Annotated in this window: 46 protein-coding genes and 1 other annotated feature (1 of these 47 running past the window's edge); of the genes, 35 read left to right on the top strand and 11 right to left on the bottom strand. The window is 35.3% G+C overall.

The window, feature by feature from the left end; genetic code table 11:
- The 8 genes from metK to AC6CHR_RS20470 all read left to right on the top strand — a co-directional run.
- Positions 1-1,007 carry the 3' portion of a methionine adenosyltransferase gene (gene metK / locus AC6CHR_RS20505; protein ID WP_498250948.1) on the top strand. Its footprint begins 196 nt before the window's first position, so 1,007 of the gene's 1,203 nt are visible here — the last part of the coding sequence; its start codon lies beyond the left edge, outside the window; the stop codon is at positions 1,005-1,007.
- Between the two features lie 500 nt (positions 1,008-1,507).
- Positions 1,508-2,278, top strand: a complete 771-nt coding sequence (locus tag AC6CHR_RS20500) for a FixH family protein (protein WP_498250903.1) — start codon at positions 1,508-1,510, stop codon at positions 2,276-2,278.
- Positions 2,279-2,553: 275 nt separating this feature from the next.
- The gene (gene asnB / locus AC6CHR_RS20495; protein WP_498250902.1) at positions 2,554-4,467 is read left to right on the top strand and encodes an asparagine synthase (glutamine-hydrolyzing); all 1,914 of its coding nucleotides are present in this window, start codon (positions 2,554-2,556) and stop codon (positions 4,465-4,467) included.
- 223 nt (positions 4,468-4,690) lie between these two features.
- Positions 4,691-5,602, top strand: a complete 912-nt coding sequence (locus AC6CHR_RS20490; protein WP_498250901.1) for a hypothetical protein — start codon at positions 4,691-4,693, stop codon at positions 5,600-5,602.
- A 56-nt stretch (positions 5,603-5,658) separates the two neighbouring features.
- Positions 5,659-6,309: a DUF4129 domain-containing protein gene (locus AC6CHR_RS20485; RefSeq protein WP_498250900.1), complete on the top strand. Its 651-nt coding sequence runs from the start codon at positions 5,659-5,661 to the stop codon at positions 6,307-6,309.
- Positions 6,310-6,399: 90 nt separating this feature from the next.
- Entirely contained in the window at positions 6,400-7,470 is a 1,071-nt protein-coding gene (locus AC6CHR_RS20480; RefSeq protein ID WP_498250899.1) for a DUF4350 domain-containing protein, read from the top strand.
- Positions 7,467-8,396 (top strand): AAA family ATPase, encoded by a 930-nt coding sequence (locus AC6CHR_RS20475; protein WP_498250898.1) that lies wholly within the window; start codon positions 7,467-7,469, stop codon positions 8,394-8,396. The genes AC6CHR_RS20480 and AC6CHR_RS20475 overlap by 4 nt, the downstream gene beginning before the upstream one ends.
- Complete coding sequence (locus AC6CHR_RS20470; protein ID WP_498250897.1) at positions 8,347-9,705, top strand: DUF58 domain-containing protein; 1,359 nt, start codon at positions 8,347-8,349, stop codon at positions 9,703-9,705. The genes AC6CHR_RS20475 and AC6CHR_RS20470 overlap by 50 nt, the downstream gene beginning before the upstream one ends.
- Here AC6CHR_RS20470 and AC6CHR_RS20465 read toward each other — a convergent pair.
- The gene (locus tag AC6CHR_RS20465; protein WP_498250896.1) at positions 9,683-10,657 is read right to left on the bottom strand and encodes a stage II sporulation protein M; all 975 of its coding nucleotides are present in this window, start codon (positions 10,655-10,657) and stop codon (positions 9,683-9,685) included. The two genes, AC6CHR_RS20470 and AC6CHR_RS20465, sit on opposite strands and share 23 nt — an antisense overlap.
- A gap of 126 nt (positions 10,658-10,783) precedes the next feature.
- Between AC6CHR_RS20465 and AC6CHR_RS20460 the strand changes: the two genes are divergently transcribed.
- Together AC6CHR_RS20460 and AC6CHR_RS20455 are read left to right on the top strand one after the other, a co-directional pair.
- Positions 10,784-11,587, top strand: coding sequence for an RDD family protein (locus AC6CHR_RS20460; RefSeq protein ID WP_498250895.1), 804 nt, complete (start codon positions 10,784-10,786; stop codon positions 11,585-11,587).
- 184 nt (positions 11,588-11,771) lie between these two features.
- A complete protein-coding gene (locus tag AC6CHR_RS20455; protein ID WP_498250893.1) occupies positions 11,772-13,064 on the top strand; it encodes a methyl-accepting chemotaxis protein in 1,293 nt (430 codons plus the stop codon).
- 348 nt (positions 13,065-13,412) lie between these two features.
- On the opposite strand, the gene AC6CHR_RS20450 is transcribed toward AC6CHR_RS20455, so the two are convergent.
- The 3 genes from AC6CHR_RS20450 to AC6CHR_RS20440 form a co-directional block, all read right to left on the bottom strand.
- Positions 13,413-14,552: a glycosyltransferase family 4 protein gene (locus tag AC6CHR_RS20450; protein WP_498250891.1), complete on the bottom strand. Its 1,140-nt coding sequence runs from the start codon at positions 14,550-14,552 to the stop codon at positions 13,413-13,415.
- A 60-nt stretch (positions 14,553-14,612) separates the two neighbouring features.
- Positions 14,613-15,167: a phosphatase PAP2 family protein gene (locus AC6CHR_RS20445; protein WP_498250890.1), complete on the bottom strand. Its 555-nt coding sequence runs from the start codon at positions 15,165-15,167 to the stop codon at positions 14,613-14,615.
- Between the two features lie 421 nt (positions 15,168-15,588).
- Positions 15,589-16,113, bottom strand: a complete 525-nt coding sequence (locus AC6CHR_RS20440; protein ID WP_498250889.1) for a gamma carbonic anhydrase — start codon at positions 16,111-16,113, stop codon at positions 15,589-15,591.
- A 471-nt stretch (positions 16,114-16,584) separates the two neighbouring features.
- Here AC6CHR_RS20440 and AC6CHR_RS20435 point away from each other — a divergent pair, with 471 nt between their 5' ends.
- Together AC6CHR_RS20435 and tbcS are read left to right on the top strand one after the other, a co-directional pair.
- On the top strand, positions 16,585-17,379 hold the full coding sequence (locus AC6CHR_RS20435) for an alpha/beta hydrolase (protein WP_498250888.1): 795 nt from the start codon (positions 16,585-16,587) through the stop codon (positions 17,377-17,379).
- A 117-nt stretch (positions 17,380-17,496) separates the two neighbouring features.
- The gene (gene tbcS, locus AC6CHR_RS20430) at positions 17,497-18,576 is read left to right on the top strand and encodes a tetraprenyl-beta-curcumene synthase (protein ID WP_498250887.1); all 1,080 of its coding nucleotides are present in this window, start codon (positions 17,497-17,499) and stop codon (positions 18,574-18,576) included.
- Positions 18,577-18,670: 94 nt separating this feature from the next.
- On the opposite strand, the gene mnmM is transcribed toward tbcS, so the two are convergent.
- Both mnmM and mnmL read right to left on the bottom strand, forming a co-directional pair.
- A complete protein-coding gene (gene mnmM / locus AC6CHR_RS20425; protein WP_498250886.1) occupies positions 18,671-19,246 on the bottom strand; it encodes a tRNA 5-(aminomethyl)-2-thiouridylate-methyltransferase MnmM in 576 nt (191 codons plus the stop codon).
- Positions 19,243-20,208 (bottom strand): tRNA modification radical SAM protein MnmL/YtqA, encoded by a 966-nt coding sequence (gene mnmL / locus AC6CHR_RS20420; protein WP_498250885.1) that lies wholly within the window; start codon positions 20,206-20,208, stop codon positions 19,243-19,245. Before mnmL ends, mnmM begins: the two co-directional genes overlap by 4 nt.
- Positions 20,209-20,409: 201 nt before the next feature.
- On the opposite strand from mnmL, the gene AC6CHR_RS20415 reads away from it, so the two are divergent.
- The 12 genes from AC6CHR_RS20415 to AC6CHR_RS20360 all read left to right on the top strand — a co-directional run bounded on the left by AC6CHR_RS20415 (position 20,410) and on the right by AC6CHR_RS20360 (position 31,401).
- Positions 20,410-20,673, top strand: a complete 264-nt coding sequence (locus AC6CHR_RS20415; protein WP_498250884.1) for a YtzC family protein — start codon at positions 20,410-20,412, stop codon at positions 20,671-20,673.
- A gap of 10 nt (positions 20,674-20,683) precedes the next feature.
- On the top strand, positions 20,684-20,857 hold the full coding sequence (locus tag AC6CHR_RS20410; protein WP_498250882.1) for a glycogen biosynthesis protein GlgD: 174 nt from the start codon (positions 20,684-20,686) through the stop codon (positions 20,855-20,857).
- A gap of 468 nt (positions 20,858-21,325) precedes the next feature.
- The gene (locus AC6CHR_RS20405; protein WP_498250881.1) at positions 21,326-21,742 is read left to right on the top strand and encodes a GntR family transcriptional regulator; all 417 of its coding nucleotides are present in this window, start codon (positions 21,326-21,328) and stop codon (positions 21,740-21,742) included.
- Positions 21,708-22,586, top strand: a complete 879-nt coding sequence (locus AC6CHR_RS20400; protein ID WP_498250879.1) for an ABC transporter ATP-binding protein — start codon at positions 21,708-21,710, stop codon at positions 22,584-22,586. Before AC6CHR_RS20405 ends, AC6CHR_RS20400 begins: the two co-directional genes overlap by 35 nt.
- Positions 22,580-23,542: an ABC transporter permease gene (locus tag AC6CHR_RS20395; RefSeq protein WP_498250878.1), complete on the top strand. Its 963-nt coding sequence runs from the start codon at positions 22,580-22,582 to the stop codon at positions 23,540-23,542. The genes AC6CHR_RS20400 and AC6CHR_RS20395 overlap by 7 nt, the downstream gene beginning before the upstream one ends.
- A gap of 19 nt (positions 23,543-23,561) precedes the next feature.
- Positions 23,562-24,260: an ABC transporter ATP-binding protein gene (locus tag AC6CHR_RS20390; protein ID WP_498250877.1), complete on the top strand. Its 699-nt coding sequence runs from the start codon at positions 23,562-23,564 to the stop codon at positions 24,258-24,260.
- Positions 24,250-25,572, top strand: coding sequence for an ABC transporter permease (locus AC6CHR_RS20385; RefSeq protein WP_498250876.1), 1,323 nt, complete (start codon positions 24,250-24,252; stop codon positions 25,570-25,572). The genes AC6CHR_RS20390 and AC6CHR_RS20385 overlap by 11 nt, the downstream gene beginning before the upstream one ends.
- Before the next feature lie 67 nt (positions 25,573-25,639).
- Complete coding sequence (locus tag AC6CHR_RS20380; RefSeq protein WP_498250875.1) at positions 25,640-26,122, top strand: GNAT family N-acetyltransferase; 483 nt, start codon at positions 25,640-25,642, stop codon at positions 26,120-26,122.
- A gap of 207 nt (positions 26,123-26,329) precedes the next feature.
- The gene (locus AC6CHR_RS20375; RefSeq protein WP_498250874.1) at positions 26,330-27,523 is read left to right on the top strand and encodes an MDR family MFS transporter; all 1,194 of its coding nucleotides are present in this window, start codon (positions 26,330-26,332) and stop codon (positions 27,521-27,523) included.
- 155 nt (positions 27,524-27,678) lie between these two features.
- Positions 27,679-27,905, top strand: a binding site (T-box leader).
- Positions 27,906-28,077: 172 nt separating this feature from the next.
- Positions 28,078-30,492: a leucine--tRNA ligase gene (gene leuS, locus AC6CHR_RS20370; RefSeq protein ID WP_498250872.1), complete on the top strand. Its 2,415-nt coding sequence runs from the start codon at positions 28,078-28,080 to the stop codon at positions 30,490-30,492.
- A 228-nt stretch (positions 30,493-30,720) separates the two neighbouring features.
- Complete coding sequence (locus tag AC6CHR_RS20365; protein WP_498250871.1) at positions 30,721-31,041, top strand: rhodanese-like domain-containing protein; 321 nt, start codon at positions 30,721-30,723, stop codon at positions 31,039-31,041.
- Between the two features lie 177 nt (positions 31,042-31,218).
- Entirely contained in the window at positions 31,219-31,401 is a 183-nt protein-coding gene (locus AC6CHR_RS20360; protein ID WP_498250870.1) for a sporulation protein Cse60, read from the top strand.
- 177 nt (positions 31,402-31,578) lie between these two features.
- Here the strand turns inward: AC6CHR_RS20360 and AC6CHR_RS20355 are convergent, their stop codons facing one another.
- From AC6CHR_RS20355 to AC6CHR_RS20345, 3 genes are all read right to left on the bottom strand, one after another.
- Complete coding sequence (locus AC6CHR_RS20355) at positions 31,579-32,592, bottom strand: substrate-binding domain-containing protein (protein WP_498250869.1); 1,014 nt, start codon at positions 32,590-32,592, stop codon at positions 31,579-31,581.
- A gap of 118 nt (positions 32,593-32,710) precedes the next feature.
- Entirely contained in the window at positions 32,711-34,261 is a 1,551-nt protein-coding gene (locus tag AC6CHR_RS20350) for a response regulator (RefSeq protein WP_498250868.1), read from the bottom strand.
- 4 nt (positions 34,262-34,265) lie between these two features.
- The gene (locus AC6CHR_RS20345; protein ID WP_498250867.1) at positions 34,266-36,002 is read right to left on the bottom strand and encodes a sensor histidine kinase; all 1,737 of its coding nucleotides are present in this window, start codon (positions 36,000-36,002) and stop codon (positions 34,266-34,268) included.
- Between the two features lie 304 nt (positions 36,003-36,306).
- Here AC6CHR_RS20345 and AC6CHR_RS20340 point away from each other — a divergent pair, with 304 nt between their 5' ends.
- From AC6CHR_RS20340 to AC6CHR_RS20300, 9 genes are all read left to right on the top strand, one after another.
- Positions 36,307-37,329 carry an ABC transporter substrate-binding protein gene (locus AC6CHR_RS20340; protein ID WP_498250866.1) on the top strand — a complete coding sequence of 341 codons (1,023 nt, stop codon included), beginning with the start codon at positions 36,307-36,309 and terminating at the stop codon, positions 37,327-37,329.
- A 128-nt stretch (positions 37,330-37,457) separates the two neighbouring features.
- A complete protein-coding gene (locus AC6CHR_RS20335; RefSeq protein WP_498250865.1) occupies positions 37,458-38,981 on the top strand; it encodes a sugar ABC transporter ATP-binding protein in 1,524 nt (507 codons plus the stop codon).
- Between the two features lies 1 nt (position 38,982).
- On the top strand, positions 38,983-40,035 hold the full coding sequence (locus AC6CHR_RS20330) for an ABC transporter permease (protein WP_498250864.1): 1,053 nt from the start codon (positions 38,983-38,985) through the stop codon (positions 40,033-40,035).
- Positions 40,032-41,021: a galactofuranose ABC transporter, permease protein YjfF gene (yjfF, locus tag AC6CHR_RS20325; RefSeq protein ID WP_498250863.1), complete on the top strand. Its 990-nt coding sequence runs from the start codon at positions 40,032-40,034 to the stop codon at positions 41,019-41,021. Before AC6CHR_RS20330 ends, yjfF begins: the two co-directional genes overlap by 4 nt.
- A 45-nt stretch (positions 41,022-41,066) precedes the next feature.
- Complete coding sequence (locus AC6CHR_RS20320; protein WP_498250862.1) at positions 41,067-46,985, top strand: immunoglobulin-like domain-containing protein; 5,919 nt, start codon at positions 41,067-41,069, stop codon at positions 46,983-46,985.
- Positions 46,986-47,689: 704 nt separating this feature from the next.
- On the top strand, positions 47,690-49,297 hold the full coding sequence (locus AC6CHR_RS20315; RefSeq protein ID WP_498250861.1) for an extracellular solute-binding protein: 1,608 nt from the start codon (positions 47,690-47,692) through the stop codon (positions 49,295-49,297).
- A 93-nt stretch (positions 49,298-49,390) separates the two neighbouring features.
- Positions 49,391-50,359, top strand: coding sequence for an ABC transporter permease (locus AC6CHR_RS20310; protein WP_498250859.1), 969 nt, complete (start codon positions 49,391-49,393; stop codon positions 50,357-50,359).
- 86 nt (positions 50,360-50,445) lie between these two features.
- Positions 50,446-51,309: a carbohydrate ABC transporter permease gene (locus AC6CHR_RS20305; protein ID WP_498250947.1), complete on the top strand. Its 864-nt coding sequence runs from the start codon at positions 50,446-50,448 to the stop codon at positions 51,307-51,309.
- Between the two features lie 120 nt (positions 51,310-51,429).
- The gene (locus AC6CHR_RS20300) at positions 51,430-52,068 is read left to right on the top strand and encodes a YesL family protein (RefSeq protein WP_498250857.1); all 639 of its coding nucleotides are present in this window, start codon (positions 51,430-51,432) and stop codon (positions 52,066-52,068) included.
- A gap of 148 nt (positions 52,069-52,216) precedes the next feature.
- On the opposite strand, the gene AC6CHR_RS20295 is transcribed toward AC6CHR_RS20300, so the two are convergent.
- Together AC6CHR_RS20295 and AC6CHR_RS20290 are read right to left on the bottom strand one after the other, a co-directional pair.
- A complete protein-coding gene (locus tag AC6CHR_RS20295) occupies positions 52,217-53,215 on the bottom strand; it encodes an iron-hydroxamate ABC transporter substrate-binding protein (RefSeq protein ID WP_498250856.1) in 999 nt (332 codons plus the stop codon).
- 392 nt (positions 53,216-53,607) lie between these two features.
- A complete protein-coding gene (locus AC6CHR_RS20290) occupies positions 53,608-54,873 on the bottom strand; it encodes a BaiN/RdsA family NAD(P)/FAD-dependent oxidoreductase (protein ID WP_498250855.1) in 1,266 nt (421 codons plus the stop codon).
- Positions 54,874-55,091: 218 nt separating this feature from the next.
- On the opposite strand from AC6CHR_RS20290, the gene AC6CHR_RS20285 reads away from it, so the two are divergent.
- Together AC6CHR_RS20285 and AC6CHR_RS20280 are read left to right on the top strand one after the other, a co-directional pair.
- Complete coding sequence (locus AC6CHR_RS20285; RefSeq protein WP_498250854.1) at positions 55,092-56,720, top strand: putative polysaccharide biosynthesis protein; 1,629 nt, start codon at positions 55,092-55,094, stop codon at positions 56,718-56,720.
- Between the two features lie 151 nt (positions 56,721-56,871).
- Positions 56,872-57,612 carry a pseudouridine synthase gene (locus AC6CHR_RS20280; RefSeq protein WP_498250853.1) on the top strand — a complete coding sequence of 247 codons (741 nt, stop codon included), beginning with the start codon at positions 56,872-56,874 and terminating at the stop codon, positions 57,610-57,612.
- The last annotated feature ends 59 nt before the right edge of the window (positions 57,613-57,671 follow it).

Here is a 57,671-nt window from a genome sequence, read left to right as displayed (position 1 = left end):
ACATTCCAAAAATCGTTCGCGAAACGATTAAGGGAATTGGTTATACACGTGCTAAATATGGCTTTGATGCTGAAACATGTGCAGTATTGACTTCAATCGATGAACAATCTGCAGATATTGCATTAGGTGTTGATCAAGCACTTGAGGCTCGTGAAGGAAATATGACTGATGAAGAAATTGATGCAATAGGTGCAGGAGACCAAGGGTTAATGTTTGGGTTTGCATGTAATGAAACAAAGGAATTAATGCCACTACCAATTTCTTTAGCACACAAAATTGCACGTCGTTTAACCGAAGTACGAAAAGATGATATCCTACCTTACTTACGTCCTGATGGTAAAACACAAGTAACGGTTGAATATGATGAGTTTAATAAACCAGTTCGTATTGATACGATTGTCATTTCTACACAGCACCACCCAGAAGTTGCGTTAGAGCAAATTCAACGTAATTTGAAAGAATACGTTATTAATCCTGTTGTTCCTAAGGAATTAATTGACGAGAATACGAAGTATTTCATAAACCCAACAGGTCGTTTCGTAATTGGTGGACCTCAAGGTGATGCAGGCTTAACTGGTCGAAAAATTATTGTTGACACATATGGTGGCTATGCAAGACATGGTGGAGGAGCATTTTCTGGTAAAGATGCAACTAAGGTTGATAGATCTGCTGCATATGCGGCTCGTTATGTTGCAAAAAATATTGTAGCCTCTGGTTTGGCTGATAAGTGTGAAGTTCAACTGGCTTATGCTATTGGCGTTGCACATCCTGTATCGATAGCAATTGATACATTTGGAACGGGTCAAGTATCTGAAAATACTTTAGTTGAAGTTGTGCGAAATAACTTTGATTTACGTCCAGCTGGTATAATTAAAATGCTTGATCTACGCCGTCCAATTTATAAGCAAACGGCAGCCTATGGACATTTCGGTCGTAATGACCTAGATCTTCCATGGGAAAGAACTGATAGAGCTGAGGCAATAAGTAAAGAAGCACTAAATCAATAGGCTGTTAAAAAGGAAAAAACACGTTAAAGGGAAACAACTTTTGACACAGAAACAATAATGATTGAAATAGCACACAAACCGAATTGGTTCGTGTGCTATTTCGATTGTTAGGGCATCCTTAGAATTACGTAATAACGTTAAGTGAATAAGTGTAAAAAAAGCAAATTATCTAATAATATTGGACTTTGTTCCGCGGATATAAATATACTATGGGTAAGGTAATTTAAACTCTGTGAACGATGGGATTTACATATTGGTGATGTTTAGCTTCAAAGACAGCAATTAGAGCTTTTTAAACAATTAAGCTATATGTTTAGGTTGGTGAAGTGAACCTAGCAAATAATAATATGTACATAAACATTTATAACAATCGTTTCTTATCAATGGGCTTTTTTAAAAATGAATAGTATATCTATAAAATGTGTATAAATGATGTAGTGGTTAACCGGTATATTCATCATTTAACTCATAGTTAGTGACTAATTGGAGGTTTTTGTAGAATGACAAAAGGATATTTGAGTTGCTTCATTCTTTTCCTAGCTTTTTTATTGACTGGTTGTCAAGGTTCAGAGGATCATAACGGGCATCAAGCTGCTGAAGAAGAAGTGAAAATCCCAAAAGTGGAAATTATCGCTAATGAGCAGGTTAATAAAAATGAAGATATAACAATAGCAGCCAACGTTTATTATGGTGAGGAATTGGTAGACGATGCAGAAGTCATATTTGAAGTAAAACTAGGTGATCAATCTGAAAAAGTGGAAGCTAAGCTAATTGATAATGGGAAATATGAAATTAACTATCAATTTAAAGAAGACGGAACATATTCCGTAACGGCTCACACGAATGTGAAAAGTTATCATACGATGCCAACTAAGGATATTGTGGTTGGATCAGGAGAAAACGGCAAGGAAACCACAAAGGCAACAGATGTGGATGAACATCATCATGAAGACCATGCAAGTGCGGAACATCATCCTAGTAGTGTAACAATCAATGTAGAAGAATTAACTGGTTTTAAAGTAAATAAGGAAGAAACGTTATCAACAAATATAGAAGAAGCTGAACAGCCTTTTACTGAGGCGATCGTACGATTCGAAATCTGGAAGGATGGAGAGGAGAAACATCAATATGTTGATGCTACTGAATTTTCTACAAAAGGGGAATACACAGCATCCTATACATTTGATGAGATCGGTAATTATACGGTAAAAGTACATGTTGAAAAGGAAGAGGTTCACGCCCATATTGAAACTTCGGTTGAGGTTAAATAAGGGGCTTGGCCTCTTTTTTTTTGTTTTGTAAAAGTTTAGTCATGTACAAACACCTAGGATAATGATCTCCCTATTTACTATAAGATGAAGATATTGATCATCTAGATAGGGAATTTATCCCTTTTAAATCGTGTCTTTTTTCATATTAATAGTCAGAATTTATATATATTTGAAAAATGTTGAAACAATTACCATTTATCAGTCGTCTTATAGTCAAAACAAGGATTAGGTTTCTTAATGAATAAGATGCCTTATTAAGAATGGGTGATAGCATTATGTGTGGTTTTGTTGGTGGTCTCTATTATGAAGAAACAGCTGTAAGTGATGAACGACTTGAATTGTTTTCAAAAGCAAATGAACTAATTTTTCATCGTGGCCCCGATGATTGTGGATATTTTCATGATCATTATGTTTCGATGGCATTCCGAAGATTGAGTATAATTGATAAAGAAAACGGACATCAGCCGTATTCTTATGACAATGGTCGATATATTATTTCTTTTAATGGTGAAATTTATAACCATATTGAATTACGTGAAACGTTACGTGGATGGGGAATAGAATGTGAGACAAGTAGTGACACAGAAGTGCTTGTTGCATTGTATGCTGCAATTGGGAAAGATGTTTTATATCGAATTAGAGGTATGTTTTCCTTTCTGATCTGGGATACAGAGGAGAACCTATTATTTGGTGCACGAGATCATTTTGGAATTAAGCCTTTTTATTATGCAGACCGACAAGATGGAATCTTTTTTGCTTCAGAGAAAAAGAGTCTTATTCCATTTATTGACTCAATCCAGCTTGATAAAAGCTCCTTACAACAATATTTAGCATTTCAATATGTTCCAGAACCTTTAACTATGGATACTATTATTCGCAAGGTTCCACCAGGTAGTTATTTTATTAAAAAAGAAAATGACGAAAAATGCACGTTTACGTCATATTGGAAACCAGAATTTCAACCTAGTGCAACCTATAATGAAGAGCATGAATTAAAAAATATTCGAGAGGCTTTAACAGAGTCGGTTGAGAAGCATATGAGAAGTGATGTACCGGTTGGAGCTTTTTTATCAGGAGGGATTGATTCAACAATTATCGCTTCATTAGCAAGCCAAATTCATCCTTCCATAAACACATTTACTGTTGGTTTTGAATATGAAAAGTATAGTGAAGCAGATGTTGCAGAAAAGACTGCAGAAGTACTTGGAACGAATCACACGACTTATTTGGTTAAACCTGAAGAATTCATTCGTGAATTACCAACTATCATTCGGCATATGGATGATCCTGTTGCAGATCCAGCATCTATCCCACTATATTTCATTGCCCGTGAAGCTAGTAAACAAGTAACAGTTGTATTATCTGGAGAAGGAGCAGATGAACTATTTGCTGGATATAATATTTATAAAGAGCCTAATGACTTGGCAATGTTTCATTCTATTCCAAAATGGGTAAAAAATTTCTTGCTTTCATCTTCAAAAATACTTCCCGATGGTATGAAGGGGAAAAGTTTTATTTATCGTGGTTGTACTAATTTATCTGATCGCTATATTGGTAATGCACATATTTTTAAAGAGCAGGATTTAGTGAATTTATTATCCTTTCCTTATGATTCTAGTTTTAAACGAACGACAGATCCTATTTATCAACAGGCAAAGCATTTAGATGATATTTCGAAGATGCAAACAATTGATATGAATACATGGCTAAGAGGAGATATTTTAACAAAAGCAGATCGGATGACAATGGCACATTCGTTAGAGTTAAGGGTGCCTTTCCTTGATAAGGAAGTTTTCAAAGCTGCTGCACATATTCCAGCGTCTAGTAAAATCCAAAATGGTGAAACAAAGTCGATGCTTAGGAGAGCTTTCAAGGATGTCATCCCTCACCATGTTGTGCACCGAAAAAAACTAGGATTTCCTGTTCCAATCCGTATCTGGTTAAAAAATGAATTGTATGATTGGACAACTTCCTTAATAAATAATAGTCAAACGGATTATTTGCTAAATAAAGGCTATCTTAAACAATTATTAAGTGAGCATGCTATCGGTAAACATGATAACAGCCGGAAGCTCTGGACCGTCATAACCTTTATGTTATGGCATAAACAATTTGTTGAGGAACCTACTTTAAGAATAGATCAGACAAATAAAGCTTCTACTAACAAATCTTTTCAAATACACATATAAAGATGAGAACATGATCTCAAATTCGATGAAGAGTTAGCTTATATAGCTAGCTTTTTTTGACTTTAAAATGATGGCAATTTAGGATTTCATTTCTGGATAAAAACATTTGTCTATTTCAGTATTTGTTCTCCCTAAATATGCTAAAAAAGTGTTAAAATAGGTCATATTGGCAATTTTAGTTAAAACTAGAAAAGGCTTAAAAACCTTACGAGGAGGACATTTCGTGAATACACAGTTTAATAAGCCGAAAGGTTTTGGGGAAATACTCGATTTTACCTTTCGTTTAAGTAAAAATCGCTTTTCAGACTTTTTTAAGATTTTCTTATTATTAATGGGACCACTGTATATTTTAGAAGCCATCGTATTAATGGCGATGGGAACAAGTTTTTTCAGAGAAGATGTGGTTAGTGGTGGATTATGGTATGAAGAATTATTCTCACGATTGGAAACGGAAGGATATACGGGTACGAGTAGCTTAGGTCTTGATGCTGGTTACATCCTTATTTTACTAGGCAGTATCTTTTTACTACCAATTGCTCAAGCATCCGTTTTAATAGCTGTTAACCATATTAGAAATAATGAAGAGTTTACAGTTGGATCAGTTATTAAAAAGGCACTTAAACGGTTTTGGGCTATTTTAGGAAGTAGTATTTTATTTGGACTTATGATATTGGCTTTAGTCATTATTCCGATTCTCCTTGTCACATTTGGTGGAATATTTGCCATTGAGTTGAATCCTATTTTAGGAGTTTTAATGATCGTATTGTTATGTCTAGGTATTGCAGTTGGCTATTTCTATATAGTGGCACGCTGGAGCTTTTATTTTGGCTCTGTTACCTTAAAAGAAGGAACTCCAGGATTCTTAAGAAGTTGGAACCTTACTAAGAAGCGAGGATGGGTAATTGTAGGGATTTATATTATCTTCTCTTTAATTATTAGTAGTATAAGTAGCGCAATTGAAATTTCACTTACCTTATTTTTAGGTTCAAGTGTGTTAGTAACAATGATTGTAAACTTTGTTACGCTAATAACAACGATGATTTTCTCCGTAGGATATGCGATTATGTATTTTGATTTAAAGACGAGACATGATGCGGATGATATAAAAGATATGCTTGATGAGTATACTGTTTAGTTTTTAGATACTAGTAATCTATTTAACTTCAAAAATTGTAAATAAGGGGGGGTTGTATGTTAAATGAGGATCAAGCTCGAGAGGAACTAAGTGACATATTGAATGGCGCTGAATACCGAGCGTATTATGAGGAGTCAAATGGCTTGATTCAGACTTGGTGGATTCAAGTTAAGGAATGGTTTGGTCGTTTATTGGAGGACCTTTTTCCATCTATTGAGGTGACAAAGGATTATTCTGGGTTCGTCTTAACTGGTATCATTATTGTAACTATTGCTCTCTTACTCTTACTTGTTTACTATCTCATAAGGAGAGAATATCGTAAAAAATCATTACATCAGAACAAACCATTACAATTAGCAAATGAAATGGATTGGTCCTATGAAATGCATCTAACTGAAGCGAATCAACGTGAAGTTTTAGAAGAATATTCGTTAGCAACTCGACATATGTTCTTATCCTTGCTCCTTTATTTTCATAAAAGAGAGTGGTTGCTTGCTCGAATCTGGAAAACAAATTGGGAGTATTATGATGAATTAAAGAAGGTAAATAAGGAATGGGCGAATCAATTTTACCATTTAGCCCTTATTTTTGACGAAGTTACATATGGAGAACGAAATGTCCAACAAGAGGAATACGTTAAATTCAAAAAGAATGCAATGAAGTGGCTAGGTAACGATGAGGAAAATAGTCATGATGATTCAAATTAGTTTAGGGGAAGGAGGAATGAATGAATTTTGCTGAAAACAATGTTACATACAAGGAAGTGGATCTGGTTTCTGATCCTGATACTTATCATTATGTTAAGCAGTTACTTTGTAGGTTCTTCTGAACCAAAGAATTATCCGAATTTTGTTTCACATTCTCCTTCTCCTACCGGTGTAAAAGCCTTTTATACGTATTTAGATAAAGAAATCGATTCAGTAGAAAGATGGTCACATCCTCCGAACCATTTATCTAGCGAGGTAGAAAATCAATTAATGGTAATGATTGAGCCATCTATCACGCCTGATTCAGACGAAATTGCTGAATATATTAAGTTTATGGAGTCTGGTCATACAATTCTTTTGTTACAGGAAAACCCAAGAGAATTATTTGATTTGCAGATCTCCTTTAACTTAGAAGAGTCTTTACCACAGAAAATAGTAGATAACCATAAGAACAAATATGTATCGGAGTTTGGTTCTGTCGTATTTTTTGAAGCGAAAGAGCAGGATGAAGTCTTGTTACAAAGTGAAAATGGACGTGCGATCGCAATTAAAAGAACTTACGGAGACGGTCAGTTAATCGTTGCAAATACTCCAAATTGGATCACGAACGAAAATATATTAGAGGAAGGTCATCTCCCTCTGATGTTGAGTCTATTTAATGAGGTCGACGCAAATAGCATCATTTTTAATGAATACATACATGGACAACAGAGTGCTATATTTGTAAAAGTATATCCGAAATGGTTTTTACTTTTCATGCTACAAGGTATATTACTCACATTGTTAGTCCTTTGGTATCAAGGTAAACGCTTCGGGCAAGTCGTCATTCCTAGAGAAGAAACGGTTCGATACAGTGATGAACGAATCAACGCGATAGCTGTTTGGTATTTGAAAGGACGCCGTTTTAAGGATTCACTTCAGATTCAAGCAGATTATGTAAGAGTTATCCTGCAGGAGAATTGGAGAGTACCCTCTAATAAGGAATGGATTGATGTAGATATCCACCTTGAAAAAAGATGGAAGCAGGTTCCGCAACAAGAAATTCGTTCATTCGTCCAAGAACTGTCAAACCTTTTACAACAAGATACAGTTACCAAGCAAGAATATATGATATGGGCAAAAAAATTAGATCAACTTAGGAAAGAGGTGGAGGAAGGATGAATGCAGAATTGGCATCCTTACTAGAAAAATACGAAAAACGGATCATGGGGCAAAGTGTAAATCTCAAGCTTTTATTAGCATCTATTTTATCAGGAGGACATGTTTTACTAGAAGGGGTTCCAGGAACAGGGAAAACGCAAATGGTCAAAACTCTTGCTAGTCTAATAGGGGGAAGCTTTAAACGAATCCAATTTACTCCTGATTTATTACCTAGTGATATCACGGGTAGCACGATTTATAATATGAAGGATAGTACATTTCAAACGTTGAAAGGGCCAATCTTTACCAATATTCTATTAGCTGATGAAATAAATCGTACACCTGCTAAGACACAAGCAGCCCTTTTAGAAGCGATGGAAGAAAAGCAAGTTACCATTCAAGGTGAGACCTACCAACTATCAGATGTTTTTTTTGTAGTGGCAACCCAAAATCCTATTGAATTCGAAGGTACATATCCATTACCAGAAGCACAGCAGGACCGATTTCTATTTAAGCTAATTATTGATTTTCCTTCCTTTGAAGAAGAGCAACGTATTTTAAAACTCATTCTTGAAGAAAGTCTTGGTGGCAGTCAAATCGAGCCGGTGTTAGATGTGGAAACATTCTTAACAATCAAAAGAGAAATTGATCAGGTCACGATAGGGGAAAGTGTTCTAGAGTATATTATAAAGCTAGTTCGAATGACAAGGGAGACAGAATCGATCCGATTTGGAGCAAGTACGCGTGCTGCAATATCAATAGGAAAAGCAGGAAAGGCATGGGCCTATTTATCGGGTAGAGATTATGTTACACCAGATGATATTAAGATCGTAGCAAAACCTGGATTAAGACATCGTATACAATTATCTCCACATATAGAATTGGAGGGAGCAACCGTTGACCAAATCATTGAAGAGCTTGTGGGGGCGATTCCTGTTCCAAGATAGAGGGATTTTACCGACAAAACGGTTACTTTACATATTCTTTTTTCTCTCTCTCTTTCTTTTACTAGCAACCAAATGGAATTTGTCTTGGACCTTTATCATCATCGGCAATAGCTTAGTCTTTTTAGTTAGTTTAATAGACCTATGGTTCTCTCCAAATAAGAAGCAGTTGAATTTTAAACGAACAATAGCTAATGAAATGGAAAGAGGACTTTCCTATCAAGTACAATTAGAGATAAAAAACGGCTCATCCCACCCAATCACATTTCGGTTCGTGGATGGAATTCCGCAATCATTTCAGAAGGATTTCCCTCTTTATGGTGAAATTCGTAAAGAAACTACGGGGTTAGTTACATACCAAACTTGTGCCCCAATTAGGGGTAAATACAAGATTGAACTATTTTATTTCCGTTATAGAAGTCATTTCGGTCTTTGGGAAAAGCAAGTAACCGTTTTGTTAAAGGATGAAGTAAAGGTTATACCAGATTTAACAGAAACGAGGAATTTTTTAGAAAATGCTCAACAATTCTTATTGTACGAGGGTATGAAAATTAGAAAGTATCAAAGTGGTAGTGGAGAATTTACAAAGGTTCGAAACTTTGTAGTTGGAGATGACCCGCGGAAAATAAATTGGCGCCAAACAGCAAAGCTTCATGAGGTAATGACAAATGAATATGAACCAGAACATGGAAAATATATTACATTGTTAATTGATTGTGGCAGAATGATGGGGGCAGAGTTAAGCAAAGGGAATCGGTTAGAGAAGGTGTTAGAAGCGGCTTTAACTGTAACTGTTGCTGCTTTACAAAAGGGAGATTATGTTTCTGTACTAGCCTTTTCAAAGGATGTAAAGGTCTTTGTCCCACATGGAAAAGGTATGGCTCATATGCAAACCATTCTACAGGCAATTTATCATCTAAAAGTAGATGCAGTGGAGTCCAATTATGCAGAGGTATTAACCTACCTACAAACCATGCAAAAAAAACGCAGCCTCATCCTATTATTTAGTGACGTTCAAACCTTCCTTCACGAAGAGAGTGCACTAACCTATCTTAAGCGATTAAGACAACGGCATTTATTTCTAATGATAGGTATTGAAGACGAGATGATTCTTAGAAAAATAAAGGCAAAACCAGAAACGATAAAGAATACAATGATGAAAAGTATCGCTCAACAGCAAATGCTTTATAAAAGGCGTGAGAAAATAAAGTGGGAAAGACAGGGCCTGCAAATGATTGAGGCCCAGGAAGAAAAACTTGCTACAGCTGCAGTATCTTATTATATCGATATTATGAATCGAGGGCTGCTGTAGTTTGCTTTCTATTTAGTAGTAGCTTTCCTATATAAACATAGAGAATTAAGCCAATTAGAGTGATAAAAGCAACGATATATTTAGCCTCAAGTGAAATGGCTGCAGGGGTAATAAAGCCTTCGATTACTCCTGCAATAACAAACAAAGGAATCGTACCAAGAAACAATTGAACGGAACGCTTCGCTTGTTGTTTTAATTGATAGCCTCTTGAATAAGGTCCGGGTACAAATAGTTTATAGCCCATTAACAAACCTGCACCTCCAGCTATAAAAATGGCTGTAAGTTCAATGATCCCATGTGGGACAATGTAAGCCCAAAAATCGTAGGCTTTGTCATGTTGGTAGAACAAAGCTGCTAGAGCACCAATGATAATACCATTATAGACGAGTAAATAGACCGTTAAAATGCCAAATGTGACGCCACTCGCAAATGCAAGTATCGCTACTTGGATATTGTTTGTCATAATTGTCGAGGACATAAGTGGTGAATTAACTGCATGATCACCAAGTTGATTAGGATTCACACTCTGAGCTATGTCAGCAGGAAGTACAGAATGCAGATGCAATGGATCATTGATTACGGCAAAATAGCTACCTAATGTGCCTAAGCTAAAAAGGAACATCGCGATAACAACAAATTTCCACTGTTCCAAAAATAAGCCGATAAATTTAGTGCTAAAGAAATATTTTAGTTGTTTCATACTTGAAACCTGGTCTTTGTATAAAAGATTATGTGCTTTAGAAACAAGACCGTTTAGGTATGATGTAACATCTTCATTAGGGAAATACGTTTGACTGTAAGAGAGATGTTGAGCAGCTTTCTGATAAAGGTGATGAAAATGATCAATATCACTCCCTGTCATTGCGGGTTTTTTTTCGTGTAAAGAAGATATCAATTGCTCTAGCAGTTTCCAATCTTCACGATGCTGTTTTACAAATTGTTTTATGTTCATTATGCACACCTTCTTGTCTACTAGATTATTCATGCCTTTTACGAAGGCTTTATCTTATATTATAGTAATTTAGTGGAGAAATAGAAATAGCTAAAGGAAAAAATAACCATGAAATGAGTGACATAGATGAATCAAGAGCAAGTTGATATCAAAACACCTGAATTTGTTTCTCTTCAATTTCAATCAGCAGGACTCGGAAGTAGAAGTGCCGCATTCATTATCGACCAAATTATTTTGACGATCGTCAATATTCTCATCATTATTTGCTTATTACTTTTTTTATATGGTTTTAATGATCTGTTTTATTGGGACGATCTTATGTCGTTCCCAATAGCGATAACGATTATTAGTATATTTTTGATAAATTGGGGATACTTCTTTGCCCTTGAATACTTCTCAGGTGGCAAAACAATCGGAAAACGATTGATTGGAATAAGAGTGATTCAAGATAATGGTCATAGCTTAACGTTATTATCGAGTTTTATTCGAAATTTATTACGGATAATTGATAGCTTACCAGCAAGTTATTTATTAGGGATTGTGATGGTTTTCTTTCATTCTAAGAACAAACGGATTGGGGATCTTGTTGCTGGTACGATTGTTGTCCATGAACGTAGAAGGAAGAATACAAGAAAGCTATCGCCTTTAGATAAAGAGATTAAAAGCAGAGGTCTTACTAAAGAGGATCCGATCGTAGATGGGTTAGTGCTAAGATCATTAGGTAAAAAAGAATGGGATTTATTAAAGACTTATAGTAACCGAATCCTCCAACTTAAGGAAGAGGAAAGGGAGCAACTAACGAAGAAGGTGGCAGAAATCTTATTTTCTAAAATAGGTCTTAATGTGGAAGGGAAAACGAATGAAGAGCTAGAAAATAATTTGTTTATTCTTTATTTACTAGTAAGAGAAGAATGGGAGTTTGAACTGTAAAAGACAGTGTTCTTTTAATGATAACCATACAATTCATAAAAAATTCGAACTTATTTAGAGTTTTATAAAAAACATCATCATTGCGAAAACGAAAACAACTTTTATTATAGATGTAAAGAACTTAAAACGGTCATAATTTTACCGATATAAAAGGTAAAACAGATACTTGTGGGGGAGATTCGCAATGAAACAAATGAAATATTTTGAGAAGAGTTCTGGGAAACTATTAATTGCCATCGCTATACTCGTACTAATTATGACAAGCTCGATTGGGTTATTGAGTTACTTTTTTCTGGGAAGTGATTTAGAACAAGATCATGGATTACTGCATATAGTCATGACAATTGTCGGTGTTACAGCTGGAATTACGATTATTAGTTTAACGATATTCTATTTGATTGCAAATAAAAGATTAAAAGCATTACATGATATGTTATCGGTTGCTTTAGTGATGGAAGAAGGAAAGTTACCTGAAGAACCATTATCTGAAGGCAATGATGATTTTGGATTATTAGCTAGATCATTAAACAGAATTAATAAAAATACAACTTTGCTATTTAAAGAGTTGAAAGATATTAGAGACTCAATTTCACATTCCTCAGAAGAATTTTCAGCTTTAACAGCGCAAACTACTGCAACGAGTGAAGATATTGCTAAAGTTTTAAATGAAATTACAAAAGGCTCTGTTTTTCAGGCAGCTGATATAGAATCGACAAGTCAAAAAGCCAATGATTTACAGGAAAGCATTACGAATATGACTGCTGAAAGTGATGTTATAATTCAACTAACCGAAGATTGTTCCCGTGCTGTACAAACTGGGAAATCGAGTGTGAATGGGCTGCAATCATCTAATAAAGAAAATGCAAATATGTTAGAGAAAATAAGTATTGGAATAACGACACTATTTCAAAGTGTACATCAAATTTCAAGTATTGTAACAACGATTGATAGCATTTCAAAACAAACGAATCTCTTAGCTTTGAATGCAAGTATTGAGGCTGCGAGAGCAGGTGAACATGGCAAAGGTTTTGCAGTTGTAGCCGAAGAGGTGAGAAAGCTTGCAGAGGAGACAAATCAAGCTACATCACAAATCCAAACGATGATACAAAATATCGAGCAAGAAACAGAATCCACGGTAATGGTTATGGCTCAAACATCCGATATATCAAATGGTTTAAACGAGAGTGTTCTAAAAACTGAAAATGAATTCAATCATGTTTCTACAACGATAAATAAAATAATAGATGGTGTTTCTAAGTTAAATAGGGAAATAGAAGATGTTTCAGCACATAGTTATGTCATTTTTGATTCAATTCAAAATATATCAGCTGTTGCAGAACAAACTGCATCTTCAACAGAGGAAATTACTGCATCTGTCGATAACCAAGTGAAATCAATGAGTATGATTAACCAATCCTCTAAATCATTAAATAAATTTGGTGATAAGCTTAATCATTACTTTGATAGAATGAAATAGGAATAGAACAATAAATGACCCCAGTAAGCTATTAATTTTTATATGAAACCAACTGCTTTTTTGAAAAAAATATAAGTTAATAAGTCGTATATAATAGAATTAACAGCCGGCTCTAAAAAGAGTACCGGCTGTTAATTCTATTATATAGCAGATATATATTTTTTGTACGTAGATTTTGTTTAGTGCAAGCGTTCAACAACTAGAGAACTCCCTCACCATACGAAAAGTCAACATCGCATCGCTACCACGCTTCCTGTTTTCTTTATCCCAAACGAAGTGTTCTTAGTTATACATCGTTAAATGGACACGTGTGCTTTTCTACTATTTAAAGGTGCTTAATAGGTGGATTTAGGCATATCGAATGGTGCTCATCTCAACTAACGTATTTTCATATTCTTTCAATAACTCAACAAAGATTTGTTCCCAAGTTTGTGATAGTGCATATTTTCGTGCCTCCACCCCCATTTGAATTCGGAGTGGGGAATTCTCCACTAAATGGTTTATTGCATCTATAAATTGGTCGACGTTTTTTGGTTCGCACAAATATCCAGTTTTTCCTTGCTGGATAATATTTTTCACCCCTCCTGAATTTGCTCCAATGACAGGTGTCCCAGCTGCAAGTGCTTCTAAAACGACATTACCAAACGTTTCTGTTGGTGAAGGAAAGATAAAAAGATCAGAAGATGCATAAATGTGTGCCAAACTTTCTCCGTTTAAATAGCCAGCAAAAGTCATATTTTTAGGGGCTGTTGCTAACATATCCTCCTTAGAAGGGCCATCCCCGACAATTAACCAATGCACTTGAGACTTTATCTCTTCGGGCAAACGTTCGGAAATATTGATAAGTGTTTCAATGTCCTTTTCCGGAGCAAGACGTCCAACATATGAAAAAATATACTTTTCTGTTATTTGATAGTGTTCACGTACATCATTAGAAGCGTATGGATGAAAGAGTTGACAATCAACACCTCTCCCCCAAATACGAATATTAGCAAAACCTTTTCGTTTTAATTGTTCCATCGTTTCTTTAGAAGGAACAAATATTTTTAATAGTGGTTTATGGAACCAATGCATATATTTCCACAGCAATTTAGATAAGAAATGAAGATCATAATAATCTAAATATTGATCAAAATCAGTATGATATGAACCAACTATCGGGATATTTAGTTTTTTAGCATAATGTAAACCACATAACCCAATATTAAAAGGTGTTGCAACATGAATAATATCTGGCTTAAAACGTTGTAACTCTGACTTTACATGAAGCATATTTGGTAATGCTAACCTACATTCCGGATATAAAAAAAATGGTAAGCTAGCAAAACGATGAATATGACTAGAAAATCGGTTTTCGGTTGTGCTAACTGGTGCAAAGACTCTGTATTCATAACCGTTTGTCTCTAAATAATCGGTAAAGCGTTTTAACGTACGAGCAACACCATTAACATCAGGTGAAAAGGTATCTGTAAAAATAGCTATTCTCATCGAATCCCTCCAGTTACTAATAAGTGAAAGGTACATGTCAGTCAATAATCTATTTCTGTTTTACAGGGGTGGTATTATTGGGAAAAGGCTTAATAAAAAGTAACTAATAAATCCTGAAGACGATCCGAGTAAGCAACCTACTATTACATCAGAAGGGTAGTGTAAACCTAGATACATTCTTGACAATCCTACACTAATGGCTATTGGTAAGAGGATTAGGGATAATGATGGCATAAGTAAAATAAACGGAATAATAACAGAGAATATAGCAGTAGTATGTCCAGAAGGAAAGGAGTGATCACGTAAAGGGTTAGCAGTAACTTTAGTTTCTAATAAAGTTAAATAAGGGCGATTACGTGGATATAACCGTTTAACTAACGCAACAGGTAAGTGGCTTATTAGGAGTGCTGCTCCACTTGCAATACTAGTAGCCTGAACAAGTCCCTTTGTGAAAGAGAATAAGACAAGGCATACAGCAATTGTAGTAATTGCCCCTCCGAGATGTGTAATCGTGCGGAAGTAAAAGTTAAGAAACTTATGATCGAAATGGCGATTGACACTTCTGAACAACTTGCAATCAAAATCATACATGTTTGTAAGTAGCTTTGTCTTCATTGTGAAAACTCCCCCTTTACCTCTTTTCTTTATTTTAAGTGAGGAATGTTTAGTCCATAATAAGAAATTGTAAAAAATAATGATTAAAGTTTTCATAATCTTAATGAATTCTATACAATATAAAATAAGAACTGGAACTACTTAGTATCATCAAGTTGAAAGACACTTGTAGAGTTGATGTTAAACGTCTTGATTAGGATTTGAAGTTATAAGATAATAAACGAATGTAAGGAATTGACCACAGCACTTCTAGGTTATTTATAAATTATGATTTTATGGGCTTAATTGTGCCTTATTTTTGAAATGAAGAGCTAAGCTTTTTCATTGCTTTTGTAACCTGTAAAATTATCCACCCAGGAACAGTACTGGAAAAAGGTTAGTTCTTCCTGAGTGAATTTTTACTTTTTAGTGATTAATGAGCTTAATTATTGCCTTTATTTTGTATGGACTTATAGTACTTTCCCTTCTCAACATATTCGTGTCGAATTCGTTCCATGTCTTTTATATCATCAGAATTTAAAGTTCTCACTACCTTCGCGGGTCTTCCAAATGCGAGCGAGTTAGGAGGGATTTTTTTCCCGGGTGGAACAAGGCTTCCTGCGCCTATAAATGCTCCTTCACCAATTTCTGCTCCATCTAAAATAATTGAACCCATACCAATTAGGGCCTTTTTATGAATAATCGAACTATGGAGAACAACACTGTGGCCAATGGTTACCTCATCTTCTATTAAGAGTGGATTATTCGGACTTTGGTGTAAGCAACAAAGATCTTGAATATTGACCTTATTACCAATTATTGTAGGGGCGACATCTCCGCGAATAACCGTCTGAAACCAAATACTTGTATCACTTCCAACAACTACATCACCAGTAATCGTTACATAATCAGCTATAAAAGCTGAATCTGCTATTTGGGGTGTTTTGTCTTTATAAGAATATATCATTGATTGTTTCAATCCTTTCTATTGGGAATAATGGATCTATTCTTCCATTTATTATATCAAGTGTGTAGACTCTTATCTAAATGTTTTTGTTGCCCTGGGATGTGGTTAAAACCAGCTCAGTAGTTTTTATTTTAGGCTCTTTTCTAAAAGTTTGTTGCTCTAGTATGAATATTGATCTAAATTTAAGCTATGTCTAAAGGGATATCAGACTAATTTAGTGAAAAGAGCACGAAGATATCCTTAAAACGTGTACATTAGTACTTTGTACGGAAAACAACAATCTTTGCGAAAACAGCCTTATTTTAAGAATTAGTACTAATTTCGAAAAATAACTAAATCATTAAACGAAAAGAGTACGAAGTCAGTTTTATTACATACCGTTTTAGCTATATACGAAAAATAAACACTTAAAAAACATCTGTACTTATACTTTCGCTTTAAACTTGGAAATGGAAGGGAGAAAGAGTAATCATGTGGAAATGGGAATCTGAGATTGAACAGCCAAAAGGTGTTATAGTTATGGTGCACGGAGCAGCTGAACATCATGGTCGATATAAATGGCTTGTAGAAATGTGGAAACTAGCAGGGTATCATGTTTTGATGGGAGACTTACCGGGTCAAGGAACAACGACAAGAAGAAGAGGTCATATCGAATCCTTTAACGAATATATTATAGAGGTCAATTCTTGGATCAAAGAAGCAAAAGTGTATGATTTGCCATTGTTTTTGCTTGGTCATAGCATGGGTGGATTAATTTTAATACGCTTACTTCAGGAAAAGCATCATGAGGTAAAAGCGGTAATTTTATCATCCCCTTGTTTAGGAACAATTTATAAGCCAAACAAGGCTCTAGAGCTTGCTTCTAAAGGTTTAAATGTAGTTGCTCCTTCATATAAAGTGGAATCAAATCTTAGCATTGCGATGGCAACTAGAAATAAAGAAATACAGGATACCGATGAAAATGATTCATTATATGTGACAAAAGTTTCTGTTAGATGGTATCGTGAATTAATTAAGGCTATGGAGGTTGCTCATAAACAAGTGGGAGAATTTCAAGATGTGCCTCTTCTTTTGATGCAGGGTGGAGAAGATAAAATTGTTGATAAATCCCTAGTGAAGGAATGGTTTAATAAGGTAGATATCTTGGAAAAGGCATATAAAGAATGGAAAGGTTTTTATCATGAAATCTTTAGTGAACCCGAACGTGAAGTAGTGTTTGAAACAGCAAGACGCTTTTTTGATGCACATTCTCCTGAAACAAAGTAAAATATAAGTATTAAAAGAAATGAGCAAATAAAAAAGGTAAAATAATGATAACTGCAAAAGGGTTAGTTAAAATATCCCTAAAACATATAAATCTAAAAGCAAGAGGTGACAACCCCTTTGACAGTGCCAAAGCATCCAATTAGATTAATGACAAAAGTATATAGAGAAGTTTTTCCAATTGTCCATTTTTATATTAAACATTGGAGAGAACAGGCAGAAAATATTCCGAATAAAGAGCTTAGGGATCAAGCAGTCAGTAGTATTGAACAAAAGGAATTTCACTGTGAAGGTGGAGGGATTTTATCAATAATTGCTGGAGTACATAAGCAACAATGTATTGAATTTATTGTTGCTTATCAAACAATAAGTGATTATCTAGATAACTTATGTGATCGAAGTACATCGTTGGATCCAGATGACTTTCGGATGTTACATCAATCAATGTTAGATGCTCTCACCTGTGGAGCACCATGTAAAAATTATTATCAATATAGAGATGATCAAGACGACGGTGGATATCTACATCAACTTGTTCAAACTTGTCAAAATGTGTTAGTTGATTTAAATACGTATCCAATTATATCAAAGTATTTATTAGAGCTTTCGAGCTATTATTGTGATTTGCAGGTACATAAACATGTGAAGAAAGAAGAACGTGTTCAAAGACTGGAAAATTGGTTTGAAATACATAAGTCAAATCTTCCACAAATGGAATGGTATGAGTTTTCCGCTTGTACGGGGTCGACACTAGGAATATTTTGTTTGGTCGCTTATGGATTTCAAGAAAGCTTTGAAGAAAAGCAAGCCATTCAAATAAGAGATAGTTATTTCCCTTATGTTCAAGGATTACATATTTTGTTGGATTATTTAATTGACCAAGAAGAGGATAGAATTGAAGGAGACTTAAATTTTTGCAGTTATTACGAATCTGAAACGGCGATGTTGAAAAGATTCGAACATTTTGTTCTAAAAGCTGATAATAACCTTACTGGTATTCCTCATGAAAATTTCCACAAACTCATTAATCGAGGATTATTAGGTGTCTATCTTTCAGATGATAAGGTTGCCTCACAAAAGGAACTCAATAAAATGAGAAAGAGACTAATCAAGCTGGGTGGAATGACCTCAATATTCTTTTATTATAATGGAAGGGCATATCGGGCATTTCAAAAGCTAACATGGAAGAAGAGTTCATAAAACTGTAACTGAATATATATAAGCAGTGAAGATTTTGATTCTATTCACTGCTTTTGTTTTGTTAAAATATACTTGCGCTGCTTTATGATAACGATCATTTGCATTTTTCTATGGCTATAATATATGGTGGATTATTGAACTTGTTAATAAACTGATAATGTAAAACATGGGCAATACTTGGATTTATCGCTTGGACATACTTCATCAAGTTGTCACGTTCTACTTGTCCTTCCTTATGTCCGTGGTATATGACGATAACAATAATCCCCTCAGGTTTGATTATCTCCAAAAGCTGTTCTATTGCTGATATGGTCGTATCTGGTATCGTAACAATTGTTGTATCTCCACCTGGTAGGTAACCTAGATTGAAAATGGCGCCCGATATAGATCCATGTAAGTTATCAGGAATCGTTGAACGAAGATGCTGATGTCCTAAGTGATGAAGTGTTACCCGCTCCTTCAATTCAGCCTTCATTAAGCGTTCAGCCGTTTTATTGATCGCATCCTCTTGAATATCGAATCCGAAGACATGTCCTTTTTCTCCGACTAATTCTGCTAAGAAAACAGTGTCATGACCATTGCCAATTGTCGCATCAATAACAGTATCTCCTTTTTCGATTGCTGACTGAATGATCTGTTTAGCAAAAGGTAATATCCGTAGGAGCTTCATGACATTATTTCCTTTTCTTTATTATAGTATCTTCCTTGAAAACTATTTCGTCTTCCTAATTCTTCATCTATCGAATTTAATACACTCCATTTATTTACGCTCCACATCGGTCCAATCATTAGATCAATTGGTCCATCACCTGTAATTCGATGAATAATCATTTCAGGTGGTAGAATTTCTAATTGATCACAAACTAGGTTTACATAATCCTCTTGGGAAAGAAAATCGAGCTTTCCTTTTTCATATTGTTTTACCATAGGTGTTCCTTTTAATAAATGTAAGAGATGAATTTTAATTCCTTGGACATCTAAATCAGCAACAGTCCTAGTCGTTTCTAGCATCATCTCTTTGTTTTCTAAAGGCAGTCCATTAATTATGTGCGTACAAATCCGTATCCCGTGCTTACGAAGTTTGTTTACACCATCTAGATAAGTTTTAAAATCATGTGCTCGATTAATAAGGAGTGACGTTCTTTCATGAACGGTTTGTAGACCAAGTTCAACCCATAAATACGTCCGTTCATTTAATTCGGCTAAATACTCCACTACATCGTCTGGTAAGCAATCAGGTCGTGTTGCGATCGATAAACCGACAACACCTTCTAAATTGAGAACAGCTTCGAATTTCTCTCGCAATACTTTTACAGGCGCATGGGTATTGGTATAGGCTTGAAAGTAAGCCATATACTTTCCATCTTTCCATTTTGCATGCATTTTACTCTTTATATCATTAAATTGTGTCACAAGGTCGCTAGCTCGATTACCGGCAAAATCACCTGATCCAGCTGCACTACAAAACGTACAACCACCATGAGCGACAGTACCGTCACGATTAGGACAATCGAAGCCACCATCTAATGCAACCTTAAATACTTTATGACCAAATGTATCGCGCAAATGATAATTCCATGTATGGTAGCGCTTATTATCTGTTGCAAAGAGAAATGGATTTGTCTGAATCACATCAGATACCTCCTTATAATGTACTTATAAAAGATTTACCAAAAGAAAAAGATCCTCAAAAAATTTTAACATGATCACATACATATTGACAGAAATCCTTTATACTTACCAAATATTATAAGTCAAGTTTTTCTTTTTCTTGTAAACAATATGATTGATGGAGTAATTCTTTGACTTCATATCGTTTGGAGGAGAGATAAAATGGCAACAAGACAATCTGTTGATGAATATATGCAGCGTTGTACGGATGCATTAGATTATGCTCGCGAACAAAGCAAAATTGGGGCACAGCAAGAACATTATAATCAATTGGAATATACAAATGCTTTACAGGGGTTGGAAAATTCCGTTAATGAAATTAATCATTTAGCGTTAAGTGCTGATGATGAGCAGCAAGACAGGATTCACCGCATGAGACTACAACTCCAACAAGTACAAAATGACATGATCTTAAGAAGACACTAGGAGGAGTAAAGTGAAAAAGCGTTCTAAACAAAATAATCCAGAGCAAAAAACAAAAAATGGCGTAAATAGTAACGATCTTGAACTTGGTGAGGATTATGATCCGGTTATTGAAGCCAAAGCAAAAAATGCAAAAAAAGGTCAGCCAATCAAATCGAAGCAGAGAGTAGAGAATAAGAGTAAGTAAAAAAAGGACCAATTTGGTCCTTTTTTATTATTTCTTTTAGCAGGAAATTATAAAATTCTAGTAATGTTGATAAGCTTACCTGCATTGCATATCGCTCGAGACGTCCAATGCTCAGAGCTCAGTAATCTTAGACTCGCCTCCTTAAGATAAGTCAACATCGAGTCGCTAAACGATCTATCCTATTAATTTTTAGTCGTACATATTTTAGTTGACAATATATTGAAAAGATATTAGTGTATTAAGTGTACTAATTAGTATAATACACATAATGTCTTTTCGGAAAATTGAATCTAAAAGGATGGTTCTTTTCGTAAAGATTGTTGTTTTCCATACAATGTACTAATGTACAAGGTTTTAGTTTATCTTCGTGCTCTTTTCGCAAAATGACTCTGACATCCTCCGGAGATTGCATGAATTTACATAATAAAACATTAAACTTTTAGACAATAGCAGAAAGAGGGAGAAACAATGATCCAAATTGATCCGAGAAGTTCAACTCCCATATATGAACAAATCATTCAACAAATGAAGGAGCTTTGTTTTAAGGGGTTGCTGAAGAATGGAGACAAGCTACCATCTGTTCGAGAATTATCAACGATGATCATAGCTAATCCGAATACAGTTAGTAAAGCCTATAAAGAGCTAGAGCGGCAAGGAATGATTGAAACTCTACGTGGTAGAGGAACTTATGTAACCGAAAATGCTAGAGAAACGGTTGATGAAGGGAAGATTGGGATGATTAAAGAACAGCTTAAACCACTGATAATTGATGCGTTTTATGCGGGTATTGATTTTACGCAAATATATGAGTGGATTGATGAAATTAAGCATGAAGTGGGAGGACAAGCCCATGCTAGAGATAAAGAATCTAACGAAAACACTTGATGGGGTCGAAGTGTTAAAAGACATAAACTTAAAATTAGAGCCAGGTGAAATTTTCGGTTTACTTGGTCGTAATGGATCAGGAAAAACAACATTACTTAGATGTATCCAAACAATTTTTCAAGCCGAACAAGGTGAAATATTATTTGAGAATGTAGCGATTATAGACCATCCGCTTGTAAAGAGAAAAGTTATTTATATGCCAGTGCAAACACCGTTCTATGATCGATATACATATAAGCAATTAGTCAGAATGATGCGCTCGGTATACCCTGAATTTGATGTGACGTATGCAAATGAATTAGTCAATCGTTACGGACTTCCTGAGACAAGGAAATATCGAGACTTATCTACGGGGTTAAAGAAGCAAATGTGTCTCATTCTAGCTTTTGCAGCTCGACCAGCGGTGATTTTGCTCGATGAACCTACGGATGGGATTGATGCCGTAACAAGACATGACTTATTGCAATTAATGATAGATGAAGTAGCATCACGTAACACAACGATTCTAATTGCATCACATCGTTTAGAAGATATTGAACGAATATGCAATCGGATAACGTTTTTGGAAGAGAATCATTTATCTATTATTCTAGACGTTGAAAAGTTAAAAGAAAATTACATGAAAGTTCAATTAGCCTTTGAGGAAGATGTTCAGCTGAAAATTCGGGAAAAAGGGATCTCAATTTTGGAATCATCTGGAGTCTTTTACACAGTTATTTTAAACCGAGATGACCATAACATACTAGAATCAATTAAAGAGTTAAAACCAGTTATTTGGAACGAACTTCCAGTCAGCCTTGAAGAAGTATTTATTGCAAGGTTTGGAGGGAAGCGAAGATGGTAGACAATGAGATGCTAAGAAAGGAAATGAATAAAAACTGGGTTCTGCTGTTAGTAACAAATTTAGCAATTGGCTTGGTGATACCTGTCCAACTTTGGATTCAATATTTGGATTTCCAAAATTATCAAAAGTCACACATGACCAGTTTATTTACAATTAATTTTGATAACTTTGGACCATCTTTTATTTTTATGCTATTTGTTTTCACGTTAGCAATTATCCAAATAGGGATTGAGAGAAACAATGGTACCTTAGAATTCACGTTAGGGATGCCTTTTTCAAGAGCAAGTATCTTTCTTTCCAAGTGGATGATAGGCTTTGGGAGTATTTTGGTCAGTTGGCTTGTCTCATATGGAATAACAGGATTGATCATTCGATTTCTCAATATTTCAACCGTTAATTTTGATAATTATTATTGGTATTTACTAGGAGGGATGTTGTTGGTGTATACGATGACATTGGCAATTGGTTCGTTGACAGGATCAGCATTTGCCCAAGGTCTTGTAACACTTTCTGTTAGCATACTTCCTATGTTAATATTCGGTTTATTTACTGTCCAGTTAGAGGTTTTTACAGATATTCATTTACGATTTAATGATCAAATTTTGTGGGGAACATACAATATAACGCCGTTAGCTTACTTATTTTTTAAATATGCAAGCTTTCCAATAAAAGAGGTATATCCTCCTTTTATTGAAGCAACGGTATTTTTAATGATAGGGTATTATGCTTTTATTAAACAGCCATTTGAACGCAATGGATCCTTTTTTATGTGGAAGTGGATGGAAAAACCAATTCAAGTGATGGTTATATTAATTGGCTTTTTGGGGTGTAGTGCTTTTGGTTATCTCAGTTCACTAGAACATAGTATGATTGGTTATTTTGTTGGTGCGGTTTTAGGCGTTATTCTTGGGTTTATTATTAGTTATTTTGTTATTTACAAGAAAAAAAATAGATAAACAATATGGAGGAGAAATTATGATTGAAGTTAAGAATTTAAGTCATTCCTTTAAGGTTGGTAAAAAGGGGAACGAAAATGAAATTTCTGTTTTGAAGGATCTTTCTTTGAACATTAATAAAGGAGAGATCGCCTCGATTGTTGGCCGTAGTGGGTCAGGTAAATCAACGTTGCTTAATTTAATTTCAGGTTTTATTTCACCGACAGCAGGTGACATCATTATTAATGATACGAATGTTACATCATATAACGAAAAGGAGTGGGCTAAGTTTCGCTTAGATCACTTTGGTTTCATCTTTCAAAGCTTTCAATTAATACCTAGTCTAACCACCTTTGAAAATATAGAATTACCATTAACATTAAAAGGAATTGATTCAGATAAGCGTAAGATAATGGTAATGGAGATGTTGGAAAGTGTTGGGTTACATAATCATGCTGAACATTATCCAAATGAATTATCAGGAGGACAACAGCAACGAGTTAGTATTGCTCGGGCCATGATTACGAAACCAAGCATCATTTTAGCAGATGAACCAACGGGTAGTCTTGATTCTGAAACCGAAATTGAAATATTAAAGCTAATAACTCAATTAAATAAAGAACAGGGAATTACATTTTTTATTATTACCCATGATGATGAAGTTGCTAAAATTAGTAACCATCAGTTCCATTTACAAGATGGAGTGCTATCAAAAGGAGGTGTGGTCGTTGAAGTTTAAAGATCAGTTGAAATTCATGAGGAAAAACATGAAAAAAAACAGACTCCGTGTATTTATGACTATTCTTGCAACAACGATGGCATGTGCATTCTTGATTGTGTTAGCTTCTGTTGGGTTCGGAATTCAAAAAACAATGACAGAAGAGGTTAAATCTCAACAGGTATTAACAGAAGTAACTGTACAAGGGAAAGAAACAGATGAAGGTAGTGAACAACTTACTAAGGAAAACCTTAAAGAACTTGCAGAAACAGACAATGTTACTGCAGTAGTACGCAGAAATTACGTCGATATGCCAGTTGAGGTTACATTTGAGGATCGAAAGGCAGATGTTCATCCCACCATTATAACGAATATGGAAGAGGAATTTAAAGCTAATTTAGCTTTAAAAAAAGGAAAGGTCCCTAAAAAAGAAAATGAAGTTATTGTCGGCTTTCATTTTGCAAAGACCCTTTTAACAGAAGAAGAAAACCAGAAATATCAAGAAGCGATGGAAACATCTGACGGCCAAATTGAAGAACCAACAGGTTATGAAGGAAATCTAATTGGAAAGGAATTTACGATGAACCTCACGAAAGATGTTGATGGTGAGGTAGAAGAGTCAAAGTCTTATACATTCAAAATATCTGGAATAGCAAAAGAACCTACTAGAGATTGGATGCAAGATCGAGGTATTTACATTAATGATGAATTTAGGGAAGAAATCCTCACATTTATTAATACTGAGGAAAAAGCAGTAGATGATATCCCTTATACGGAAGTTTTTGTTTATGCATCAGGTATAGAGCAGGTAGAACAAGTGACGAATGATATAAAAGATAAAGGGTACATGGTTTTTTCAATCACAGAGGAATTAAACAGTATCAATTTATTTTTCACTATATTTAAAGCAGGGTTAATTTTTGTTGGCACAATTGCTGTTTTAATTGCCTCGATTGGAATTTTTAATACAATGACGATGGCTGTTACAGAACGAACACAAGAAATTGGTATTATGAAAGCTTTAGGTGCTCAACCAAATGTAATTCGTCGCTTGTTCTTAATGGAAAGTGCTTATATTGGGATTGTTGGATCGATCATAGGCGTGGCTATTTCCTATGCAATAAGCTTTGCTGTAAATATGCTTCTTCCACTTGTAGTAGGATCAGCACTCGGTGAAGAAGGTCAAATAGAGTTTACCTTCTCGTATATCCCAGTAAGTCTTGTTTTAATTTCAGCGGGAATTAGTATTGGAGTTGCGATGATATCTGGCTTCCGCCCAGCTGTTAAAGCAACCAATATTAATGTATTATCTGCACTGAGAAGAGAATTATAGTCTATAAATTTAGACAGCTTCTTATGTTGGTAAAGTATCAAAAGCATACAAATTGAGGTGATTCGTTATGGAGTTAGAAATTCGATTTTCACAGGAATGTGACTTTAACCAATTGGTTGAATTAGATCATCGTATATGGAGTGCAACAACAACTCCGGCAACAATCCATTGGAAATCAGTAAGTGAATTTTCAAAACAAAATCCCGCGGGAAGCCAAGTGGTTGCTCTTGCTGATGGAGAAGTAGTTGGATATTTAGGATTTCATGCTTCTACCCCACTAGAAACGAATCAGCATGTGATGGAACTAGATATCGGAGTTGATGAGGCATTTCAAGGGAAAGGAATAGGGAAAAGTCTCCTAGCTAAAGCGAAAGAAGTTGCGATTGACAGAGGTATTCACAAACTATCAATTCGTGTTCTGGCTACTAACGAAGGAGCGATTCAGTTTTATCGACATGTTGGATTTATTGATCAAGGAAGATTAATTGATGAATTTTTTATTAATGGTAGGTATGTAGATGACCTACTTATGTATCTTCTTTTAAAGTAAATATTCACCCTTAATAGGGAGCTTGAAAAGTCGGTAAATTGCCATTATTACAACATTAGTCAGGAATGACATTCATGATTGCAAATCAAGGGAAAAGCGGCTAAAATTCTTTGAGGAGTTAGAATATCTCACGGTGGTGTTTATCTATATAGATACCGTCCGTGTTTTTTTTATTGCTCTGAATTTTAATTTTAAAGGAGGATGAATATGCCACGTTCTCTTTGGCTGCTTGTAATTGGAATGATGATCAATGTTATGGGAGCATCATTTTTATGGCCACTTAATACGATCTATATTCATGAACATTTAGGTAAATCATTAACAGTGGCTGGAGTTGTCCTGATGGTCAATGCGGGAGCAACTGTCATTGGAAATCTTGCCGGCGGTGTATTATTTGATAAAATTGGTGGATTTAAAACCATTATATTAGGAATAACTATTACGTTGGTCTCGGTTATTCTGTTAATGTTCTTTCATGGCTGGCCTACGTATACGTATTTACTTGCTTTCATCGGTTTCGGATCAGGTATTGTTTTTCCGGCAACGTATGCATTGGCAGTGAATATATGGCCTGAAGGTGGTAGAAAAGCTTTTAATGCGATTTACGTTGCACAAAATGTCGGTGTTGCGGCAGGAGCTTCATTAGGAGGAATTGTTGCAACATTTTCTTTTCATTATATATTTATCGCAAATGCAGCACTTTACGCGATCTTCTTTTTCATTGCCTTGTTCGGTTATCGTCATATTGATGCTGGAATTGTTAGTCAGACATCGATTTTAGAGCAAAAGGCAAGTGGGAATAATCCTCAGAAATTTTTCCCATTGGTGATCCTATGTATAGGCTACTTATTATGTTGGGTTGGATATGTCCAATGGTCAACGACTATTTCATCTCACACTCAAAGCTTAAACATACCGTTAAGTCAATATAGTCTTTTATGGACAATTAATGGTGTCTTAATTGTTTGTGGGCAACCTGTCATTGCTCAATTTGTAAAGTATGTAGCAAAATCATTAAAACAACAAATGATCTTCGGTTTTGTTGTGTTTATTGTTTCGTTTATTGTGGCTGCGAACGCTGTGAATTTTAGTGGATTTTTACTAGCGATGATTATCCTAACAATTGGCGAAATGCTGATTTGGCCAGCAGTCCCTACCATCGCAGATCAACTGGCTCCAAAGGGTAGACAAGGTTTCTATCAAGGATTTGTTAACAGCACTGCGACAGGAGGAAGAATGATCGGACCGCTATTAGGTGGAATGATTGTTGACTATTATAATATGAATTTGCTATTCATGGTCATAATTGGTCTGTTAAGTATCGGAATTATCACAACCTTAATTTATGATAGAAAGCTGAAGCAAACGGTTGAGAGTAAGCAAGTTATTGTTAGCTCCTAATAGTTTGGGGCCAGTCCCCAACAAGGAAAAACGACCATATACCAATGGTTCAGCCAATTAATAGTCGTTTAAACAAACCAAATGGGGCCTGTCCCCCACGTGTACACTTGCATATCTAGCCAAATTTATATAAAATAAGCTTAATCACTTATATAAAATGAACGGAGAGAAGGAATAGTAGTTTGCATGAATGTGTTCAGAGAGTTGACGGCTGGTGCAAGTCAATCGATCTATGCTTACGAACTCGCCTTTGAGTTACAAATATGAAAGCCAGATTGGTTAAGTAGTGTTTGTCGTCTATCCACGTTACGGATGTCAAAGTGGGCATAGAACTATGCCAAAGTTGGGTGGTACCACGGGAATTAAACCTCTCGTCCCTGTTTGGGATGGGGGGTTTTTCTTGTTTTTTATTCATTACTAAATCTAAAAAAATACACCTTACTTTGATCCGTTCGCATCCGATAAATAAAGGCAGTTTTCGCAAAGAGTGTTTTTTCTACTTGTATTACTAGCCTAAATAAAACATAAGATCTAGCTTTAAAGGAGGAAATCAGATGAGCTTCAATCACCAACAGATTGAGAAAAAGTGGCAAGATTTTTGGTTACATAATAAAACATTTAAAACAACTGAGGATTCAGAAAAACCGAAGTTTTATGCACTTGACATGTTCCCATATCCATCAGGAGCTGGATTACATGTAGGACATCCAGAGGGATACACAGCAACAGATATATTATCCCGTTTGAAACGTATGCAAGGTTTTAATGTCCTTCATCCAATGGGATGGGATGCATTTGGTTTACCTGCAGAGCAATATGCACTTGATACTGGAAATGACCCAGCGGAATTTACAGTACAAAATATTAATAACTTTAGACGACAAATTCAATCACTTGGCTTTTCCTATGATTGGGATCGTGAAGTCAATACAACAGATCCAGAATACTACAAATGGACACAATGGATATTCTTACAATTATATAAAAAGGGATTAGCTTATGTAGATGAAGTTCCCGTAAACTGGTGCCCTGCTTTAGGAACAGTTTTAGCGAATGAAGAAGTGATTGATGGTAAAAGTGAACGTGGTGGACATCCTGTTGAACGACGTCCAATGAAACAGTGGATGCTTAGAATTACAGCATATGCAGACCGTTTGCTTGCAGATCTTGAAGATGTTGACTGGCCTGAGAGTATTAAAGATATGCAGCGCAACTGGATTGGTCGTTCAGAAGGTGCACATGTGACATTTGATATCGATGGCTATGATGAAAATTTCACTGTATTTACAACACGACCTGATACTTTATTTGGTGCTACTTATGCTGTGCTTGCACCAGAACATTCATTAATTGATAAAATCACTACTCCCGAACAAAATGAAGCAGTAGTATCGTACATCAACGCAGTCAAACATAAGAGTGATCTTGAACGTACAGAGCTATCAAAAGAAAAAACAGGTGTGTTCACAGGGGCTTATGCGATTAACCCTGTGAATGGGGAAAAGATGCCGATTTGGATTGCAGATTATGTACTTGTGACTTATGGAACAGGTGCAATTATGGCAGTACCTGCACATGATGAACGTGACTATGAATTTGCTCAAAAATTTGATCTTTCCATTAAGGAAGTAGTTAGCGGCGGAGACGTAACGAAAGAGGCTTACACTGGTGATGGTGACCATGTAAACTCAGACTTTTTAAATGGTCTAGGTAAACAAGAAGCAATTGAAAATATGATTACTTGGCTTGAAGCGAATAAAAAGGGTGAAAAGAAGGTAACATACCGACTTCGTGATTGGTTATTTAGCCGTCAGCGTTACTGGGGTGAGCCAATTCCAATTATTCATTGGGAAGATGGCACAATGTCTGCAGTACCAGAAGAAGAATTACCACTTGTGTTGCCTAAAACAACTGAAATTAAGCCTTCAGGTACAGGTGAATCTCCACTTGCGGTCATTAAAGACTTCGTTCATGTCGTAGACCCTGAAACAGGTAAGAAGGGTCGTCGTGAAACAAATACGATGCCGCAATGGGCTGGAAGCTGTTGGTACTATTTACGTTATATCGATCCGACTAACAGTGAAGCCCTAGCAGATGATGAGAAAATAAAGCAATGGCTCCCAGTTGATATTTATATTGGAGGAGCAGAACATGCCGTTCTTCACTTACTTTATGCTCGTTTCTGGCATAAATTTTTATATGATATCGGGGTAGTACCAACTAAGGAACCATTCCAAAAATTATTCAACCAAGGAATGATTCTTGGTGAAAATAACGAAAAGATGAGTAAATCTAAAGGTAACGTTGTAAACCCTGATCAAATTGTTGAATCTCACGGTGCTGATACACTTCGTTTATACGAAATGTTTATGGGGCCACTAGAAGCATCAATTGCATGGTCAACGACTGGACTTGATGGGGCAAGACGTTTCTTAGACCGTATTTGGCGCTTATTAATCACAGAAAGTGGTGTGATAAGTGAAAAGGTGGTTGATGAATCAAACGTGGAGCTTGAGCGCGTTTATCACCAAACCGTAAAAAAGGTGACTGAAGACCTTGAAGGATTACGCTTTAACACAGCGATCTCGCAATTAATGGTATTCATAAATGAATCTTATAAAGCAACCATTCTTCCTAAAGAATATGTAGAAGGTTTTGTTCAATTGATTTCACCAATCGCACCTCACTTAGCAGAGGAACTATGGAGCAAGCTTGGTCATGAAACAACGATTACTTATGAAGCATGGCCTACGTTTGATGAAGCGAAGCTAGTGGAAAATGAAGTGGAAATTGTTGTTCAAGTGAATGGCAAGGTTCGTGCTAAGCTACTAGTTGCTAAGGACGTAACAAAGGAACAACTAGAGAAGATCGCCCTTGAAGACGATCGGGTAAAAGAACATGTTGACGGTAAAAACATACGCAAGGTGATTGCTGTGCCAGGCAAGCTGGTTAATATCGTAGCAAATTAAGGAATAGGAAATCGTTGTATCTACAATAGTGTACAGTAGACTAGTACCGACATAGGTCTAACTATAGAATAATATAGGCAAAGTTTACGTATTCTATGATCGGTAGGATTCTATATGATTGCTTCATTTAAAATGATGTAATCAGTATACAATAGGCACTGGTACTGGTACCCTTCGTAGTTAATTGATATAATGCAGGTATTAATTAACTATGAAGGGGTGTACTAGATGTACGAATTGAAAGAAATTTCACCTGAAGAAATTCAACAGAAGCTAGAAAATAAAGAGAATATTGAACTAATAGATGTTCGTGAGGATGAAGAAGTGGAAGCAGGAATGATTCCAGAAGCACGACATATTCGTATGAATGACATTCCGGATAACCTAGACGAGATTGATAAAGATAAACAAATCATTTTCATTTGTCGCTCAGGTGGACGTAGTAGTAATGTGTGTGCGTACTTACAAGATAAAGGATATAATGTTGTCAATATGACAGGTGGTATGCTTGAATATAAAGGTGAAACGAAGCCTAAGAGTAGAATATAAACAAATTTCCATAATAGTACATATAAGTGTCTGCTGACCTATAAAGGAAGCAGACACTTTTTTCATAGACTTGGTAAATCCGATTTTAAGCTTTAAACTGAACACCGTTTTTTTAGCAATAGCAGTCATAATCATGTCTACCATAAAATAAAATGGTATTAAAAAGGGCGTGTAGACATGCTACAGGTAGCGGTGTTTGATGAAGAACATGAAAAAGATCTTGAAGAAGAGATAAACTTATTTTTAGTTGATCTAGAAGATAATCAGGTTAAAGATATTAAATATAGTGTTTCTTTAACCATCGACGAGGATGGAGAACAAATATACTGTTATTCAGCAATGGTTTTATATTTAAAATAATGATTCCATTTTATCAACGGGATACATACAAAAAAAGCCTGGGTACTCTATCATTACCTCAGGCAAGCAGTTTATAGGTGGAAGTTCGTTTTTGAAGCTATAAAAGTATTATATTGATCTTTCCTTATTTCTTGTGACATTTATCAAGAGAAGTGTTTGAAACTGAATGAATTCCAATTAATAATCATAATGAGAGGAGTTAACGTATTTATCCAAAGTCTTTAAATTTACTTCAACTGTTTTAGTATAGATTGGTGAGCTGATATCATGACCATTTTTGGCGTCAAAAAGCTGTTTAATAATCAGTTCTCCCCATTTGAACTGACTCTGGGAGATCGTACTTGTAACCTGTTTATTTGAAATCCCTTTTAAGACAATTGGTAAATCATCAAAAGTAACCATCGTTTTGTTTAATCCCCTAGCCTTCCATGCTGTTATTGCTGCTGGTCCTGAGAGAGAATCTACTCCAACTAATGCATCAAAATCAGGATGTTCTTCTACCATTTCTTCAATATTCAACAATGTTTTTGCAGGGATTCCATCACTTGATTGAATATCTAGAATTTTCATCTTAGAATGTTGTTTAACAGTTTGTGTAAAACCATCGACCCTTGCATTAAGGTTTAACATCGTTGAAATACCGGTGCTAACAATAATGTTTCCTTGATAGTTTAGTAGTCTGGCAACAACTTCTCCTAGATGCTTACCTGCTGCTAAATTATCTGTCCCGATAAATGAGAGGCGATTACTTTCAGGTGCATCCGTATCAAAGCAAATAATATTAATACCAGCTTCTGCTGCTTTATTTATAAATGGTGTTAAGGCTGTAGGATCAGTAGGACCAATAGCTATACCGTCTACCTTTTTTTTGATCATTTTTTCTAAAAGTTGGATTTGTTGATCAATATTTGATGCATCTGGTGCCTGTATGATTACGTTAATTCCCATTTTTTCAGCTGTTTCTTTTGCACTGATTGTTACTCCTTCAAAAAATGGGTGTGCTACAGGATAAATGATGGCAAATGTAAGTTCCTCTTTGGATTTTATGGTTGATTTTGTATTTGCTATATTAGATTCCTTTGGAGCATGTTTTTTTATAGAAATAGGGCTTGACTCTTGAATACTACAGGAGGAGAGAGCAAGTATAAAGAATAGGTAGACAGATAATGTAAGTATCCTTTTCAGTTCCATTTTTTCCTACTCCTTTAATGACAAAGGTCTCTTCTAAGAAAAGAGCACGATGCCAATCTAGATACGTGAAGCTGTACTTCATGCGAACAACTACAATATTTTCGAAAACACCAAATGCTTAAATGTTAAAGGTTGTCCGATGCGCTTTAAATTCTCTAGTCGTCATGCCAGTTACTTTTTTGAATAAGTTGCAAAAATAATGAGAGTCACTATAACCCACTTTATGTGCTACTTCATATGTTTTATATTTGGTCGTTTTAAGCAGTTCTTTGGCATGCTCGATTCGAATCATCGTTATATATTCAATAAGTGTTTGACCTGTTTCTTGGCTAAACATATGACTAAAATATGAGGGACTAACATTTACAATGTTTGCGATAGTTTGAAGTGACAACTGTGAGTCATTGAAATGGTCCTTTACATAGTCCTTTGCCTTAATAATAGTAGGACTGAATTTTGTAGTCATTTGATCCCTAGATTCGATGATGAGCTGGAGCATTTCTCGTATGTAAATAAGCATTTCAGGATACTCCCTAACCCAGCTAGCGTTTACCTCCATTTTATTTAGTTCATGAATGGTAGTAGGATCTGTATCCATTTCCATTAAATAATGTTTAATTGTCATAGTAAAATCGAGTAAAAAGTAATAAGTGAAAAATGGTGTGCGGGTTTTTGCATCTTTTAAATAAGCAGAATAAGATAATGAAAATGTCGGAATGTTCCCTACTTCACCAAATCGTAAGAAATGAATTAATTCTTTCCGATTAAAAACATGTAAATCCGCTTGTAAAGGTTCACCACTGAAGTTCTTCGAAGTATAGCTTTGAAGAACTCGGTAATAGCTTTTCTCTTCTTCGGCATCTGAAAAAGAGGTGGCTATTCCTCGAATCCGATCTTCAATTTTTCCAAATCCAAATAATATCGGATGGTCAGAGCTCCTCTTAGTCATATTGAGTAACTTGTCTTTAACGGTGGTAATCTGTTGTTCGAGTTTATCTCTAGAATCACCTTTTAAAATAAAAACAGCTTCCTTTGACTTCCGTTTAAATTGGATGCTGCAAATTTGTTCATTAAGCCATTCATATGGAAAATCATCTATCTTTTCTGATTCAATAATAAAGGTACAATAATAGCTTGAAATCAAATCGATATCTAGTTCTGTAGCATGTTTTATTGCTTCTGAAGCAGTATAAGCGCCTTCGCAAAGTTCATTTAGAAAAAGATCACGTGAGAAGGATTCGCTTTTAAACACCTGATTTTCTAATTCATCCAAACGCCTTTTTTCAATTTCTTCAAGATCAATTTGTTTAGAAACGTTATGCAAAGTTGTAAGTAATTCTGTCGAACTGATTGGCTTTAAACAATATTCATAGATTTGAATTCTCATAGCTTCACGTGCGTATTCAAATTCATCGTGCCCGCTAAGAATGATAATTTTTATCCATGGCATTTTTTCTCGAAGGATTCGACTTACCTCAAAACCATCCATAAAGGGCATTTTTATATCAGTAATTACAATGTCTGGTTTATATTTTTCAATCAAAGGCAGGGCAATCTCACCATCTGGGGCATCGCCACAATATTCAAATCCTTCTTTTTGCCAATTAATGGACCGTTGTATCCCCTCTCGAACTTGCACTTCATCATCAAGTAAAAATATTTTTTTCACAGGATCACCTCATCGCTGGAATGATTAAACAAATATGTGTTCCATCTCCGTACTTACTGTCGAGAGTAAGCCCATAGGGTTTTCCGTAGTATAGCTGAATTCTTTGTTGTACATTGACCATACCAAATCCACCACTGTCTTTATTAAGAGGAATTCCTCGGGTTAATTGCTGCCGGATTCTAATTAACTCATCTTCTTTCATGCCAATTCCATTATCAATAATATCAATACATATATCTCCTGTTTTGTTGAAGTCCCCTTTAATATGGATTATGCCTTTCCCACGTTTATTTTTAATTCCATGGTAAATGGCGTTTTCAACGAGAGGTTGCAAGGTTAATTTTAAGATGGAAAAATTCAATATTTCATCATTAAAATCAAACGTGACATCAAGTATATCTCGGTATCTTATTTTTTGAATCGTTAAATAGTTTCGTATGTGTTCAATCTCTTTCTCTAAAGTAATTGAATCTTTTCCATTGCTTAATGTAATCCGGAAAAAATTAGATAATGCTTTGGTCATTTCAATCACTTCACTGCTCTTTTTTGATTCTGCCATCCAGATGATATTGTCTAACGTATTGTAAAGAAAGTGAGGGTTAATTTGACTTTGTAATGCTCTGAATTCGGCATTGGTCAGCTGTTTTTGCTCATTTACACTTTTTTGAAGCAGTGATTTAATCTTTGCAAGCATAATATTAAAACTATTTCCGAGATCTGCAATTTCATCAGAGCTTTCATTAACAACCTTTACGTCCAGATTCCCTAAAGAAGCAATCTTCATTTTTTCCTTTAAATGGCGAATAGGCCTAATGAGCTTGGACGATATAAAATAATAAAGAGTAATTGTAAAAATAATACTAAATGCAACGGTAATAAAGATTAAACTTCGTATATCATTGGAAGCTTTCATTAGCTCACTGACTGGTGCTTGGCCAATAATTTTCCAACCTGTTGTAGCAATTGTATCAAATACGGTAAAGGTTGTTCGCGAGGCATTAGTCATGTACCCAGAGTTTTCCTCTTTCATTTGCCGCCATCTTGGGATCAAATGTCTCCCAGTGTACTTAGTGGAAGTTAGAAATAAGGATTCGCCTGATGCTGTTTCTATGTAAAAGGCTCCAGAATCTCCAAGAGTAGCTTCACTTAAAATATCTTCGATCGCAGAGGAGTCGACTAGAATGTTAATAAACCCGATTACTTCACCGGTAATATCCAGTACGACAGTATCAGTTATTGAAATGACAGGTTTATTGTTAATCACAGCGGGTTGAATAAGCGTATCCTTTGGAGATAATAGTATCTGTTTATAATCGGGGTTCTTTGCTGGTAACGTTTCTAATTGATGCACACCCTTATCTTCACTTATTGCCTTGCCATCTAAATTAAAAATACTAATCGATTGAATCGTATTACTTGATTGATAGATTTCGCGATAGAAGCTAAACATATTTAAAATACCTTTTGCTTCATCATAGGTGTTTTCATCATTCATTAAAAATGAAATCGTACTCTCAAGCTTACTGATCTCAGTAAATCTCATAGCATCTTGGAAAATGACATCAATTTCCTGGCTAACTTGACTAGCTTGAAGCTGTGCAAATGTATGAGCGTTTTCTGAGATGATATTAATTGATTTAACATAGGAAACCAGCCCTACAAAAATAAGTGGGATTGCTGTTAGTATGACAAACATAATCAGGAGCTTAGCACGTAAACTTGAAATTACCCATTTTTTCATAGATAAAAAACCCTTTTAATAATATTTTATAAAATTATACCACATATGTAAGCGATTACTAGGTAAGGTGTTTACTGTATAGAATATTTAAATGATGGAAATGGAGGATGAATCGAAAAATAATCCACATTTCAAAAAATAATCCATTTTTTTTATTTTTGAACAATAAAATCCCAAATAAATTGCATGTTAATCAAAAGCAATTCTATTCATCTTATTTTGAAAGCGTTTTATAATCTAATTACGCTAGCTTGAAGGATTAAAAGTCTGATAATAGCGAAAAAAATAGGGGGGGAATTATAAGATGAAAAAAATACTGAAACTAAATGTTTTATTGTTACTTATGATGTCACTGATGCTACTACTAGCGGCGTGTAGCTCATCTGGGAATACTGGTGGAGAAGCTAGTCCAAGTAAAGATAATGGAAGTTCGGGTGAAAAGTCAGGTGATAAATTAGTTATTGGTTTTTCTCAAGTTGGAGCAGAGAGTGAATGGAGAACAGCAAATACAGAATCTGTTAAAAGTGCCATTACTGATGCGGGTCATGAATTGAAATTCTCTGACGCTCAGCAAAAACAAGAAAACCAAATAAAAGCGATTAGGTCCTTTATCGCTCAAAAGGTAGATGCGATCGTATTCTCACCTGTAGTTGAAACTGGTTTCGAAACGGTACTACAGGAAGCTAAAGATGCAGAAATACCAGTGTTTCTAGCTGATCGTGCCGTTGATATCGAAGATGATTCACTTTGGGTTACATTCTTAGGATCTGATTTTATTGAAGAGGGTAGAAAGGCTGCAAATTGGCTTATTGAAGAGGTCGGTGATCAAGAAGAAGTAAATATCGTTGAATTACAAGGTACTGTAGGATCAGCGCCTGCAATTGATCGAAAAGAAGGTTTTGAAGAAATTTTGGCTGATCAACCTAAATTCAAAATTACAAAGTCTCAAACGGGTGACTTTACTCGTGCAAAAGGTAAAGAGGTAATGGAGGCATTTTTGAAATCAGATGGAGATAATATCGATGTTTTATATTCTCATAATGATGACATGGCTATTGGTGCTATTCAAGCCATTGAAGAATACGGTTTAAAACCAGGTGAGGATATTAAAATTATTGGTGTTGATGCTGTTAAAGGAGCTTTTGAAGCAATGGCAGCAGGGAAAATGAATGTTACAGTTGAGTGTAATCCACTGTTCGGTCCTCAATTAGTTGAATTAATTGAAAAGCATCTTGCTGGCGAAGAGTTGGAAAAACGTATAGCAGTTGAGGAAGGCATTTTTACAATGGATCAAGCGGAAGAACTTCTTCCTGATCGTAAGTACTAATCACTATGAATTAATTAAGAGCTACTAAAGGCCAATTCTAGAGGATCGTCAGTTTGATTGACAATACTAGGTGGTCTTTAAGTGGCTTCTTATAAACAGACTGGAATGTAAGTAGGGGGGTAAAGAGTATGACCGATCAAAATCCAAGGTTAGAAATGTCAGGAATTACTAAGGTTTTCCCCGGGGTTAGAGCGTTGTCAAATGTGAGTTTCCGTTTATTCCCAGGCGAAGTGCATGCATTAATGGGTGAGAATGGAGCAGGGAAGTCAACGTTAATAAAAGTGTTAACCGGTGTCTATTCATATGACGAAGGTAGTGTGCTGTTTGATAACAAACCAGTATATATAACAAATCCTCTTGAGGCTCAAGAAGTAGGAATTAGTACGGTCTATCAAGAAGTGAATCTATGCACGAATTTATCTGTTGTTGAAAACATCTTTATTGGAAGAGAAATAATGAAAAAAGGCAGAATTAACTGGAAGGAAATGAATCGACAATCAGAGGAGCTGTTAGCAAGACTGAATTTAGATCTTGATGTAACAAAGTCACTGTCTTCATATTCTGTGGCAATTCAACAAATGATAGCAATTGTTCGTGCCCTAAATGTTTCTGCTAAAGTACTTATTTTAGATGAGCCGACATCAAGTCTTGACTTAAATGAGGTAAATCAATTATTTACTGTTATTAGAAAACTGAAAGCAGAAGGAATGTCTATCGTATTTATCAGCCATTTCCTAGATCAGATATATGAAATAACGGATAGGATAACGATTTTACGAAATGGTGAATGGGTTGGTGAGCATATGACAAAGGACCTTCCTAGACTTGAAATGGTATCAAAGATGATTGGGAAAGAATTAACAGAATTCGGATCATTATCAGCACCATCTACAATACATACAAAAAAAGAAGACAAAGTGGAACCGTTATTAGCGGCGAAGCAGCTTTCTAAAAAGGGAAGTATTTCTCCATTCAACCTTGAACTTCATTCAGGAGAGATTGTTGGATTAGCTGGCCTGTTAGGTTCAGGAAGATCTGAATTAGCAAGACTCTTATTTGGTGCAGATAAAGCTGATACTGGTGAGATCAAAATGAAAGGTCGGAGTATACAAATTAATTCACCAAAACAAGCAATTGCAAATGGTATTGCTTTTTCCTCTGAGAATAGAAAAACAGAAGGAATAATAGCCGATTTAACCATTCGTGAAAATATGATTTTAGCAATCCAAGGTATAAAAGGTTGGTTTGATTATATACCACGAAAAAAACAAGATGAAATTGTCGAAGAATATATCAAATTATTAAATATTAATCCACCTAATCCGGATCAATTAATAAAAAATTTGAGTGGTGGTAACCAACAGAAGGTTCTGTTAGCAAGATGGTTAATTACAAATCCTGAATTGCTCATTCTTGATGAACCAACTAGAGGAATCGATGTTGGAGCAAAAGCAGAGATACAAAAACTAATGGTTTCTCTTAGCGAGAAGGGGATGTCCATTTTGTTCATATCCTCAGAACTTGAAGAGGTTCTACGGACCTGTAGGAAGATTGCTGTACTTAGAGACCATAAAATGGTTTCAGAAATTGAGAATAACCAGCAAATTACCCATCAAGATATAATGAAGGAAATAGCTGGGGGGATGGTATGAGATGATGAAATATAGATTATTTTGGCCAATCGTTGTATTACTTTTAATCCTATCAATCAATTTATTTTTCGATCCGAAATTTTTTATGATTGAAGTAAGAAACGGACATTTAACAGGTAGTATCATTGATATCTTGAATCGTGGGGCACCGCTTCTTCTAATTTCTTTAGGAATGACATTAGTAATTGCCACTAAAGGGATTGACCTTGGAGTAGGATCCGTCATTGCGATGTCTGGCGCGATTGCAGCAATGACAGTGGGACAAAGTGTCGGTGTTTCAAATGATCGTTTAATGCCGCTATTTTTAGCAATTGGACTAGCAGTTGGTTTGTCTTTACTAGCTGGACTATGGAATGGCCTCCTAGTTTCCAGATTAGGAATTCAGCCAATCGTTGCTACACTTATTTTAATGGTAGCAGGACGTGGTATCGCACAGTTAATTACTAACGGACAAATCACGACAATTTACTATGAGCCATATTCCTTTATTGGCGGAGGTTACTTGTTTACGCTTCCCTTTTCTATTTTTATTGTGGCTGCTGTCCTTGTTAGTGCACTCTATTTGACTAGAAGAACATCCATCGGGTTATTTATCGAATCAGTAGGGTCAAATCCAGAAGCAAGCCGTTTAGCGGGTATTAATTCAAAAAATATCATTCTACTTGTCTATCTATTTTCAGGGCTTTGTGCGGGTATTGCCGGATTAATTTTAAGCTCAAATGTAGCAAGTGCTGATGGTAATAACGCTGGTCTGTGGTATGAACTTGACGCAATTTTAGCTGTTGTAATAGGTGGAACTTCATTAATGGGTGGTAGGTTTTTCTTAATAGGTACAGTTGTAGGCGCGTTAATTATACAAAGTTTAACAACAACTATCTACTCAATTGGGATACCCCCTGAAACGAATCTAGTTGTTAAGGCAGTGGTTGTGATGGTCGTTTGTTTATTACAATCCCCTTCTTTTAGAGAGAAAGTGTTAGGACAATTTAAACCGAAGAAAAAAAATAGCTTATCGAACAGTCGGGATAAAGAAAAGGGAGTGACTTTACCTTGAAAAAGTTAAAAGTAAATAACAAACAAATTCCTGTCATGGTCACTCTTGGATTGTTTTTATTAATGTATCTCTATGGAACACTTAAATATACTGGGTTTGCTTCTCCCCAAGTATTTTTGAATTTATTTATTGATAATGCCTTTTTAATCATTGTCGCTGTAGGGATGACATTTGTTATTTTATCAGGTGGGATAGATCTATCTGTCGGATCTGTCATTGCATTAACAAGTATGGTGACAGCGAGTTTATTAGAAAATGTGCAACTGTCACCATGGATTGTTATACCAATTGCTTTGTTGATTGGTACAACACTCGGCTTTACTATGGGCTGCCTCATTCATTACTTTAACTTGCAACCTTTTATCGTAACATTAGCCGGCTTGTTCTTAGCAAGGGGGCTTAGCTATCTTATTAGTGTAGAAACGATTGCAATAAATAATACCTTTTTCCAATACGTTGCCAGCACAAAAATCTTTATTGGGGATTATTTTATTTCAATAAGTGTAGTGATTGCTTTACTTGTCGTTTTTATAGCAATATATATCGCTCATTATACAAAATTTGGACGAAATGTATATGCAATAGGTGGCAGTGAACAATCTGCTTTATTAATGGGGTTACCTGTTTCAAGAACAAAAATAATGATTTACACGTTAAGTGGCTTTTGCTCTTCTCTTGCAGGTGTAGTTTTTACCTTCTATATGCTTTCAGGATACGGACTTCATGCAAATGGTTTAGAATTGGATGCAATTGCAGCTGTTGTTATTGGAGGAACTCTGCTAACTGGAGGGGTAGGTTATGTAGCAGGAAGCGTCTTTGGAGTACTTATTCTAGGAATTATCCAAACTCTTATTGTCTTCGAAGGTACACTTAGCTCATGGTGGACGAAAATTGCAATTGGTGCATTGTTATTAATGTTTATAGTCTTTCAAAGAGTGAGCGTTCTGAGAAGTGACAGCAAAAAAACGACAATTACTCATCATTAATATATTTTCAATGAATAGATATCCGAATTTCTAGGAGAGTGAAGAATGGAAAAGAGAAATCTTTCGATTTTTTTATTATGTATCATGTTTTTTAATACAGTTTCAGGGGTTTTTCCGCAATCTTTAGTTGCAGTGGAACCTGAATCAAAGAGCACTGAGCTAATCCTTCATTATGATATGAAATCTTCAAGCAATGTAGGTTCGAAAATGATTATTAAGGATGTATCTGGAAGTGATAGACAATTTGATGGTGAATTTAAGAATGTAGAAAATGGACAATTAGTCAACAATAATGAAATAGGATTTGCAGCATTTAATGGAGGGAATTCAACATCAAATAGTGGATATATCGAAATTCCAAAGAGTAAAGATGGAGCAGATTTATTAACTGGTTTAGAAGAGGTTACAATATCAAGTCTCGTTAATTGGGATAATGATGGGGTAAACCGTTGGGTTTTTGGATTAGGAACAGTAACGAATGATGCAGAGAATGGTAATAAATACTTTTTTGTAACACCTAATCATGGATCAGGGAATGTTGCTGGTTCAGGTATTTCCAAGGCGGGGTGGAGAAATGAATCACTTATTAAAGGGGCATCAAGTCTAAAAGCGAATGAATGGGAAGTAGCCACCGTTGTTTTCTCTGAGACAACTAACACGATTACATTGTATGTTAATGGAGAAAAAATCACTTCTGGATCAGCTGGGGGGAATAAATTATCAGAAATCATTGATTCCTCTGCTGGGATTTCTGGATTTATTGGAAAGTCTATCTTTAAAAATGATGACTATTTTAAAGGAATGGTAGGAGATTTTAAAGTGTATGATGGAGCATTATCAGAAAATGAAATTGCTAGTTTATATGAAGAGACTGCTAACAAGGTTGATAAAATAAATCAACTAGTATTAAGTGAAGCAGAGAAGTCTCTTGATATAACTGATTATTTAGATAAAACGGATCAAGATTCAGAAAAGATCACAAATAATCTTGCTTTACCAGTTAAAGGTAAGCATGGAGTCGACATTACGTGGGCATCAAATAATCAGGAAGTGATCGGGGATGATGGTAAGGTTGTACGCCCAAAATCAAGTGAATCAGATGTCAAAATTGAGCTCACGGCTACTTTTAATTATGAGGGACACACAGCTACAAAAACATTTATTGTAACTGTACTTAAACAATCTTCGGATGATCAACTAGTAAATATAGATAAAGAGAAACTACAAATTCATAACCCCAAACAGGTAAAAGGGAATGTGAAGCTGCCAATAGATGGTGAACACGGATCTATCATTACATGGGAATCTTCAAACCCGGAAATCATTAAAGGAACGCAACAAGCTACTGAAAATGCTAAATTGCTTGGGTGGGTAACAAGACCAAATAAAGATACGAATGTGAAATTAACAGCAACGTTAACGAAAGGGACGATTGAACAGAAAAAGGAATTTGACCTAACTGTATTAAAGGATCCAGGTAAGCTTGATTATGATGCCTACTTTTTCTCTTATTTTACTGGAGAATACGAAGGTGGAGAGGAAATTTCCTTTGCTACTGCTGAAGATCCATTACAGTGGAGAGCATTGAATAATGGAAAATCAGTCCTTCAATCAACAATGGGTGAAAAAGGGTTGAGAGATCCGTTTATTATCCGGTCTCCCGAGGGAGATAAATTTTATATGCTAGCGACAGATTTAAAGATGGGTGAAAGTACCAACTTTGACCAAGCGCAAATAACAGGGAGCCACCATCTGATGATTTGGGAGTCTGATGATCTAGTAAACTGGAGTGAACAAAGAATGGTCGAAGTTGCTCCTAAGACTGGTGGAAATACATGGGCTCCTGAGGCGATATACGATGAAAAAACAGGAGAATACGTGGTTTTTTGGGCTTCTTCAATGAAAAACGTGGAAACATATGGGGACTATCCAAATGGAAGGCCAGCTGGTCAATACAATGTTATGTATTATGCAACAACTAGAGATTTCCATTCATTCTCAGAACCAAAAGTATTTATTGATGAAGGCTTCCCAACAATAGATACAAGCTTTATTAAAAATAATGATACACTGTATCGATTAACGAAATCAGAAGTGAATTACAAGGTTTATTATGAAAAAGCTTCAAATGTATTTGATGATGCAGACAATAATGAAAACAATGGCTTTCAATTTGATGTTATTCCTGGAACTAAGGATGGTAACAAAGGATTAATAGGTCATCAAGGTAATAATGAAGGACAAACAGTCTTTAAAGATATCAATGAAGAAAAGTGGTATATGTTTCTTGATTCATGGCCGTACCATGTTCGCTGGTCCAATGATCTTGAGGATGGAAACCAATTTAAAAATAACTTACTTTCAGCTTCTGAGTATGCACTGCCACCCGGACCACGTCATGGAACGGTTATTCCGATCACGAGCGAGGAGTATAATGCTTTACAAGACAAATATAATAAACCTGGACCAGAACCTTCCGAAAAACCGGTTGTTCATTACACATTTGATCCTGAAAATATCGATGGATCAACAGTAAAAGATCTTTCAGCGAATGGGTATGACGCAAAGTTAGTAGGTGGCTCTGAAATCGACAGGAACAATACAATAGGGAATTCTACTGGGTCTGTAAATCTAGATGGGGAAACTGGTTATGTTGAATTGCCTAAAAACATGATAAAGGATCTTAATTTAAAAAATATGACAATGTCAACTTGGATCAATATTGTGGAGAATCAAGCGAATCAACGAATTTTTGATTTTTCTTCAGATACAGGTAGAGTTGCCAATCGGAATACAATGTATTTAAGTACACAAGGTGATACAGAAGGACTAGAATTTGCAGTTGTAACGCCGTTTACAGAAAAGTTTGCAAATGAAAATACGTTGTTAGAAAGCTCATACAAATATGCTGTTAGAGCTCCAAAACTGACATCTTCCAAGTGGCAACACGTCGCAATTACAATGGAAGGATTCGATGCCGTTTTATACGTTGATGGTAAAGAGGTCTCGAGAAGCTCGACTTATAATGTAGAACCTAGAATGTTACTTGAGACAACGATGAATTATTTAGGTAAGTCAAGTAAAACAGGTCACAAGACATTTAAGGGTAATTTAGATGATTTTAGAATTTATAATCGTGCTTTAAATGCTGAAGAGGTTGTTCGCTTAGTGGATGAGGATACAGATATGCCAAAACCAGAGGAACCGGAAGAAACAACATTAATACTTGACTATGAAATGAATAAGATTGATGGGACAAAAGTAAAGGATAATGTCGGTAATTTTGAAGGGAAGCTTATAAATCCAGAAGGTGTAGATTTAATTAAAGGAACAGAAACCGGGGCAATTAGCTTTCAGGGTGGTTCTTCAAGTTCTTATATTGAAATTCCTAAGGGGGTATTAAATGATAAGAAAGATCTCACGGTTTCATCATTAGTAAATTGGAGCGGAAATAGTGAAGCAGAATGGATTTTTGCATTAGGTCAGGATAGTAACAAGTATCTTTATATGACCCCAAGTCGTAATTCAGGAGACCGTTCAGCACGAGTAGGGCTTGGTGTAACAAGTTGGAATAATGAAGCAGGGTCTAATGCTACAACAGGTCCCTTGAAAGCGAATGAATGGAGGCTAGTTACAGCTGTTATTTCAGGTGAAAAAGAAACGATAACACTATATATTGATGGTTTAGAAGTTGCTACTGGATCGACAAATGGTTACACATTAGAGCAAATAAACAACATAAATGGAATAAGTGGTTATATCGGTCGATCCTTTTATTCCGCAGATCCTTATTTTGGCGGAATGATTGCAGATTTTGAGGTGTATGATGGAGCAATGACAGCCTCACAAGTAAATGATCTAAAGCTAGAAGCTGACAAAAAAATAACCAATATGGAGAATTTAATGTTAGAACATGCAGCAAATCAGTTAGATTATTCAACATTTATTAATAAAAACGAAAACAAGAACAAAATCACTTCTAATTTGTTATTACCTAAGACTGGAGTTAATGGAACAACCATCACGTGGGAATCTCTAAATCAAAATATGATTACCAACAATGGGGACGTTACAAGACCGACTTTTAAAGAGGGTAATCAAACAGTAACGATTGTTGCAACAATCTCAGATGGAACTGATTCTGTTAAGAAGGAATTTTCGGTAATTGTTTTAAAGAAACAACAGGATTCAGTAGCTATTAAATTAGCTGCCGAGAAGTTAACTGTATACAATATAAATGATGTAAGAGGTAATCTAACATTACCGAAATTCGGACAATATGAATCAAGAGTCACCTGGAAATCAAGTGATCCCTTTGTCATTACCCAAACAGGTGAAGTTACTCGTCCGAAAAATGGTGAAGGGGATATAAAAGTTAAGATAACAGCTACAATCAGTTTAGGTGAACAAACGGTTACAAAGGCTTTTTTAGCAAATGTAAAAGAATTGCCAAAGAAAGAAAACTATGAAGGCTATGTTTTTAGTTATTTCACAGGTGAAGGATATTCAACTGGTGAACAAATTTATTTTGCCTTAAGTGAAGGTAATAATCCACTCAAATGGAAAGAGTTAAACAATGGTGAACCAGCTATAACTTCTGATTTAGGAGAAAAGGGCCTGAGAGATCCATTTATTATCCGATCTCCAGAAGGGGATAAATTCTATCTTATTGCTACGGATTTAAAGATAAATGGAAATGGGAATTGGGATAGAGCACAAAGATTTGGTAGCAGATCTATCATGGTTTGGGAATCAATCGATTTAGTCAATTGGTCTGAACAACGGATGGTCGAGGTATCACCATCTGAGGCCGGAAATACATGGGCACCAGAAATTGTCTATGACGATACAACTGGAGAATATATTGTATTTTGGGCATCAAAGTTATTTGACAATGAAGAACATACTGGTTCTAGTTACCAACGGATGATGTACAGCAAAACACGGGACTTCCATACATTTACAAATCCTGAGGTGTATATGGATTATGGATACTCAATTATTGATACCACAATGATTAAAGATGATGGAAAGGTTTATCGGTTTACAAAAGATGAACGTGGAAACAGCTCTTCATCACCAAATGGGAAATTTATTTTTCAGGATGTTGGAGATTCTGTATTGGATACTAGCTTCGAACTTATTAAAGAAGGAATTGGAAAAGGGTCTATTTCTCAAGGTGAAGGTCCAACGATTTTCAAATCAAACACAGAAGAAAAATGGTACATGTTTATTGATGAATTTGGTGGGCGTGGATACGTACCATTTGAAACGTCTGATTTACAATCAGGTGAGTGGAAGCTATCTGAAAATTACGAATTACCTACAAGACCACGCCATGGAACAGTATTACCAGTAACAAAGTCTGAACATGAAGCCTTACTTGCTAATGTACCAGAAGTTAAGGAACCAAGTGATGAACAAAAAGCAACAAACATTTCTATAGATAAAGAAAACTTGGAGTTAACTGTAGGAGAAGTGGCGCAGTTGAAAGCAAAGGTAACACCAGATGATGCTGTCAATAAGGAAGTTGTATGGTCTAGTAGCAATGAAAACATCGCAGTTGTTGATGAAAATGGAAACGTATTAGCGATAAAAGCAGGTACTACGATAATTAGTGTGGCAACAGTTGATGATGGACATATAGCATTCAGTGAAATTCATGTTCTACCAGAACCAGGAGAAGGAGAGAATCCGCCAGAACCAGGAAAAGGAGAGAATCCGCCAGAACCAGGAGAAGGAGAGAATCCGCCAGAACCAGGGGAAGGAGAGAACCCACTCGAACCAGGATATGGAGAAGAAACACAAACAGTAGAAAGTAGTGAAGATACGAAGCAAAAAAATAAGAATAGTCTTCCGAATACAGCTACAAAGCTATATAACTATTTAATACTTGGTACAGTGTTGCTAGGAATAGGTGGAGTTATTAGGTTAATGGCTAGAAAAGTGAAAATAAAAACCTAATTATAGCTACTAACAGTCTAGTAACTTGAAACCTGTATCACAAACTTTTATGCTTAAGAAACATATTAATAAGATAGTAGTAGGAGTTACCATTCTCCTATCTACTATTTTTTTCGTATAAAGGAAAAGGAATAATTATTACTATTCTGTAGGCCTGATCTAATGAGGATCATGCTAGTAAATGTTTTATAGTTCAATGGTACCTATTTTCCTTTTAATAGGACAAAAAAATAATATTGTTGTGTCATATGATTTATTAAATAATTCAAATTTACTAGTTTTGTTTCTAATAAAAGGATATGACGAATAAGTAAAATTAATAAATATTAGTAAAATATATTGTAATTTTTTTAAATTAAACAGTAATTATTTAATATTAATATTGATTCAACCTTAATATTTCAATATTTATTAATAATTTACTCGATAATTAAGTTTTTTTACTGAAATTTAACTAAACGTTAACATTTTTTAGATTAAATTATTTTTTCTAAAAAACAAAAATAAGATATGTTTTATGAGGAATTGTGAATTCTCATCAAGTTTTAAAATGTCATAATATAGGTAGGACGCAAGTTGTGAAAAAATTCAGAATTCAAGAAAGTAGAATCTATCATTCTGATGATATAGTTCTTATGCTAACAAATGAAAGGGTTTGCATAATAGCTTTTTCATATAAATAAACAAATAAAGGGGAATGTGCTATGAAAAAAATTTCAAAAATTCTTTTCACCATTTGTTTAATTGCAGTTGTAGCATTAACTGGTTGTAGTGACAACAAAACAGTAGAAAAAACAGAGGATGGCAAGGTAGTTTTAACTGCTCTTATTACAAAGCATCCACTTACGCAAGACCTTAAAAAGATGGAATGGCTACAAGAAGCAGAAGAACGGGCTGGTGTTGAAATCAAGTGGGAAGAAGTTACAGCAGATTGGGATCAGAAAAAGGGTGCAATGCTAGCTGCTGGAGATGTTCCAGACTTAATTGTGGGACCGAATGCAATAACAGATGCAGACTTTGCAAAATTCACTGGTTTGTTTCAAGACTTAAATGAGTTAATTCCTGAACATGCACCAAATGTACAAAAAATGTTTGAGGAAAAGCCTGAATTGAAGCAACTTTCTACTCAACTTGAGGGAGAAGTTTATGGTTTGCCTAAATATCAAAGATTTTGGCCAGAGACGGCTACAAGACAATTCATCAATCAGACTTGGTTAGACAATCTAGGTTTAAAAATGCCAACTAATTGGGACGAATTATATGAGGTTTTACTTGCATTTAAAGAACAAGATGCAAATGGGAACGGAGATCCAAATGATGAGATTCCGATGGACTTTGCTCCGACCGGAACATTGGGATTTGGACAGTTTCAACCAACAGTTTTGTTAGGTAGCATGGGAATAACGTTAACTGATGCTAGTGGTAATGGCACTTTTGCAGAAGATGGAGAAGTAAAAAACTTTTTAAAAGATGAACGTTATAAGGACCTTGTCATATTTTTAAATAAATGCTGGGAAGCTGGGTTATTAAATTCTGAAGTATTTACACAGGATTATACGAAATATCAATCAGTATCTCGTGGCGAAGGTGATAATGCTAAAGTTGGATACACATACGGTTGGGAAGTAACTGATCGTTTTGGTAATACATTAGCACCGCAATATACATCAATGGCACCATTAAAGGTAACTGCTGATTCAACAGAGGAAGTATCCTGGAGTTACGATTATAACATGTTAAACTATGGAGTTAATTTCATCCAAATGTCATCCCAAACGAAAAATAAAGAAGCTGCTATGAAATTTATTAATGAACTATATGATCCAGAAGTAAGTATGCAAGTTTTATTTGGATCTATTGGTACAAATATTGCAGATAATGGAGATGGGACTTACAGTGTATTACCACCAGAAGATGAAGCGATGGATCCTGGAACATGGAAATGGACAACTACCTGGGCAGATAATGGACCTATGTATATATCGGATTCATTAAATTTAACTCTCGGTACCGATATGCAATCAGTTGGAAAACAAACTGAGCCATTACAAGCAACATTCGATGCGATTGATAAAGATCAGGATGTATTTCCAGGTATGTTTATCAAATATAGTGATGAGGACAATAATACATTAAGTTTAACCAACACAGATCTGATGAATTTAGCGATGTCTAAATATTCTCAGTGGGTTACTGAAGGCGGTATTGAGTCAGAATGGGATGCTTATGTCGAGGAACTAGAGAAAATCGGTGTCGATAAAAATACCGAGATTATGCAAGGTTACTATGATGAATATAAGAGTGAAAAATAGCAATAAACTTAAGTCTTTAGAATAGTAGGGCGATCCTCAACTTAGAGGGTCCTAACCCTTTTATTTAGATTCTACATAAAGGAGAATGCATTGATGGCCTTTATAAGCACCCAAACAAATAAAAAAAATAATCCTGCTAGTCTTAACTTACAGAAGAAACCAACGATCTTAAATACGTTTAAACGTGATTATCAATTGTGGCTATTGATCTTACCAGCAATCATCATTGTCTTTGTTTTTAACTATATACCTATGTACGGAATTCAATTAGCATTTCGGGAATACGACTTTACTCAGGGGCTTACAGGGGGAGAGTGGGTAGGTCTAAAATATTTTCAACAATTTATTGAAAGTCACATGTTTACTGACTTAATGAGAAACACGATCCTTATTAGTTTAACAACAATTATTATTGGATTTCCTGCACCTATCATCTTGGCGTTGCTAGTGAATCAGATTAAATGGAAAAAGGGAAAGAAAATATTACAGACTACAGTGTATCTACCACACTTTATCTCAATTGTAGTATTGGTTGGATTACTAAATGTTTTATTATCACCAAACACAGGTATTGTCGGCCATATCATGAATGCTTTAGGGTTTGAGGATACAAATTTACTAGCGTCAACTAAAACATTCATCCCAGTATATGTACTTTCTGATATTTGGCAGCATGTAGGTTGGAATAGCATTATATATCTTGCAGCATTAGCAAGTGTAGATCCCCAATTATACGATTCTGCTAAGATTGATGGTGCGAGTAGGTGGCAAATAATTCGTAATGTAGAAATACCTGCGATTATTCCGACTATTATTATTCTACTAATTCTTAATATGGGTTCGATTATTAGTACAGGATTTGAAAAGATATTTCTAATGCAAAACCCTTTAAACCTACCAGTTTCAGAGGTAATTGAAACGTATGTTTACAAGATAGGGATTATTTCAAATCAATTTAGTTATGCAGCAGCAATTGGGTTGTTTAATACGATCATTAACTTTGCTTTACTATTAACGATGAATTACATTGCAAAACGATTTTCAAACATTAGCTTGTGGTAATGAATGAAGTATGATCTAAAAATATGGTCATGCAGGGAGGGAATGTCATGGCGCTTCTTACTAAAAAGGGTAAAAATGTTTCTGATATGTTGTTTGATATAGTGATTTATGTGGTATGTGCGATCGTGTTTTTAATTGTTGCATATCCTTTGTACTTTGTCATTATTGCCTCTGTTAGTGACTCGACCCTTGTTTCCACGGGTAAAGTCTTATTGATTCCAAAGGGATTTAGTCTATTTGGCTATCAGGAAATCTTTCAAGATTCGCGAATTTGGATAGGGTATAAAAATACAATGATCTATTCATTACTGGGCACATTTGTGAATTTGTTGCTCACTTTACCAGCAGCTTATGTACTTTCAAGACAAGAATTCCGAGCAAGACGGATCTTAATGTTTTTCTTTGTCTTTACGATGTTTTTTAATGGTGGTTTAATTCCTACCTATTTATTAATGAAAGATTTACACTTAATAGATACAATGTGGGTGTTTATTATTCCTTTTTCTGTAAATGTTTTTAATTTAATTATTACTAGGACATTTTTTGAGAGTAATATACCTAAGGAAATGTATGAGGCAGCTTCAATTGACGGATGTAGTCATTTTACGTTTTTTATGAAAATTGTATTACCTTTGTCTAAGGCGGTCGTATCCGTTATTGGTCTTTATTACTTAGTGTGGCATTGGAATGATTTCTTTACTGGCTTAATTTATGTGAGAGATTATAGCTTACAGCCATTACAAATTGTATTAAGAGATATTCTTATATCAAATCAAGTATTTGCTGAAGGTGCAGGTAGTGGCGGTTCTGCTGGAGGGTATGCGCAGAGATATGCAGATCAAATAAAGTATGGTGTTATAATCGTTTCAACATTACCAATACTGATCGTGTATCCGTTTATACAGAAGTACTTTGAAAAGGGAGTTATGATTGGGTCAGTAAAAGGTTGATCTATCTTTTTGAATTTTTCTCTAGTCATTAAGTAGTTTTATATAGCTATTGGTCTAAATGATCAATAGCTATTAGATTTTAAGAAGGATTTAGTGGACATAATGAACGGGGGATAATCAATGAAAGGTTTTGGTGAATGGTATCTTCGTCTTGGCGAATGGGCCTTAAATTTATTTTTATTAAATCTTTTGTGGCTGATATTTTCTATGCTAGGTTTATTTATAGTCGGGATATTTCCGGCAACAGTTGCCTTATTTGCGGTTCTGAGAAAATTAACAATGGAGTCAAAAGAAGTTCCAGTTTTTAAGTTGTTTTGGACTACCTACAAAAGGGAGTTTGTTAAAGCAAACATGATCGGGTATGCATGGTCCTTGATTGGTTTTATTTTGTATATAGACTTAAGAGTATTGAATCAATTAGACAGTAGTCTATTAAACCAACTGTTTACAATTGGCTTATATATTATCATCGCTGCCTACCTAGTGACATTATTGTATTTATTTCCGATATTTGTTCATTTTAACTTGAAAACAAGAGACTACTTTAAATATGCTATCATCCTAACAATTGGTCGCCCCATACAATCTATTTTGTTAATTATTGGCTTGATAGTTGGTTTATTTATTCTTTGGAAAGTGCCAGGATTAATCCCTGTTTTTGGTATGAGCTTTATTAGTCTGCTAGTTATGAGAATAGCATCCATATCATTTCCGAGAATTGACAATCCTACTGCGGTTAAAATTGACCATCCATTGTAACTGTTTAAACAGAGGTGCACACACAAAGCTGGAAAGCGTTTATTTTTAAGCCTCAGCTCCGCATGAACAATAATCTACTATTTTATCATTGTTTATTTTCTAATTATCGATAAAAATGAATGACATAAAAATGGTAGTAGAACGATATTTACTTATCCATACTTTCCAAAACATCATCAATTATTTGGCTATTTGCGATTGTACCAGTATATAACCAACTTTTGTCGGTTGGATATTCATATACATGCCCTTTTTTCACAGCAGGTATATTTTGTAATAATGGATCATTAAATACGTCCACTCCTGTGCCCTTATCACTATTAATAAGGAAGAGGTGGTCAGCGTCAAGCTCAGCCAATTTTTCTAAAGAAATGGGACTCCAGTTTCCAGTACTATTTTTAGCAAGTTCTTTTACTACATTCGGAGCTGTGAGTTCTAAATCTTGATATAGCACAGCACCACTGGATAGAGTATCGCTAACGACAAAAAATTGCTTACTTACTAACCAGATCGCTGCAACAGATTCTGCCCCGACAGATTCTTTTAATTTTTCTTTTGCTACTTGTGCTTTTTTCTCATATTCATCTAGTACTTTTTGTGCCTCAGCACTTTTGTCAAACACCTCACCGATAGTAAGTAGTTCTTGACGCCAGTCATTATTTTGTCCCGTTCCAATGACATAGGTAGGAGCGATTTTTGCGTATTGATCATACTTGCCGCCCTCTGCTATATCTGCAGAATCAATGATGATTAGATCTGGTTTATAGCTTGCGACAACTTCAAATGGCAGTTCACTAGGGATCGTAGGGATACCTTTAAGATCCTCACCTAAATATTTTAGTGTATCTGCGCCGTTATTTACAGACCATTGAGCAACAGGTTTGATTCCGAGAGCTACTAAATTATCCTCTAAATAAGAAGCTAATACACGCTTAGGGTTCGCAGGGATAGTGACCTCATGGCCTTGTGCATCTGTTAATTTTCGTTTTTCTGTAGAGCTTGAAGACTCGGGTGATGTGGAAGTTTTTGATTCCGTTTCTTTATCACTTGAATTGCTTTCCTTATTGTTACAAGCTGAGAGTATTGACAGGATAATGAATAGATTCAAAAATAGCATGATGTTTCTTTTGTTTTTAGATTTGAACATAGTTTTTCTCCTCTTAGTATAGTAGTAATAACAAAGTAAATGATAACAATTATCATTATCGTTTACAACTAATTTATTTTAATATACTAAAAATAAAGATTTTTCAGCGAAAATACAAACGAATGAAAGTGACAGTTGAAAATTTAAGAGGTGTCGAAGATCTGATTTCAATTTGTGGGCTAAAAGGAAGGAAAAAAAGAATGAGGATGGCTAAAACACAGGATGTCAGTAACAATCACTAAGCGCCAACTTCATTCTTAACTATATAATATAATAAAGCATTTTTATAACAAGTTCTTAGATTATATTGCCCCGCCCCGCATAGAGTAAACGCGCATATACTTATTCTTTCTGGGGAGAAACGTAACAATACTAAATATACAAACTCAATATTACTGCACTGAATATAAGGCAGCATTCAAACCGGCAAGTCTACCAGTAACCAACGCTGATGTAATATTATACCCACCCGTATACCCATGAATATCAAGGATCTCACCACAGAAATAGAGCCCATCTTTGAATTTTGAGGACATCTCACGAGGATGTATTTCTTTTACAGATACACCTCCACCGGTAACAAAGGCCTTCTCAATCGAAAGTGTTCCATGAACATTAAATTGAAATTGCTTACAGTCTTTTACAAATGCTCGAAGCTTTTCGTTTGATAGATTGTCATATGTCAGTAATGGGTCAATATTATTTTTCTCTAATAAAAATAACAAATAGCGTTCAGGTAATAGTCCTTTTAAAACATTTTTGAGTGCCTTTTTTGAATCCAACTTTAGATTGTTTACGGTTGTTTGAAAAAGTTGTTCCTCATTCGTATCTGGTACTGCATCAATGCTAACTGAAATTGAATTTGTTTTAAACTTTTTCATTGCTTTAACAACATATTGACTGCATCTTAAAACGGCTGGTCCAGAAATTCCAAAATGGGTGAAGATCATGTCCATTTTGTGTGTAATAATGGCTTTACCTTTGGGATTTAAAACACTTAAGGCAACATCTCGTAGGGATAATCCTTGTAGTGTTTTTTCTTGGATAAAGGATTCATTGGACGTAATTGGCACTTCAGTAGGAAAAAGCTCTGTAATTGTGTGACCTGCTTTTTCGGCCCAGGCATAGCCATCGCCAGTACTTCCTGTATGTGGAACACTTTTACCACCAACTGCTAGAACAACAGCATTTGTTGAGATGGTTTCTCCACTTTCTAGAGTGACACTTATGACCTGCTGATTATTATAATTGACATCCTTCACAGGTTCATTCGTGCGGATCTCGACCTTCAATCTTTTAAGTTCATTTAGTAAGGCTTCCACAACAGACTGAGCCTTATCAGTTACAGGGAACATCCGGCCATGATCCTCTTCCTTTAGCTTAATTCCAAGATTCTCAAAAAAGGTAATGATATCTTCGTTGCTAAATTCGGAGAATGCACTATATAAAAAACGACCATTACCTGGTATATGCTTGATAAGTTCGTCTATAGGCAGGCGATTTGTTACATTACATCGACCTCCACCTGATATAGCGAGTTTTCTACCTAATTTATTTCCTTTATCAATTAATAGTACACGAGCGCCCTGTTGGCCTCCAGCAATCGCCGCCATTAATCCTGATGGACCGCCACCAATTACTAACACATCATATTTCATTCGATTTTTACACAACCTTTATAATAAATAATAGATTTAGTTTTGGTTTCAACTTACTTCTATTATAGCGAAAGAATAGGAAAAGCCCAAAAAATGATAGTAGTCGACAAAATTCCATTATTTTCTTGAATCTTCATATTGAATTTATGGAATAACCGAAGGTTTGTGGTAAAATAGAAAAGTTGAATCTTCATAGAGAAGAATGGTGAGTAAGAAATATGTCGAATAAATTGTTAAGAGGCACTTTTGTATTAACGTTAGGTACATATATTTCAAGAATTTTAGGTATGATTTATCTTATTCCTTTTGCAGCGATGGTTGGAACTGATGGTGGAACATTATTCCAAACAGGGTATGCACAATATACTATATTTTTAAGTATTGCAACAGCTGGATTTCCAGCCGGAGTATCAAAATTCGTTTCAAAATATAATGCAATTGGTGATTATCAAACAAGTAGGCGCATGTTCAAAGCAGGGATAACAGTTATGCTTGTTACTGGCTTGATTGCATTTGGGCTATTATATTTATTAGCACCAATTCTTGCTAAAAGCGCACTAGCAGACAGCAACCTTAACGGAATTACAGTTGATGATGCAATTTTAGTTATTCGCATGGTTAGCTTAGCCCTAATTATTGTGCCTTTGATGAGCTTAGTTCGAGGTTTTTTTCAAGGGCATCAATCAATGGGTCCGACAGCTGTTTCTCAAGTGATTGAACAATTAGTCAGAATTATTTTCTTATTAGCAGCCACTTATCTTATTATTAATGTATTTAACGGTGGATTAGTATTAGCGGTAGGATATGCTACTTTTGCCGCTTTTGTTGGAGCAATAGGTGGATTGTTAGTCTTGTTATATTATTGGATGCGCCGTAAACATACACTCTTGGCAATGCAAGAAAACCAAGTAGATACTAAGGCCATGCCACTAGGGATGATGTTTAAAGAAGTTTTCAGTTATGCAGGACCTTTTGTGTTTGTTGGATTGGCTATCCCACTTTACAACTATATTGATACAAATACATTCAATCGTGCAATGATTGAAGCTGGGTTCAAGGATGTAACAAAAGATATGTTCTCTGTTTTACTGCTGTATGTCCCAAAACTTGTCATGATTCCGGTTTCATTAGCAACTGCATTTGGTCTTACTCTTATTCCATCTGTCACTAAATCTTTTATTGACAATAATCGAGTGGTCCTACATAAGCAAATTGATCAAACATTTCAACTGATTATCTTATTGACGTTGCCTGCTGTTATCGGCTTATCTCTATTAGCTGGGCCAGCTTATAATATCTTTTATCATGGTGTTTCTGACGAGATTGGCAAAACGATCTTAATGTGGTATGCACCTGTAGCGCTCTTGTTCTCGCTATTTACAGTAAATGCCGCTATACTTCAAGGAATTAATAAACAAAAATTAGCAGTAATAAGTCTAGTTATAGGTATTCTCGTGAAATTAGCATTGAATACAACTCTTATTCAATTGTATCAAGGTGTGGGGTCAATTGTAGCAACAGCTGCAGGATACACAGTCTCTTTAATATATGGATTTGCGATGATTAAGCGTCATTCAGGTTATTCATTTAGATTAGTAGTAAAAAGAACCGTATTAATTACTATCCTCTGTTGTTTTATGGGACTAGTCCTTTCTGTCATGCAATCAATCCTCGCTGTTTTTGTTGATTATCAGGATGGAAAAATAGAAGCAGCAATTGTAGTAAGCATTTCAGTAGTAGTTGGTGGGGCAGTATATTTATACTTAGTCTATCGATCTCATTTGTTAGAAAAGATTGTTGGAAACAGATTAAATAAATTTTTACCTAAAAAACGTACACAAAATTAAATTTAGAGATATTTAAATTTCTGAACGAATAATAAAGCACAATTAAGGTTAAGAAAGAAATCAATGGTGAAAATAAAAATACTCTAGCTAAGAGACTCGGTGAAAACCGGGTCTTTTCATAAACTACTATGATCGTGTGGTGCAATAAGGAATGAGAATTGACAAATTATTAGCAAACATTGGCTACGGAAGTCGTAAAGAAGTAAAAAAAATGTTGAAAACAGGTGTTGTCTTAGCAGATGGAGCAGTTATAAAGGATCCAAAGACACATGTGAAACCAGAAATACAGCTAGTGACAGTTAATGGAGAGAAAATCGAGTATAAGGAATATGTTTATTTACTGATGAACAAACCAGCAGGTTATTTGTCTGCAACCGAAGATGAGCTTCAAGAGACGGTCATTGATTTATTAGAAATGGAAGATGCTGTTTGTCAGCCATTCCCTGTGGGTCGTCTGGATAAAGATACTGAAGGTTTATTGTTCTTAACAAATGATGGTCAGCTTTCACATCAGCTTCTATCACCCAAAAAACACGTACCTAAAACGTACTACGCTACAATCCTAGGTGAAGTTACTAAAGAGGATATTGAATCATTTAAAGTAGGTGTTGAATTAGATGACGGTTACGTAACAAAGCCAGCAAAACTTGAAATACTTTCAGCAGGTAATCAATCGATCATAAACATAACGATATCTGAAGGGAAATACCATCAAGTGAAAAGGATGTTTGAGTCTGTTGGTAAAAAGGTAACTTACTTGAAGAGAATATCCATGGGCCCTATCTTATTGGATGAAGAAGAATTACAAAAAGGTGAATACCGAGAACTAACGGATGAAGAGATTGAGTTATTACGTCAGTACCAACCAATCGATTTTATCTCAAATATGTAGTAGTTAATAAAAGAAATCAAGTTAGCTTAGATATAGATAAATAAAAGGAACCTTAGTAG

It is taken from the genome of Metabacillus sp. GQ13, assembly GCF_059758525.1.
Note: the sequence above shows the minus strand (reverse complement) of the source record. Positions and strands in the feature narration are given on the sequence as shown.

What these genes read in the sequence shown, in the direction of transcription:
- AC6CHR_RS20500 (WP_498250903.1), top strand. Translation starts at nt 1,508, where the DNA reads ATGACAAAAGGATATTTGAGTTGCTTCATTCTTTTCCTAGCTTTTTTA.
- asnB (WP_498250902.1), top strand. Translation starts at nt 2,554, where the DNA reads ATGTGTGGTTTTGTTGGTGGTCTCTATTATGAAGAAACAGCTGTAAGT.
- AC6CHR_RS20485 (WP_498250900.1), top strand. Translation starts at nt 5,659, where the DNA reads ATGTTAAATGAGGATCAAGCTCGAGAGGAACTAAGTGACATATTGAAT.
- AC6CHR_RS20480 (WP_498250899.1), top strand. Translation starts at nt 6,400, where the DNA reads ATGTTAAGCAGTTACTTTGTAGGTTCTTCTGAACCAAAGAATTATCCG.
- AC6CHR_RS20475 (WP_498250898.1), top strand. Translation starts at nt 7,467, where the DNA reads ATGAATGCAGAATTGGCATCCTTACTAGAAAAATACGAAAAACGGATC.
- AC6CHR_RS20465 (WP_498250896.1), bottom strand. Translation starts at nt 10,657, where the DNA reads ATGAACATAAAACAATTTGTAAAACAGCATCGTGAAGATTGGAAACTG.
- AC6CHR_RS20460 (WP_498250895.1), top strand. Translation starts at nt 10,784, where the DNA reads ATGAATCAAGAGCAAGTTGATATCAAAACACCTGAATTTGTTTCTCTT.
- AC6CHR_RS20455 (WP_498250893.1), top strand. Translation starts at nt 11,772, where the DNA reads ATGAAACAAATGAAATATTTTGAGAAGAGTTCTGGGAAACTATTAATT.
- AC6CHR_RS20450 (WP_498250891.1), bottom strand. Translation starts at nt 14,552, where the DNA reads ATGAGAATAGCTATTTTTACAGATACCTTTTCACCTGATGTTAATGGT.
- AC6CHR_RS20445 (WP_498250890.1), bottom strand. Translation starts at nt 15,167, where the DNA reads ATGAAGACAAAGCTACTTACAAACATGTATGATTTTGATTGCAAGTTG.
- AC6CHR_RS20440 (WP_498250889.1), bottom strand. Translation starts at nt 16,113, where the DNA reads ATGATATATTCTTATAAAGACAAAACACCCCAAATAGCAGATTCAGCT.
- AC6CHR_RS20435 (WP_498250888.1), top strand. Translation starts at nt 16,585, where the DNA reads ATGTGGAAATGGGAATCTGAGATTGAACAGCCAAAAGGTGTTATAGTT.
- mnmM (WP_498250886.1), bottom strand. Translation starts at nt 19,246, where the DNA reads ATGAAGCTCCTACGGATATTACCTTTTGCTAAACAGATCATTCAGTCA.
- AC6CHR_RS20415 (WP_498250884.1), top strand. Translation starts at nt 20,410, where the DNA reads ATGGCAACAAGACAATCTGTTGATGAATATATGCAGCGTTGTACGGAT.
- AC6CHR_RS20405 (WP_498250881.1), top strand. Translation starts at nt 21,326, where the DNA reads ATGATCCAAATTGATCCGAGAAGTTCAACTCCCATATATGAACAAATC.
- AC6CHR_RS20400 (WP_498250879.1), top strand. Translation starts at nt 21,708, where the DNA reads ATGCTAGAGATAAAGAATCTAACGAAAACACTTGATGGGGTCGAAGTG.
- AC6CHR_RS20395 (WP_498250878.1), top strand. Translation starts at nt 22,580, where the DNA reads ATGGTAGACAATGAGATGCTAAGAAAGGAAATGAATAAAAACTGGGTT.
- AC6CHR_RS20390 (WP_498250877.1), top strand. Translation starts at nt 23,562, where the DNA reads ATGATTGAAGTTAAGAATTTAAGTCATTCCTTTAAGGTTGGTAAAAAG.
- AC6CHR_RS20380 (WP_498250875.1), top strand. Translation starts at nt 25,640, where the DNA reads ATGGAGTTAGAAATTCGATTTTCACAGGAATGTGACTTTAACCAATTG.
- AC6CHR_RS20375 (WP_498250874.1), top strand. Translation starts at nt 26,330, where the DNA reads ATGCCACGTTCTCTTTGGCTGCTTGTAATTGGAATGATGATCAATGTT.
- leuS (WP_498250872.1), top strand. Translation starts at nt 28,078, where the DNA reads ATGAGCTTCAATCACCAACAGATTGAGAAAAAGTGGCAAGATTTTTGG.
- AC6CHR_RS20365 (WP_498250871.1), top strand. Translation starts at nt 30,721, where the DNA reads ATGTACGAATTGAAAGAAATTTCACCTGAAGAAATTCAACAGAAGCTA.
- AC6CHR_RS20360 (WP_498250870.1), top strand. Translation starts at nt 31,219, where the DNA reads ATGCTACAGGTAGCGGTGTTTGATGAAGAACATGAAAAAGATCTTGAA.
- AC6CHR_RS20355 (WP_498250869.1), bottom strand. Translation starts at nt 32,592, where the DNA reads ATGGAACTGAAAAGGATACTTACATTATCTGTCTACCTATTCTTTATA.
- AC6CHR_RS20345 (WP_498250867.1), bottom strand. Translation starts at nt 36,002, where the DNA reads ATGAAAAAATGGGTAATTTCAAGTTTACGTGCTAAGCTCCTGATTATG.
- AC6CHR_RS20340 (WP_498250866.1), top strand. Translation starts at nt 36,307, where the DNA reads ATGAAAAAAATACTGAAACTAAATGTTTTATTGTTACTTATGATGTCA.
- AC6CHR_RS20335 (WP_498250865.1), top strand. Translation starts at nt 37,458, where the DNA reads ATGACCGATCAAAATCCAAGGTTAGAAATGTCAGGAATTACTAAGGTT.
- AC6CHR_RS20330 (WP_498250864.1), top strand. Translation starts at nt 38,983, where the DNA reads ATGATGAAATATAGATTATTTTGGCCAATCGTTGTATTACTTTTAATC.
- AC6CHR_RS20320 (WP_498250862.1), top strand. Translation starts at nt 41,067, where the DNA reads ATGGAAAAGAGAAATCTTTCGATTTTTTTATTATGTATCATGTTTTTT.
- AC6CHR_RS20315 (WP_498250861.1), top strand. Translation starts at nt 47,690, where the DNA reads ATGAAAAAAATTTCAAAAATTCTTTTCACCATTTGTTTAATTGCAGTT.
- AC6CHR_RS20310 (WP_498250859.1), top strand. Translation starts at nt 49,391, where the DNA reads ATGGCCTTTATAAGCACCCAAACAAATAAAAAAAATAATCCTGCTAGT.
- AC6CHR_RS20305 (WP_498250947.1), top strand. Translation starts at nt 50,446, where the DNA reads ATGTTGTTTGATATAGTGATTTATGTGGTATGTGCGATCGTGTTTTTA.
- AC6CHR_RS20300 (WP_498250857.1), top strand. Translation starts at nt 51,430, where the DNA reads ATGAAAGGTTTTGGTGAATGGTATCTTCGTCTTGGCGAATGGGCCTTA.
- AC6CHR_RS20295 (WP_498250856.1), bottom strand. Translation starts at nt 53,215, where the DNA reads ATGTTCAAATCTAAAAACAAAAGAAACATCATGCTATTTTTGAATCTA.
- AC6CHR_RS20290 (WP_498250855.1), bottom strand. Translation starts at nt 54,873, where the DNA reads ATGAAATATGATGTGTTAGTAATTGGTGGCGGTCCATCAGGATTAATG.
- AC6CHR_RS20285 (WP_498250854.1), top strand. Translation starts at nt 55,092, where the DNA reads ATGTCGAATAAATTGTTAAGAGGCACTTTTGTATTAACGTTAGGTACA.
- AC6CHR_RS20280 (WP_498250853.1), top strand. Translation starts at nt 56,872, where the DNA reads ATGAGAATTGACAAATTATTAGCAAACATTGGCTACGGAAGTCGTAAA.